This is a genomic window from Flavobacterium esculini (assembly GCF_048284325.1).
Taxonomy (GTDB): domain Bacteria; phylum Bacteroidota; class Bacteroidia; order Flavobacteriales; family Flavobacteriaceae; genus Flavobacterium.
In genome coordinates, this window is sequence record NZ_JBLVPI010000010.1 from 115,343 (window position 1) to 161,599 (window position 46,257).

Annotated in this window: 28 protein-coding genes (1 of these 28 running past the window's edge); 7 read left to right on the plus strand and 21 right to left on the minus strand. The window is 34.8% G+C overall.

From position 1 onward, the window contains the following. From ACNQGG_RS10410 to ACNQGG_RS10490, 17 genes are all read right to left on the minus strand, one after another. Positions 1-1,882, minus strand: the 5' portion of a protein-coding gene (locus ACNQGG_RS10410) for an alpha-L-rhamnosidase-related protein (protein WP_417963717.1). It extends 320 nt beyond the left edge of the window; the window shows 1,882 of its 2,202 coding nt (coding positions 1-1,882); it begins with the start codon at positions 1,880-1,882; its stop codon lies beyond the left edge, outside the window. Between the two features lie 34 nt (positions 1,883-1,916). Then, entirely contained in the window at positions 1,917-2,777 is an 861-nt protein-coding gene (locus ACNQGG_RS10415; RefSeq protein WP_417963719.1) for a hypothetical protein, read from the minus strand. A gap of 43 nt (positions 2,778-2,820) precedes the next feature. Then, entirely contained in the window at positions 2,821-4,401 is a 1,581-nt protein-coding gene (locus ACNQGG_RS10420; protein ID WP_417963721.1) for a sodium:solute symporter, read from the minus strand. Further along, positions 4,398-5,462: a Gfo/Idh/MocA family protein gene (locus ACNQGG_RS10425; protein WP_417963722.1), complete on the minus strand. Its 1,065-nt coding sequence runs from the start codon at positions 5,460-5,462 to the stop codon at positions 4,398-4,400. Before ACNQGG_RS10425 ends, ACNQGG_RS10420 begins: the two co-directional genes overlap by 4 nt. A gap of 401 nt (positions 5,463-5,863) precedes the next feature. Next, entirely contained in the window at positions 5,864-8,368 is a 2,505-nt protein-coding gene (locus ACNQGG_RS10430) for a right-handed parallel beta-helix repeat-containing protein (protein ID WP_417963724.1), read from the minus strand. Between the two features lie 464 nt (positions 8,369-8,832). Next, positions 8,833-10,749 carry an alpha-amylase family protein gene (locus tag ACNQGG_RS10435; protein ID WP_417963726.1) on the minus strand — a complete coding sequence of 639 codons (1,917 nt, stop codon included), beginning with the start codon at positions 10,747-10,749 and terminating at the stop codon, positions 8,833-8,835. 278 nt (positions 10,750-11,027) lie between these two features. Further along, a complete protein-coding gene (locus ACNQGG_RS10440; protein WP_417963728.1) occupies positions 11,028-11,783 on the minus strand; it encodes an NUDIX hydrolase in 756 nt (251 codons plus the stop codon). Positions 11,784-12,873: 1,090 nt separating this feature from the next. Next, positions 12,874-15,099 (minus strand): glycoside hydrolase family 3 N-terminal domain-containing protein, encoded by a 2,226-nt coding sequence (locus tag ACNQGG_RS10445; protein WP_417963730.1) that lies wholly within the window; start codon positions 15,097-15,099, stop codon positions 12,874-12,876. A 76-nt stretch (positions 15,100-15,175) separates the two neighbouring features. Beyond that, complete coding sequence (locus tag ACNQGG_RS10450) at positions 15,176-16,915, minus strand: cellulase family glycosylhydrolase (RefSeq protein WP_417963732.1); 1,740 nt, start codon at positions 16,913-16,915, stop codon at positions 15,176-15,178. 33 nt (positions 16,916-16,948) lie between these two features. Further along, complete coding sequence (locus ACNQGG_RS10455) at positions 16,949-18,406, minus strand: glycoside hydrolase family 30 protein (protein WP_417963734.1); 1,458 nt, start codon at positions 18,404-18,406, stop codon at positions 16,949-16,951. A gap of 42 nt (positions 18,407-18,448) precedes the next feature. Continuing rightward, complete coding sequence (locus tag ACNQGG_RS10460; RefSeq protein ID WP_417963736.1) at positions 18,449-19,903, minus strand: glycoside hydrolase family 30 protein; 1,455 nt, start codon at positions 19,901-19,903, stop codon at positions 18,449-18,451. Between the two features lie 4 nt (positions 19,904-19,907). Next, positions 19,908-20,753 (minus strand): endonuclease/exonuclease/phosphatase family protein, encoded by an 846-nt coding sequence (locus ACNQGG_RS10465; protein ID WP_417963738.1) that lies wholly within the window; start codon positions 20,751-20,753, stop codon positions 19,908-19,910. Positions 20,754-20,855: 102 nt separating this feature from the next. Next, positions 20,856-21,962 (minus strand): glycoside hydrolase family 16 protein, encoded by a 1,107-nt coding sequence (locus tag ACNQGG_RS10470; protein WP_417963740.1) that lies wholly within the window; start codon positions 21,960-21,962, stop codon positions 20,856-20,858. A gap of 81 nt (positions 21,963-22,043) precedes the next feature. Next, complete coding sequence (locus ACNQGG_RS10475; protein ID WP_417963742.1) at positions 22,044-23,003, minus strand: hypothetical protein; 960 nt, start codon at positions 23,001-23,003, stop codon at positions 22,044-22,046. 9 nt (positions 23,004-23,012) lie between these two features. Then, on the minus strand, positions 23,013-24,098 hold the full coding sequence (locus tag ACNQGG_RS10480; RefSeq protein WP_417963744.1) for a hypothetical protein: 1,086 nt from the start codon (positions 24,096-24,098) through the stop codon (positions 23,013-23,015). 14 nt (positions 24,099-24,112) lie between these two features. After that, a complete protein-coding gene (locus ACNQGG_RS10485; RefSeq protein WP_417963746.1) occupies positions 24,113-25,621 on the minus strand; it encodes a RagB/SusD family nutrient uptake outer membrane protein in 1,509 nt (502 codons plus the stop codon). A gap of 14 nt (positions 25,622-25,635) precedes the next feature. Further along, a complete protein-coding gene (locus tag ACNQGG_RS10490) occupies positions 25,636-28,746 on the minus strand; it encodes a SusC/RagA family TonB-linked outer membrane protein (protein ID WP_417963748.1) in 3,111 nt (1,036 codons plus the stop codon). A 347-nt stretch (positions 28,747-29,093) separates the two neighbouring features. On the opposite strand from ACNQGG_RS10490, the gene ACNQGG_RS10495 reads away from it, so the two are divergent. After that, the gene (locus ACNQGG_RS10495; RefSeq protein WP_417963750.1) at positions 29,094-31,958 is read left to right on the plus strand and encodes a triple tyrosine motif-containing protein; all 2,865 of its coding nucleotides are present in this window, start codon (positions 29,094-29,096) and stop codon (positions 31,956-31,958) included. Positions 31,959-32,018: 60 nt separating this feature from the next. On the opposite strand, the gene ACNQGG_RS10500 is transcribed toward ACNQGG_RS10495, so the two are convergent. Both ACNQGG_RS10500 and gldJ read right to left on the minus strand, forming a co-directional pair. Next, entirely contained in the window at positions 32,019-33,296 is a 1,278-nt protein-coding gene (locus ACNQGG_RS10500) for a UDP-N-acetylmuramoyl-tripeptide--D-alanyl-D-alanine ligase (protein WP_416858713.1), read from the minus strand. A gap of 65 nt (positions 33,297-33,361) precedes the next feature. Beyond that, positions 33,362-35,047: a gliding motility lipoprotein GldJ gene (gene gldJ, locus ACNQGG_RS10505; protein WP_417963752.1), complete on the minus strand. Its 1,686-nt coding sequence runs from the start codon at positions 35,045-35,047 to the stop codon at positions 33,362-33,364. 196 nt (positions 35,048-35,243) lie between these two features. Between gldJ and porU the strand changes: the two genes are divergently transcribed. The 5 genes from porU to ACNQGG_RS10530 all read left to right on the plus strand — a co-directional run bounded on the left by porU (position 35,244) and on the right by ACNQGG_RS10530 (position 43,674). Then, on the plus strand, positions 35,244-39,074 hold the full coding sequence (gene porU, locus ACNQGG_RS10510) for a type IX secretion system sortase PorU (RefSeq protein ID WP_417963754.1): 3,831 nt from the start codon (positions 35,244-35,246) through the stop codon (positions 39,072-39,074). 38 nt (positions 39,075-39,112) lie between these two features. Next, on the plus strand, positions 39,113-40,282 hold the full coding sequence (gene porV / locus ACNQGG_RS10515; RefSeq protein WP_417963756.1) for a type IX secretion system outer membrane channel protein PorV: 1,170 nt from the start codon (positions 39,113-39,115) through the stop codon (positions 40,280-40,282). 101 nt (positions 40,283-40,383) lie between these two features. Then, on the plus strand, positions 40,384-40,866 hold the full coding sequence (gene cdd, locus ACNQGG_RS10520; RefSeq protein WP_417963758.1) for a cytidine deaminase: 483 nt from the start codon (positions 40,384-40,386) through the stop codon (positions 40,864-40,866). Between the two features lie 146 nt (positions 40,867-41,012). Continuing rightward, positions 41,013-42,011 carry a pyruvate dehydrogenase (acetyl-transferring) E1 component subunit alpha gene (gene pdhA, locus ACNQGG_RS10525; RefSeq protein WP_416851202.1) on the plus strand — a complete coding sequence of 333 codons (999 nt, stop codon included), beginning with the start codon at positions 41,013-41,015 and terminating at the stop codon, positions 42,009-42,011. 7 nt (positions 42,012-42,018) lie between these two features. Then, the gene (locus ACNQGG_RS10530; protein ID WP_417963760.1) at positions 42,019-43,674 is read left to right on the plus strand and encodes a pyruvate dehydrogenase complex dihydrolipoamide acetyltransferase; all 1,656 of its coding nucleotides are present in this window, start codon (positions 42,019-42,021) and stop codon (positions 43,672-43,674) included. 55 nt (positions 43,675-43,729) lie between these two features. On the opposite strand, the gene ACNQGG_RS10535 is transcribed toward ACNQGG_RS10530, so the two are convergent. Beyond that, positions 43,730-44,971 carry a glycosyltransferase gene (locus ACNQGG_RS10535; RefSeq protein WP_417963762.1) on the minus strand — a complete coding sequence of 414 codons (1,242 nt, stop codon included), beginning with the start codon at positions 44,969-44,971 and terminating at the stop codon, positions 43,730-43,732. Positions 44,972-45,082: 111 nt separating this feature from the next. Here ACNQGG_RS10535 and ACNQGG_RS10540 point away from each other — a divergent pair, with 111 nt between their 5' ends. Next, entirely contained in the window at positions 45,083-45,664 is a 582-nt protein-coding gene (locus ACNQGG_RS10540; RefSeq protein WP_417963764.1) for a MiaE family protein, read from the plus strand. Positions 45,665-45,728: 64 nt separating this feature from the next. Here the strand turns inward: ACNQGG_RS10540 and ACNQGG_RS10545 are convergent. Then, the coding region (locus ACNQGG_RS10545; RefSeq protein ID WP_417963766.1) for an IS256 family transposase at positions 45,729-46,257 on the minus strand (529 nt) is incomplete at its 5' end.

A 46,257-nucleotide genomic window follows, 5' to 3' on the forward strand; every position in this document is an offset into this window, starting at 1 on the left:
TGGAACCCCAAGCATGGCAAAGACTTTTTCCATAAGGACGTCCATACATCGCTAAATGTTCTGTTCCTTTTTTCGTTGGATTGTATTCTTCCCAGAAAGAAGTTGCACCTTCTTTTAACATTCCTCCCCAATAGTCTTTCATTTCTTTCAGCACATAATCTTGTTCGCCCATGGCACACAATGCTTCCAACTCGTAAAAGCGCATATAAGGCGTTGTGATTTGAAGAATTTTATCATTGAGCAACACCTTCTTTTTTATACTTTGTTTTTGTTCTTCATTAAAATAATTGAAAAAAATACCGAACATATTAGCGTATCTGGTTACAATATCTTGCATTTTGCCGTCTATACGCTGGTGCTTCATAACGTTTTCTTTTTTATCCCAAAACACGTCAAATAATTTTGCTTTTAAATCAACAGCTAATTTTTGATATTGTTTTTGGTCATCCTTTTCACCCGCGATTTCAGCACTGACTGCCATGGCTTCTAAACTTCTCGCTAAAAGCATTTGCTCAAAACTTACCTCGCCGGTTTTTGGTAATCCGTTCGCCCAATCAATAAAAACCCAATCGCCTTCTAATGGTTCCAAGAATCCGTTTTTGTTTCTTCTTTCTAAACAGAATTCCATAAGTGATTTCATTCGTGGATAAAAAGTTTTGATAAATTTCGTATCGCCCGTGTGCAAATAGTAATCGTAAACACCCACAAACCAATACAGCGAATAATCCATTATGATATTAATATGAGCCGTCACAGGTTCTTTACCACGAAGCGCCAACAGAGTACGTTCTACGGAAGCCGAATCAAAGAATAAATAATAATTCATTAAATAACTTTGATAAGCATCACCAGACCAAACCCAACGGTCGCGTTTAATTCCGTCTATAAAAAATTCGCGGGATGTTAAATGCATCGTGTAAGCCGACACATCCCAAATTTGATTTAGTAATTGGTCTGAAGATTTGAATGCACCACGATAGTCTAATGGCAAATATTCATAAAGCATCGAAATAGAATCATATTTCACCCCTGCATCTGATTGTACCTGAACATAGCGGAAGGCTTTGGATCCATCATGTGTGTAGGTTTCGGGCTGGTTTCCATCAAAAGATAAATGGTCCAGTGTTTCACATCTGGCAGAATCCAGCGCTTCCTCCCGAGATTCACCATAATAAAGTGCTACTTTACCTTTTCCTTTTAAACCGTGAATTTTAATATAACCAAAAGTTTCTTTACCAAAATCTACCAACTGACCAGTTCCTATTTTTTCTGTTTTTTTTGCGTTCCAAGGTGTGGTTGTTAGTTTAAACCCGGAAGGCTTATTCTCTGGTGAATCAAAATTCCAGGAACCAACAGGCATCCATGGCGTACCTGATTGTTGTGCTTTTCCAGCTTCATCAATCCAAAGTTTATCTTCATTGGTCACCTTCCAGGATGCATCAGATTTAACATACTTACCAGCAATATAAATAGCTGGCAACACTTCCTGATTATATACTTTAAATGAAATTTTGTGTTTCCCAGCAGGAATTTTTATTGATTTTGGTTGCCCGTAAACTTGAACTCCATCTAAAAGTAATTGAAAAGATCCTTCCGAGTTGATTTTTACCTCGTCTAATTCTGGAATATCTACTTCTGTTTGAAAAGTTACCAAGGCATAAGGACTGTAATATTGCCAAAGCGGCGGAAATACCGCTTCCCGTTCTGTACGTCGTACTTGCATTTTATTACTTAACCAAACTTCGAAATCTCCCGGATACCAAATCCAGGTGGCTTTGTTTTCTTTTGGCTTTACCTGAGCATTTACATTAACAAAAGTAAATGCCATTACCAAAAGGAACAAAACCGTTAGAGACCTAAAAATTGAAAAATGGTTTTTCATATAAGGTTATATTTATTATTAATTAATTTATTGTTTATTTAAGTAAAATGCTTTCATCATAAGTCACTATGTATTCTTTTTTACTTTCTAATTTTTCAATACCATTTTGAGTTAGAAAATTTGGACTTACTAATATTAAATTACCTCTATAATTCATTTGATCAGGTTCGTGATAATAAATATCGAATGTAAAGCTATAGCGACCTCCATTTAATTTATCCATCACACCTATACAAGACTGAGGATTAATAATTTGCCCTATTTTCACAGCAATAGAGTTTTCCTCAATCCCTGAATAAGATGCGAAAGTTCCATCAGCATGTTCAACAACAATTTCTTTTCGTAGTACTTTTTTAGTTTCTTGAGTTGCCTCATCTTTATCAAACATTGTTAAAGTTCTTACATCAACAACAACTCCTTTTCTCATTCCAAAAACACTATCCTGATTGTTCGAATTAACAACATATTTTTTCCATTTTTCTGGACTAATACCTGGCCTAGTACCCCAATAAATCTTCACTTTTTTTCCTTTCTTAAAAGGAAGTATATAAGTTACAGTAGTATCTATATTAGGATTTAAATAACCTCGAGTTACAGAATAGCTGTATGAAAAATCAATTTTTTTATTCTTGTCAATTGGCTTCAACTTAAAAAGCAAACCTGAATCAGACGTAACATTCATTTTAGGAATATTACTAGTTTCGGAATTTTCTAATTTTGTGAAATGAATATCAACAATAAAACTCCCTATTCCTTCTTTTGTATATTTAAAATCGACACTATTATCCACATTCCTAACAGGTGTAATAAAAATTCCAGGAGCTTGTGCATGCAAACCATTCTTAATTACCAGAGAAAAAAAGATTACTAAAATAACTAATTTACTTCTTGACATATTTTTCATGTTTTATTGTTATCTAACAAAATATAAGAAATTTCTAATTAAAATTAAAAATGAGGTATAAGCTCAAAATAGTTAGTCCCAATAAGGCAAATAATATTTTCACTCGTTTGCTGGTTTTAGGAACATCAGTTTCGCTTACAAAAGTGGTTTCTGGATTTTTATCAACCAATGAAATAATAATTGCCGCTACCAACAAGACTACAAAAATGTAGAATGATATCAGTAAAAAGTGAGGCCAAGCGGTATAAACATCGGCAGGGAAAATCCATAAATACAGTACTCCAATTGACAGACTAAAAGCAGATCCCCAAGATAAAATACCATTTACGGCTTTCTTAGTAGTGCGTTTCCAAAAAATGCTCAACAAAAATACAACTGACAAAGATGGAGCAAGAAACCCTAAAACCGCCTGAAAAATGTTGAATAAATTTTGACCTTTTATATTGTCAATTGCAATCGCGATAAGAATAGAAAACACACATCCTGCTGCAATTGTGATACGACCAATTTTTATTTGTTCTTTAATAGTTGCCGCAGGATTGATTTTCTTTACGTAAATATCATTGGTGAAAACCGTACTTAACGCATTAAGTGAGGAACCAATAGTTCCCACCAAAACGGCAATCATCACACAAATTACCAGACCGTTCATTCCGCTAGGAAATAAATTGGTAACCATAGTCATATAAGCCAAATCGGAATTTTTACCTAATTCCGGATACAAAACAGAACACAGAATTCCTGGTAAAATAAATAAAGGCAGCGCCATTACTTTTAACCAACCGATAAAGTTAACTCCCAACTGTCCCTGCTCTAAATTTTTGGCACCCAATACACTTTGCACCATCGATTGATCGGTACAAAAGAATGCCACTGCGGCCACAGGATACCCTAATAATATAGCAGGCCAAGGATAATGTGCATCGTTTGCCGGTTGCACTAAATTCCAGAAATTTGCAGGTGTTTTGGCAATCAAAGCTTCAATACCTCCTACTTTTTGCAATCCTAGATAAGATAATGTAAGCGACACCACAATTAGTAAAATCATTTGGAACACATTCACTTTTGCAATGGCTTTCAAACCTCCGGCAAAAGTAAAAATCCCTGAAAAAATCACTAAAACAGTCACACTTTGCCACATGGGTATTCCTAAAATCTGGCGTACCAAAATACCCCCACTAAATAATCCCAAAGACAACCAACTTACTAAAATTTTCACCATGGCATACCAAGCCAAAATGGTTTGGGTACTGTCTCCATAGCGTTTTCCCATATATTCAGGCATCGTGCTCACTTTGCTGGCAATATAACGCGGCGCGAAAACCATTGCTAACAGCAATAAAAAAACAAAAGCATACCATTCGAAATTTCCCGCTACAATTCCTGTGGCATAACCGATACTCGCAAAAGCCAATAAGGAAGAAGGGCCAACATTAGTCCCCCACATATTAAATCCTATATTGTACCAATTAAGGGAATTCCCAGCCAGAAAAAGTGTTTCGTTTTTCTTACTTTGTTTCACACTTACCATATAACCAATGACCAATAAGGTCACTAAATAAATAGCAACAATTATAAAATCTAAGGTAGTTAACTTATCGTAGATACTGTTCATAGTCCGTATTCGTTTAGAACAGCAGCAATTTTAACTGGCATTCCGGTTTGTAAAGATTTATCCATAGCTTGCAATAAAGCAACTGTTCCAATACCTTCTTCCATGTTTGGATAAGCCTCGAAATCTTGTTCAATACTATCTGCAAAATATTCCAGATAATTTTGGTATTCACCGGCATGGTGACTTTGACCCTCAAAACGGAAATAATGTTTTAAAGTATCATCGCCCCAAGTAACTATTTTTTGCTCCCCATCTTTTGTTGTAGCCGAATAACGAAGTTCGTGATAATCCGCCTGACTTGCACCTTCTGTTGCTCTCAAAATGGTACTCATTCCACTATCTCTTTGTGCAGGTTGTGTTGGAGAAGTATAAACGCCGCTCACTCGGGCAATTCTTCCGTCGGTTGCCTTGAAAATAAAGTGCATCGTATCTTCATTTTTTAGACCTGCTACACTTCCATTACTGCTAATCATTCCGTATCCCATTACTTCTTCAATATTCGGCAAATACCATCTGATGAAATCCACTGGATGGCTTAATCCGCCATAAAGCCATTTGAAAGATTGTAGTAACGACCAGTCTTTTTCCAAAAACCAACGGTGATCAGCATGATAATGCGCTTCAATGGTAATTAAATCGCCAATTAAGCCCGCTTCAAAATCGGCTCTTTGTCTTTTCGCCGGTTCAAAAAATCGAGAACTTTGACCTATAAAAACCTTTTTCCCTGTTTTCTTGCTCAGTTCCAATAATGCTGTGGCATCCGAAAGGTCGTCAATGAAAGGTTTCGTGCAAACCACGTGTTTTCCGTGCAACAAAGCTTGTTTTACGTGCTGAGCATGCAAATGATCCGGCGTATAAATAGCGATGATATCGATTGCGCTATCATTCAATAAATCATCATAATTTGTTGTATAAGAATGAAAATCGAATTCCTGCGCTCTTTTCTTGCACAATTCCTCATTCCTGTCACATATTTTTACCAACTCTAATTTGGAACTTTTCAAAGCTGCCGACATCGTGCTGCGTCCCTCTCCGAGACCGAGAATAGCTATTTTTAACATTTATTCAGATTTTCCTCTCTCCAGCCCTCTCCGAAGGAGAGGGAGCCGAAACTGGATTGAAATATATTAAGTATTGGCATTATACTTTCTTTTTGGTGCAAACAATTCAATTACAAATAACACTGTTTTTTATTTTGGCGTGACCCTCCGTAAAAAAACTACGGGTCGGGCTTTACGTTCCCGCTTTTTTTCTTTGGCGATAAAAAAATCGCCAAAGAAAAAAGAGCTCCACTGCAATCCCTCACGCGGTGCAATTACCAACTCAATCATTTTAATGGACGGATTAAAATCCATCCCTACAATAGTGCCGAGCTTACGGCTCTTTCAAGTAAAGCTCTTTAGGTACGATTATCATTGCATTCCTCTTCCCGCTTTTCTCTTTTTTCTTTGTTCTTTTTCTTCTACAACTTCTTCAAAAACATCCAGGTTTCTCCCGGTTTTGTTCCTTCAATTCCGGTTTGATATTTTTTCATTAATGCGTTCCAATCGTCTACACGCGGATTATTTTCGGTTGTTTTTGGATTCAATTTATTTAGGCTTTCTCCTTTTGGAATACTGATAACCAACATTAATTGTCTTCCATTTTTGAAAACCTGCAGTTGCTGAAAATCGGCATTGCAGAAACCTTTGGCAATTTCTGGCCACTTTTCGAATTGGGTTGTGTGGTAATCCACGTATTCTTTTTGCATTTTTTCGTCTTCGACCAAATTTGCCGTCAAAACGATGTTTTCCCATTCGGATGCCGGTTTTACCTCTTTGCATCTTTCGAAATTCTGGAAATCATAAACAGGGTTTTCATAAATTTTAATTTCCAATGCCGGAAAAGCCAAAGCCAGTTTTCTTTTCGTTCTTTCGGGCTGATTCATTTTTCCATAAATCACCACATGATTTTCCCATTGGTACAATTCTTCGCTTACAATTCGGAAACCTTTTATGGTCGATTTGATTTTTTCTATATCAAAATCCTTCCCGATTAATTCGATTGCTACGGATTTTGGCATTTCCTGCAATCCCCAGGCTTCGTCAACAACAACTTCTTTAGCCAGTAAACTGCTGTATGGCGCTCGAATTCCTGCATTTTCCTTAATTTTTGGATCAACAAAAGGATAATTGTCTTGCCAAACATTCCCCGCAGGGCCATTGTTGTTTTTCAGAATTTTTTGAATCGGAATCCAGTTGTTTTTGATCGTAAAATGCTGGCTTCCTTCATCGGTGTACAAATACAACCACAAAAATGGATCGTGTGCATACGGACTGTTATATACTTTGTCAATATAATTCTCTTCAATCCTGCTATCTGGTTGTGAGGAAAGCGTATAAATTCCTGCCACATCGTGTAAATGTTTGGCATAATGATGAATTTTGTTGGCTAGAATTTTGTTGTTTCGCATCACATTTTCGGTGTGTGTCCAACCCCAGCCTACGGCCATTCCGGTATAAGAAACATCCGAAATTTCATTGTGCTCAATCGTAACATTCTTGACAAAACCGGCGCTTATTCCCAAAGTTCCCCAATCCTCATTGGTCACATTGGTAATCAAATTATCAGAAACCACTTCGTCCGAACAAACTACTCTATCATCTTTTACAGTATACGGCAAATGTGCTTCGAAAGATTCTTCGGAGAAAACGCCTAAATTGATGCCGCTTCCGCCAATGTCTTTGAATAAATTTCCTTTGATAGTATTGTGATTGGTTCCTTTATGCAAATCCATTCCCGTGGATGATAAATGCTCAAAACTGCACGATTCGAATTGGGTATTGTTGGCATAATTTACTTCCACGGCTGCTCTTGGTCGGCCTACCCAAGCTTGGTTTTCTAAACTCGCCTGATTGGGTGTTCCGGGTATTTTCAATTTATAAGCATCCAGCAAATACATTCCGGATTGTAAAGGAACATGACCTTGTTGCGAAGGACGAAGCCAATTGCTGTATTGAAACGAAATTCCCTTAAAATTAAAATGATGCACGGGTGAATCCAAAGTACCTTTAACTTCCACTAAGTTTTCCAAAACAGGAACCGTCACTTTAGCTGAATTCATATCCTCTCCTGCTCTTGGAATATAATAGATTTTAGCTTTTTTTCTGTCCAAATACCATTCTCCGGATTCGTTCAACATCGAAATTCCATTGTTTAAATAGAATGCTGAATTCCCGTTATTTTTCGAAATCCATGGTGCTGGCCAAGGGTGTTCACTTTGGATACGGCTTTCAGGGTGTTCAAAAGAAAGTTTCGCACTGTCTTTTTTTACTTCGATATTTTTGATACGCAAATTGGCAATCGCCCACCATTGCACAATAAACAGTTCCATTCCGGGTTCGAACTTTATGGATTTATCTTTATAAGGAATCCAGCAGGTTTGCGAAGCTGCATCCCAAGATAAAATACGGTCCATTTGAGTTCCTGCAGTACTTTTGGCTCTTACCGCTTTTTTACCGTTCACCCATAACTGTCGATAGTTGATGATTTCACCTGCTTTTTCAGGTGCATCAGCCACCCAAACCATTCCTGTTTTTAATCCATTTATGGAAGTTGTAGATTTTTTCCAGTTTTTTATTTCCAATCCGCCGCTTAGTATAGGTTTTGCATTTATATCAGCTTCAATAGTAGTGGGACTTTCAGCCGTTCCTGAATCTTCAGGTCTTACAAATAAAGGCTCTTCTAAATAATAAGTGCCATTCATTACTATGATATGAATACCTCCTTTTATTGAGGAATCCTTTAAGCGACGCATCTCTCTCGCTTTTCTAAGTGCCCTTTGCACGGTAGCCAAAGGACTGGACTTACTTCCTATGTTTGTGTCATTTCCCTGTACAGAAACCCAAATTTCGGCAGCGTTTACTGAAAACAGCATTCCTATTATGAAAAAAACTAAAAATATGCTGCGCACTTGTTTCTGATTCATTTTGTATTTTAAAACATTAATTGTTTAATTGACAAATATAATTTTTTCTATACACTAAGCATCAATATATTTAATTTTTTTTTGAGTCCTCAAAAAATAGTAACTAATTTCTGAGAATATTGCACTTAAATAACAAAATAGTTGCTTTAAGTTAAAATCAGCTCCTTTTAATTATTCCTTTTTTATTTTTGAATGGCAGAGGAATTAGTTCTCCAACAAAGCCTTATGTCGGATCATAAAAAAACTCCCTTATTTCTAACGGAGTTCTTAAACTTTCTTTTTCGATATTTTTAGGATTTACTTCTAGCTCTACCCTTGTAAAATGCTTCATACTCTTACCCAAATTTTTTTCGTTGAAATTGCATTCGAGCCAAAGGTTATATTGTAATTTATAAATAGTTAATTTATGAATTCTAATCTTTAATCAATTTTCATAAAAGCTGATGATCTTTATAACCTACTTATTATTCTCTAAGCCATAATACATCATAAGCACCTATAAAGTTTTTTTCATGAATCTCCATTTCGCTTTCCGTCAGTAAATTAAATAATTTATTTTCGTTCAAATTGGCAAATAAACTGCTTTCGAAAAAAGTATCAAATCCAGAGAAATTTGCAATAACATAAACGACATCTTTATTATCCGTTTTTTTATACACTAACAAATGTGTGTTTTCATAATCAATATATTCTAAATCATTAGAATCGGCAAAAGCAGGTGTTTGTTTCCTGATTTCAATTAACTGTTTTAATTTTTTGTAGACCTGAGCTTGTGCCGATGGAGCATCTTTTATGTTTTCGACAAAACTCCAATTCATTTTAGAACGGTGCAACCAGCGGTTATCATATCTTTTGCTTTCATCATTTAAGTAATCATAATTATTTGGCAACGCAACCTCATCTCCGCTATAAATCATTGGCAAACCACCTAAAGACAAAATAATGGCATGTTGTAAGTTAATTCGTTTTATGGCTAATTGAATTTCATTTTCATTATTTTCTTTGAGTGCTTTTTCAAAACCACATAATGCCGCCATGGAACCTGAAATACGCGCATTACCCGTTTCATGCTCTATCATAAAGCGTTGTCCAAGTGCAAAACTGCCATTAAACCCATCACAATAATGCTTTAAAACATACAACCGATGCTGCAAACTATCCAATCCAAGTTCAGTAACCAATTTGTCATCAAATCCCAATCCGATGTCATCATGACAACGGGCATAATTTATCCATGTTGTGTTTCTTGGTTTCTTAGGGACTGCATTCATTGACTTTTTCAGCAAATTAGTGTTTCCTGTAGCCATAGCTTCCCAACTCAATGCCATAAAATTAGCATTATAAGCAATGTCGCATTCATCTCCTTGAGCTAATCCTTCGCCAAAATATTTTATAATTTCTTCAGGAGCGACAATCGCTTCAGCAATATAACCCACACCCGGAGCTACAATTTGACCACACAATTTAAAGAGTTGTAACAAAAGATGAACTTCTGGCAGGTTTTGATTAAACTTTCCTATTTCCTTCCACATGAAAGCTACGGCATCTAACCGAAAAACATCTATTCCTTTATTGGACCAGAATAACATAGTGTCTATCATTTCAACTAAAACCATTGGATTCTTATAATTCAAATCCCATTGATACCCATAAAACAAAGTCATCACCCATTGATCACTCTCCGGCAAGTAAGTGAAATTTCCAGGTGAAGTATCCGGAAAGATTTCAATCATTGTCCGTTCATACGCATTCGGTAAATTCCGGTCTGGGAAAAAATAGAAAAAATCTTTGTATTTAGGATTTCCTTTACGAGCCTCAACTGCCCATTGATGCTGGTCTGCACAATGATTGAGTACAAAATCCATAATCAAATTCATGTCGTTTTTTTGAAACTCTTTTACCAAAGCTTCAAAATCCTTCATGGTTCCAAATTTAGGATTGACTTCGCGATAACTGCGGACTGCATAACCGCCATCATTTTCAAATTCCGGCACATCCAAAAAAGGCATCAGATGCACTGTATTAATTCCCAAATCCCGGAGGTAAGGAATTTTCTCTTTCAATCCATTGAAATCAGTATCAAAGAGATCTACATACAACATCATTCCAACAATTTTCTCACTGGAATACCAGTTTGGATTAGCAACACGTGTCAAATCACGTTTCTTTTGTAAAGCAGAACGCTCTTCAAAATTCTTGACCAAAGACAGCATCAACAATTCAAACGCCTCCTCTTTATGAGGACTATACGCATATAATTTTTGATATATGTCACTAATAATTGGAAAATTTGCTCCCAATCTTAAATGAAAATTCTTGTCATTGACTTTTACATCATCTAAGAAAAAATTCAATTTTGATAACTTTTCGGCCTGTTGCATGTTTTTATAATTTTTTCACCAATTCATTATTATTAATTCTAAAATAACAGGTAGTCCTACCTAAAGATAAAACGATTTTAAATATAATAAAAAAATGAATGCTGAAAAACAATTACCTTAAGAACATAATTATTACAAAAAAATAACCCATCGTGCATTATTATTTTGAAGTATAAAGGCCGCCCTACTGGACAGCCTTCCTTTTTTATTATTTTTAAAATTAGTTCGTGAACACTTTTTCTACAAATAATTCTGCTGAATTATGGAATAAAAAAAAATTACCAGCCCTGAGTCAAGCCATTCTTTACCACTGCTTCGTATTTATCTTTATCAAAACTATATAAGTTGGGCGCTTTATGAGCCACATTACTTTTCTTTTCATCAAGTTTTATCAGTATTCCAATGGCCGTTATTTTGCGAAGAAAATTTCTGCGGTCGAGCTTTCTGCCTAATATGGTTTCATATAATTTTTGTAATTGAGGAATTGTGAATTTTTCAGGAAGTAAATTATATCCTACCGGCATTAAATTCAATTCCATACGAAGTGTTTCTAATGCTTTATCCAAAATTTCCTTATGATCTAAAATCAAATCCGGTACCGCATTATGGTCAATCCACTCTACAATTTCATTTTTACCTTCCGGTTGAGGAACTGCTTGTAAAAAATCAACTAAAGCATAATAGCCCACTGTTACAAAACGATTCGTATACCACTTCCCTTCTTCCAAAGGTATTCCGTAAAAATCTAAAACTCGGTTACTAAAATGATTTTCATTTCTTTTGACAGTACCAAAAGTCGAAAACTGTCTCAGAAAAATCCCTTCTAATCCTGTTCGGCCATGTAAAATGGTAACTGCTGCCTGATCTATATCTTCATGAACAGGTATAAACCCACCAGGCAAAGCCCATTTATCACTGTAATTTGTTTTTATCAATAATACTTTGAGCTGATTATCATGAAATCCGAAAATCACACAATCTATTGATAAACCTGGCTGATAATCTTCCCTGTTATCTAAAATATTTTTTAACATGTGATTCTTTTTATAGTAATTTAATTTTAATTATTTTATGGCGCAATTTAGCTCATTTTTTTAAGAAAATAAATGAATACCCAATCTTCAAAATTCATCTTCGATTGCCTCAGCCTTAAAATTAAAAAAAATGATTGAAACAAAGAAAACAAACCTATTCAATAATAAACCATATTTCCAAAAAATTTAACTAAAAAAATAATTCATAAAAAATATAAAAATTTCACGCGAAATACTTTGCGAGTCAAAAAAATATGTACTTTGCGTCAAAATAACACAAAACATTTTAAACTCAGTAAATAATTACCAAAAAAAGCCAAATTAAAGATTATAAAAAATAGTTTTACTACTAATAGGGATTACGCTTTCAGCCCAATAGTGTGCCTAAAGTATAAATTATAGGGAAAAGTAAAATCTTAGTTGCAAAACTAAGATTTGCAAGAAAAAGCTTCTATCTGTTTAGTTTAGGGAGGAAACATCACAAACTAAAGACGAGAAAAAAGCAGCTAAATTTTTTAGAAGCGATATAAGTAGACATGCCAATAAATAAATGTCTTTTATTATCAGGAGGAAAATTTACAGAAGAAAATCTTGATGTAATATTAAAAGCAGTAAACCAAAATTAAAAAAGCATTTACAAAAATTGTTAATTAATTGTTGTTAAAAAAGTATTGAAACAGAATTTAAAAGAGGTTCTATCGCAAGACAAACCTCTTTTTTAAACTCCCTCTTAATCAAATTTATTGTCCTAATTTAATACCATAACTACAAGTTCTTTTAGGATAATTGATTTAGAGTCAATACTTTTTTATTTATATCAATTTCAACATCCTGGCACATATAAATAAATTAAAAAATACCGCATCAAATATATTAATTTTCAGTTATAAAGCCTTTAGCTTTATTAAAATATAAAAGGAATTTCCATATATTAACATAAGTAGCACAGGCTTTAAAATAAATAAATAAATTCAAGTCTTCGGATTTCTCAGCAAGGGCAATGGTTTTACAAACAACATTCTCCTTTTTTCATTCTTATTTCTTTTCAAAAAGAACTTTCTAAATTAGATATTCCTTTTCCTAATAATTATTATTTCACCACTTCAAAAGTGTTTTTCAAACGAATGTCCGCAGATGAAGATCCAATCATTAAATCAAAATCTCCTGGCTCAACACTCCATTTTAATGCTGCATTATAAAAAGATAATTTTTCTTTGTCAATACTAAATTTTACTGTTTTAGTTTCCCCGGCATTCAGTTTTATCTTTTGAAAATCTTTCAGTTCAATAATTGGCCGCACTACTGACCCTACTTTGTCTCTTAAATACAATTGAACTACTTCTTCTCCTGACACTTTACCTGAATTGGTTACATTTAAAGAAACTTCAATACTCTCAGTACTTTTAATTTTGTTTTTAGACAATTTCAAATTCGAATATTCAAAAGAAGTGTAACTCAACCCGTATCCAAAAGGAAATTTAGGACTGTTTTTTAAGTCTGTATATGCCGAAACATAATTGCTTGCCGTTTCGTTTGGAGCTGGTCTTCCTGTATTAAAATGATTGTAATAGATAGGAATTTGTCCTTCTTCTCTTGGGAAAGACATGGGTAATTTCCCTGAAGGATTGTAATCTCCAAACAAAACATCGGCAATAGCATTTCCTGCCTCGCTTCCTAACCACCAGGTATACAAAATTGCAGGGATATTATCAGCCGTCCAATTAAAAATAAGCGGTCTTCCTGCGTTGATTAAAACTACAACCGGTTTTCCAGTCGCTTGAATCGCTTTTATCAAATCTTCCTGAACGCCCGGCAAACGAAGATTGCTGCGACTTTTAGCTTCACCGCTCATATCTCTTCTTTCCCCAATACTTAAAATCACAACATCAGCTTGATTCGCAACAGCGATTGCTTCGGCAAAACCATCTTTGTTATCGCCTTCAATTTCACAACCTTTGGCGTAAAGCAATTTAGCGGTATTCCCAACCTTAGTTTGCAAACCTTCCCATTGTGAAATAACCTGTTTTTCATAATCCACTTCTGGCAATTCTACCGACCAAAAACCCATATTTTGCTTGTGCTCTTTAACCAAAGGACCAATAAAAGCAATTGTTTTTGTTTGTTTTGAAATTGGCAAAATGTTTTTCTCATTCTTCAACAATACGATACTTTTTGCTGCAACTTCTCTCGCTGCTTTTCTATGTTCCGGATTGTTCAACGCCGCTTGCTCTCTTTCCGGATTGGAGTATTTATAAGGATCTTCGAATAATCCCAATTCAAATTTCTTGCGTAAAATTCTTTTCACGGCATCATCAATTAACGCAATTGGAACTTTTTTCTCCTGTACTAATTGTGCCAAATTATAGCGGTACGCATTGCTTTCCATGTCCATATCGCTTCCTGCAGTTATCGCGGCTAACGCAGCTTCTTTACTGTCTTTTACATATCCGTGATTGATCATTTCGCCTATTGAACCCCAATCAGAAACTACAAAACCCTGAAAATTCCATTTCCCTTTCAAGATGTCTCTTTGCAAATATTTATTTCCTGTTGCCGGAATTCCGTTAAGGTCATTGAACGAATTCATAAAGGTTGCGGCACCTGCATCCAAAGCGGCTTTGAAAGGTGGCAAATAGGTTTCCCAAAGCATTCTTTCACTCATATCAACCGAGTTATAATCTCTCCCACCAATTGCAGCGCCATAAGCAGCAAAATGTTTCACGCAAGCCATCACGGAATTGACATCCCCTAATTTCCCTTGAAACCCTTTCACTCTCGCATAAGCAATTCTTGAACCCAAGTACGTATCTTCTCCGGCACCTTCCATTACACGACCCCAGCGTGGATCACGCGCAATATCCACCATTGGCGCAAATGTCCAATGAATTCCACTTGCAGCCGCTTCGGTCGCAGCAATTCTTGCCGAAAGTTCCATCGCACCTAAATCCCAACTTGCGGCTTCCGCCAAAGGAATTGGAAAAGTAGTTTTATACCCATGTATAACATCTTGGCCAAATAACAACGGAATTTTCAATCTTGATTGCATCGCTAATTCTTGGTATTGTCTCGTGTGTTGCGTTCCCAAAACATTCAACATAGAACCAATTAAACCTGTTTTAATTTCAGATTGTTTATTCGGATTTATGGTTATTGGTCCAGTCGCAGCATTGTCACCTGTATATTGATTTAATTGACCTATTTTCTCTTCGAGAGTCATTCGCTTTAGCAGAGCATCTACTTTTTGGCCAATCGTTTTTTGTTGAGAAAAAGCAATAAAGCAGGTCAATAAAAGTGTTGTAGTTACTATTTTTTTCATTTCTAAGTACTGTGTTATTTTATATTCAAATTCATTTACTTCATAATCCAAAGAGCAGAAAATGGCATTTTATTTTTTATTCGCTTGGTTTTTTAAATTCTAAAAAGTTCAAATTGAAATTTCCTTTTTCGAAATAGACTCTGATTTTATTCGTTCCTTGTTTTAAAACCACATTTTTCAAAGTCACCGTTTGCCAATTACTTAACCCTCCAGAAGATGGAATGGTAATAGTTTCAGAAAGTTGCCCGTTTTCATCTTGAAGAAAAAGCTTCCCTCCGGCTACATCACTCGAATACCGAATGGCAACATCAAAAGTAGTTTTGGTTTTTACCTCAACCGTGTATTGCAACCATTCGCCATTTTCAATAAATGCAACATGAAATCCATTCGTGCTTTTATCCGTACAAGATTCAATGTCTACACCATCATTTCTCATGACACCACCTTTATTCCATTTGGTAAATTTAGTCCCTTCATAATTAGCGACATCTTTATCAAAATAAGCAAATCCGTTTTGGCCTAAATCATATTCAGTCGCGAATACTTTCCCTGGCAAAGCATGATTTTTGTATTTTTTAGTATCGGTTGTTTGCACTTGTCTGAACATCGCATCGATAACATCGTATCTGATAGTCAGTTTTTTCATTTTGTAGTTTTCGGCAATTTGCATTAGCGCTTTTTTTGCAAAAGCTACTGTTGGCTTTTTTCCTCCGGTTGTCCAATATTGCAATAATTGCTCGTATTCCGGTGTTTTTGTAACCGAAGTAACTCCCGCTAAATTTTCAATTTTTTTCATTGGCCAAAAAGCCCAGCCAATAGTATTTGATTCCATTAAAGCGATTGCTTCCTTAAACCAAACATTAGAGTTTTCACCACTTTCACCCAACCAAATTGGCACATTGTATTCAGTTCTAAAATTCAACATGTTTTGTATCGAAGCCACATCATTATCATTCCAGTATTTGTGAAAACTCAACGCCATATTATCGTCCCAAAGCGGAAACAACCCATTGTAATTATTTCCCCAGCAATTTCCTTCTATAAAAATTAAATGATTGGCATCTACTTCTCTTATGGTTTTTGTGATTCTGAGTTGCAATGCTCTTAAAGGTGCATTAGACTTTTCATCACATCCATTTTGATTCGTCCCCGTGAAATTCCAATTGGGTTCATTGATGATATCATAGGCTCCAATCCAAGGATTATCTTTATACCGCAACGCTAACTTTTTCCAAAGTGCCACCATTTTATCCTGATTTGCTGTACTTTCCCAAAGTGATGGTTTTGAATCATCATAATCTGAGATATTGGAATCTTTTCCCTGACCTCCGGGAGCTGCATGTAAATCTAAAATCAAATATATTTTATTAGCAGCACACCATTTCAATATGTCATCCGTCATTTTAAAACCTTCTTCGAGCCAAGTATTCTGACCTGAAACTGTTTCTTTTTCAATAGGCAATGTATACAAGTTGTAATGCATGGGCAATCGAATGGAGTTGAAACCCCAAGCCGCCAATGAATCTATATCTCTTTTGGTAATTCCGTTTGCTTTATAGGCATCATAAAACTTCTCCGTGTTTTTAGCACCAATTAAATCCGTAATCTTTTGCCTGATTACATGTTGAGGCCCCGCAAACGAAGCTGTTTGGAGCATGTATCCTTCCTGAACCATCCATCCGCCTAATCCCAAACCGCGCAACACAACGTTCTGTCCATTTCCATCGACAATTTTTTGTCCATTTCTATGTAAAAATCCTTGTCCGAAGCAGGAAACTGATAAAGAAAGAAGGAATAATAGAACTATTTTTTTCATAAAGAAGATTTTAAAACAAATCGTTTTTGGCATTTAATAAACTAATGTTTGAATAGCATGAGGTAGTATATAAATTTCGGTAGCTTTTGTTCCAATGCACAAATTATACTTCAGCTTCTTGTCGGTTTTATTCATAACTACCGTTACTGCTTTACCATCCTGATTTAAAAAAGAAGTAGTCATTAAATAGCTTTGACTGGAAACACTACTTATCCTTTTTGCACTTTTAGCAATAAATTTAGAAAAATGACCAATAAAATAATAGGAAGGCGTATAGATTAATTCCCCTGTTTTTGTATTGCCATGTATGGGTGAAAAACAAAAATTACCTACATGATTTGGCCCTCCATTTTCATCCAAAAGGATATTCCAATCTGTCCAACCTACTGTTCCGTTATTGAAGTCATGAATCATAGATTCTCCATATCGTTCCCCATTTGCCCAAAGTTGTAATTTTTTAAAATCAAATCTTTCTACACAACCTTCGGTAAACATTAAGTTTTTGTCAGGGTACATTTCGTGTACTTTTCCAACATTTTCAAACATAGAATCTCCGCCACTCCAGTTTTCATACCAATGAAAACCAATTCCCCAAACATATTTACTTGCTTCCGGGTCATCAAGAATTGTACTCGCCCTTTGTGCCAGTAAATCTCTGTTGTGATCCCAAACCGTAATTTTTTTATCACCAAGTCCTGCTTTTTTCAATGTTGGCCCCAAATAATTTTTCAGGAAATCACGTTCTTCTTCGGCCGTGTAAATACAGGATTCCCATGTTTGTCTAGCCATTGGCTCATTTTGAATTGTTAATCCCCAAACCGGAATTCCTTCTTTTTGGTAACTATTAATAAATTTCACATAATAATTAGCCCAAGACTGATAAAACTCAGGTAATAATCGACCACCTCTCAACATATTTTTAGTATCCTTCATAAAAGCAGGCGGACTCCATGGAGTTACATACAATGTAGCCTTACCTCCCGCTGCTTCAATTGCCTTTTTGATTAATGGAATTTTAAATTCTTTGTCATGCTCAATATTGAAACTCTTTAGTGCTGCGTCACCTTCGTCAACATAAGTATAACTTCCTGAACTAAAATCACAACTGTGAATATTCGTTCTTATTATTGAATACCCAATTCCTTTTTCTTTATCATAATAAGCTTCTAAGAATTCTTTCTGATTTTCTTTAGTTAATTTCGCAAAAACCTCAGCACTTGCATCCGTTATAGCTCCTCCAATACCCAAAAATGTCTGAAAGGTTTTACTTGGATTCACAAAAATACACAGTTGCGTTTCTAAAGGTTGTTTTAAGTCCGTGAATTGCAGATTATCTGTTTTTGTTAATCTTAAATCTGTCCCGTCTGCGGTTGTGTAGACTGTAACTGTTTTGTTATTTGTTGAAAACGGCTTCGATTGTATTTTACTTTTCTGCTGAGCAAGAGCTAAAAAAGACACCATTAAAAGTGCTACTGTTGTTATTTTTTTCATTCTATTAATTTATGTATGTTATTTTACCAAATATAGGCTGTTTTACCAACTATATGTTCCTACCGAACCTGCATCTAACGAAGTCGTTACCCAATTTCCATTGTATTTAATATTGAAAATTTCGGCGGCATTTCCATCATTTTCAACAATTAAAACTTTTTTACCACTTGGAGTTTTAAAAGCCACATTATTTAAATTACCACTAAAACTACTTACAATTCTAACGGAACCGGTAGGCACAAATTTAGAAGCGTGCGCAATGATATAATACCCAACATTTCTGGTAAAATTATCACTACTGTTTATCGTTATTGCGCCTTTACAGGTTGTACACCCCCCTGGAGTATTCGGTCCAAAAGAAGCATTATTGGCTAAGTTCCATTCCAATGCTGTTTTGCTCCAATTTCGCATAGAACCGATAATTACATTTTTTACATGCCATTTCAAATCGCCTTCAAAGCTCCCGGTAGAGGAGGTGTATTGTTCCGTAAAATATAAGTTTTTATTGGGAAAAGCACTGTGAACTGTTGACAAAGCGCTTATATCTCCTTCATACAAATGAAATGCTGAACCATCAATAAAAGGATAAGCCGAAGCGTCGTTTAATACGGCTATTGGATATTCAGGTTTGTTGCAGTTATGGTCGTACACTACAATTTTAGTTGTCAAATTTGCTGCCTGAAAAGCAGGGCCTAAATGATTTTTTATAAAATCAGCCTGATGCAATGCAATCATCAGCATACTAGGATTATTTCCGGGATGCAACGGCTCATTTTGTGGCGTAATGGCATCAATAGTAATTCCTTCGGCTTTCATTTTTTGAATGTATTTCACAAAATACTGCGCATAAACTCCGTAATACTGGGGTTTCAAACTTCCTCCAACAAAATTATTATTGTCTTTCATCCATACCGGTGGAGACCATGGCGTTGCCATTATTTTAATCTTTGGATTGATTGCCACTATTTCTTTTAGCATGGGAATTAAATCCGTTTTATCCGGAGCCAAACTAAAGTTATCCAAATTCACATCTGTTTGTCCGCTTGGCAAATCATCATAAGTAAATGGCGTTGCATTCATATCTGAGGCACCAATACTGATTCTTAAATAACTTATAGCAATTGAATTGTCTTTGGCACCAAATAACTCTTGCAATAACTCTTGTCTTTTTTGGGCATTTAATAGGTTAATGACTTGGGCACTTCCACCAGTTAAGGTATATCCAAATCCATCAATACTTTGAAAAGTTTGGGAATCATCAACTTCAATAGCGGCATAATTATTATAGGCTGTCCCAAATGCTAAAACTGATGTTTGCTTTTGAAGGTTTACAGTTTGATTACCCTTGGTCAACCAAAAGTCAACTTCATTTACAGCTACCGGCGGAACTGGAGTTGGAGTAGGATTAACAGTATCACCCGACGGAGAACATTTTGACAGCATGACTGAAAGGGCTAATAAAATGAAGATTTTCATGGTGTATTTTATAGTGTTCATATTTTTATTTCAAGTTTATTTCAACATAAACCGGCAAATGGTCTGAAGGATATCTTACATTCTTTGAGTCACTTAAAACCGCATATTTTTGTACTTTAAAAATACTGTTTTTAGAAATAAAAATATAGTCTATCAATTTAGTTACTGGCTCGTTATGGATAAAATTATTAAATGTTCCTGAAGGACCAAAAGGCTTCTCTACTGAAACTTCTTTACAATCGTTCATTACTTTTTTTAGTGCAATTATTCTATCTTCATTGGGTTCTGAATTAAAATCTCCCATGAAAATTACAGGATATTTCTTAATATTTAGTTCCTTTATTTTCGAAAGGATAAGTTGTATTCCTTTTGTTTTTGCGTCTTCGCCAATGTGATCCAGATGCGTATTAAAAACCCAAAACAGTTGTTTTGTTTTTAAATCTTTGAACAATGCATACGTACAAACTCTGTTATAAGCAGCATCCCAGCCTTTGGAAATTTCATTTGGTGTTTCAGAAAGCCAAAAAGTGTTGCTTTCCTTCAATCTAAATCTTTCTTTTTTATAAAAAATATTTGAAGATTCTCCTTTCCCAATTCCTTCTCTTCCAATACCAATATTATCATAGTGCAATAGCGCCGTTGTAATATCAATAACCTGATTGGGTCTTGCTTCTTGAACTCCAAAAATATCCGGTTCGTAAAATTGAATTTGCGATGTAAAATAATCTTTTCGATGGTTCCAATCATTTTCTCCATCACTCGCAACATCCAAACGAATATTATACGTCATTACTTTTAATATTTGCCCATAAGAAAACAAACTCATTAGAAGAAAAAATACCGAACAGATTATTTTTTTTGACTGATTCATTTCTTTATTTTTAAAAATTATTATTCTCCACCGAAGCTCCTATCCAACTTACAAGTAGAAGCTCACAATGAAGAACGTACTAACTAAACAAAACATATGGAATTAATTATAAACTCTAACATAATCTATTTCAAAAGTTGAAGAAGTAAAATTAGGATCTACAGGACCTCCCCAAACACCTCCCATTGCAAAATTTATAATTAAGAAAAAGTTTTTGTTGAATGGAAATTTATCTGAATTTGCAAAAGTATAATACAAAATATCATCAACATAAAACTTTATAGAAGTAGCCGTCCAATCAGCTGTATAGATATGAAATTCTGTATTGCTATTTGGCACTTTTATAATACCTGTATCTGGGGTAGCTCCAGAACGTCCTTCTGAGTGTAAAGAAGAATGATTCTGATCCAAATTTTTCCCAACCGACTCTAAAATATCTATCTCGCCACATTTTGGCCATCCCACACTACCAATATTACTACCCAGCATCCAGACTGCTGGCCATGTCCCAACTCCAGTAGGCACTTTTGCTCTGATTACTATTTTTCCATAAGTGAAATCAAATTTCCCATTGGATTCTAATCTTCCAGACGTGAAGTCCCCTTTTCCATATTTTTCTCTTATGGCTTTTATTTTCAAAACACCTCCTTCAACTATTGTATTTTCTGAACGATTGGTATACGATTGAAGTTCATTGTTAACATAACCTGGATCCCATATTTGAAAATTCCATTTGGAGGCATCAGGTGGACCATCAGTATTAAATTCGTCAGACCATACTAAAGAAGATCCCACGAAAATTGTTACTGAAAGTGTCGAAGAAACAAACTGTCCTGAATTGTATGCAGACACATATATAACATAGGTATTTATCCCTGATGTTGTATAGGTGTAAGTAAAATCCCCATTTGTTACCTCTTTAGTTTCTCCATTCCCAAGTAAAATTTTATAGGAAGTTGCATTAGTTGCGCTTAAACTAAAATTCACTGTTCCGCTACCATTTCCGTTCGGATTTTGTGCACTTACTCCAACTACTGTTGCCGAAATCGCAAGATTTGAAGGCGCTGTTATCGCTACATCTCCTTCATTATTATTTCCACTACAAGAAAACAATACAAAAAAATTAGCTAAAGCGATGAAAAACAAACACCTTGAAAATCGATAATTATTGTTTTTTGAAAATTGAATTAACATATTATTTTTTATCATTTTTTATTTTTTTAAAACTATTGCTAAAATAAAGCTCAGAACTATTCTATGTAGTTCTGAGCTTTCATCCATTTCAATTTATTAGGGTGCCGGTTTTAATTTTAAATACCAGGCATTTCCAGTTTCGGTTCCTTGTACTCGAACATACATATAGGTCGATCTTATCACTAAAATTTCATATTCTTTCTGCACAGCACCATATCCTATAAAGGTATTAACTCCTGATAATAAAATACTTGTCTGCGTTGATGGTGAATTATCGGTCATTGAAGGCAATGCCGGCGCTCCGCTTGAAGAAGGGATAAAAGAAAATGCGGAAGTTCCCCCTCCGTAATTGTAGCATCCTTCATCTCCTGTTGCAGGAATACCAGGAAGAGTTGTCAATGAACCTGTTTTTGTAAATGCTCCATCCGGAGTAGCAACTTGTAAAGAGTACGTTCCTGTACCGACAACTTTAGCAAAAGTAAAAGTCGCTGTGTAAAAACAATTTGCAGAAGCTACCTTTTCATTCACTCCGGCAGCCCACCATTCCGGTCTAATCGAAGATACATTCCATGGACCTACACCAAGCTGACCAGCTACACTTTTATCAACAACCCAAGTTTTTGATGCATTATTCGTTAAGGCGGTAACTATTGCAGGATCAACAGTAAAATCACTTCTTACGGTAACCTCTTTAGTAACATTCGTAGAAGATCCTCCTTTGCCATAAGCAACAACAGTAATTCGATAGGTATTTATCCCTAAAGTAGTGTATTTTTTAGTAGCCGTACCACTTGGTAAATAAACTAAATCCACTGCTGTACTGGCATCATAATCTATTTTATACGACAATGCATTGTCCCCTGATATAGCAATTTTTACAGTTCCTGAACCGTCACCATTTGGATGTGTTGCGTCTTGTCCCACAACTTGGGTATTGACAACAATGTTAGACGGAGCTGTTAAGTCTCCTAACGTATAGGTTTCTTGAGTACAACTACTTAATGTTAGAAGCAACACCAAGAAAACTCCTAAAATGAATTTTATATTTGTTTTCATAGTTTTATTTTAATTTGTTAATCTAATGTTATCCACATAAATAACTTCCCCAGCTCCAGGATCTGAATCATTTAATCGCAAAACAAGTTGCGTAAATTTAGCCCCTGCTGGTATTCCTGAAATAGCACTGTAATCAAATACAATTTCTTCCCAAGCACCAGATGTAGTAAATGGCGCTTTTACTACCGCAACACCATTTGCTGGCGTTCCACCAACAGACCATTCTAATTCAACATTTAATTTTTTACCAATATTGGCAAGATTAGGATTGTAAGCCAAAACTTTGATTTTTTTTCCATAAGAAAAATTAACAGGAATATTTAATGGGCTATATGTTCCACTCCATGAAGCCACTCCAGTTGGCTTGGTATATTTACCTACCGTTGCACTGGTATTTAAACCTGTAGCGTTTGGATTTGTCACTTTAGAAAAAGTTACATCACCAAAAGTCCCAAAAAAGTAATTTACTGCTGCATTTTCAAAATCAATTGGGAATGCAAACAATGTTTTAGTTTCTTGGATAGTTGCAGCACCTCCGCTTTGAGCTGTTACCTTTAAAACAAAAGGTCCTCCAGTTGCTGGATAAACATGAGCTGGCAATTCTTGGTCTATAGCCATTGGTGTACCCACTTCATTTGCCACATCACCATAATATACTAAAAATGATTTTGCATATAAGGCAGTCGCTTTTACTCTCATTTCTCCAGAGGTAGAAATGACTAAGCTTTCAGGAGCTCTATAAACAACATCTAATGGAAATGTTTGTTCTGTTTTAGCACCAGAAACAGAAGTGGCGATAATTTTTACCGTATATTTCCCTTCTGGATAAACATGAGTTGTACTTGCCCCAGGAGCAACTGTCGCTGGCGATCCTGTACCGTGTCCATAAACTACTTGAAACGAACTAGCACCATCAGCTGTTGGGGTTATCTTTACTTTTCCAGAATTATCCGTACTGATATCAAATATTTTATTGACATTCGCTGACGAATCAGTACCCAAAAGAGCGGTGTCATTATTAATTCCCTCAACAGTACAACTTATAGTAACAGCCAGTAGCATTACAAAGCTGAAAATAAATTTTATTTTTTTCATAATTGTATCTTTTATTAATTATACCCAGAATTTTGTTTCAATTTAGTTCCCTGAAGCTCTCTGGTTGGTAATGGAAAAATCTCATCTTTACCTGCTACGAAACCTCTACTTGATAATTTAGACGCAGCATCGCCCCATCTCACTAAATCAAAGAATCTATGTCCTTCGCCTGCAAGTTCCATTCTTCTTTCATTTTTGATGGCTGCAAGAGTAACCGGAACGGATGGCAAACCAACTCTTGCTCTTACGGCATCAAGCAATGCTTGCGCTCTTGTTCCTGAACCTAATGCTTCAGCTTCCATCAAATACGTATCTGCAAGTCTAATTACATACGTATTCTGTCTGTAATTTAGCTCTGCTGCTCCACCACCAGTACGAACATCTGTTTTTCTTGGAAGGAATTTATTCAAGAAATATCCTGTATCTTGATAGCCACCAATATAATCTGCCTGACCTGCCACTTTTAGAGCTTTTAGATCAAATACAGTAGCTCCAAATCTTGGGTCCAGTTTAATGGCATCATATAAATCTTGTGTAATAACATTGAAACTCCACCCTGATGGCAAATCTGCAGCTGTAGAATTTGATGGTCTTGAGTAACTTCTAGGACCTACCATAACATTTAATGAATTCCCTTCGTCCCTGCCACTTCCCCAGAATCCCCAATCAGAATTACCGGCACTTGTGTGGGATACTTCTATAATTGATTCTGTGTTAAATTTATTGGCAACAACCCATAAATCACTAAAGTTAGACAACAATTTATTACCGTATTGATTCGTTGCGCCCGGTGTACCATTTACTTGAGCCAAAACAGCAGCAGCCTCCGTTTTTTTACCTTCATACAAATATACTTTTCCAAGCATTGCTTGAGCAGCACCTTTTGTAAGACGTCCAGATTCTGTTGCAGCTGGAACCGTTGTTGGTAAACCATTTATTGCTTCTGATAAATCTTTTTCAATTTGGGCATAAACGGCTTCAGGAGCTGCTTGCTCTGCCTCATACATATTAGTCGCGGTCAATGGATCCAATAATAATGGTACATTTTTAAATATTCGAACCAAATTAAAATAATAGATTGCTCGCAACGCTTTCGACTCTGCGGTAAATCTAGTTTTTAGATTATCAGCCATAGCAACATCCGGCAATTTTAAAAGCAAGGTATTAGCTCTAAAAATCCCTTGATAATGATCATTCCAAAAGCTGCCAGGCACATTTGTCGAAGTAAGTGTATGTGTAGAGAAACCTTGAATTCCTGCTCCATCTGTAGAACCACCACCACCTGCATAGAAGTCATCTGAACCTGCATTCATCATTGAAATTATATTTTCAAAACCACCTGAATTTTTTCTAATTGGATCATAAACTCCTACAAGAGCTGCAGTAGCCTGCCCTTCATTGGCATAATAATTATCCGAAAGAAAGGAACCCTTTGGTGTAACATTAACAAACTCCTCAGAACAAGAACCTAAGGAAGCCATTGCTACTGCTATAAATAAATATTTAAATTTTATCGTTTTCATAATTCTTGATTTTATTAAAATTGTAAATTGGCTCCAAACATAAATGTTCTCGCTTGTGGATAGATTCCTTTGTCTATTCCAAATACACCTCCACCAATTTCAGGATCATATCCCGTATATTTGGTTAATGTGAATAGATTTTCAGCGGTTACATACAAGCGCACTTTACTGGCTCCAATTTTACGAATCACATCACTTGGTAATGAATACCCTAACTGAACTAATTTTAATCTCATATAATCTCCTTTTTCTAAATAGAAATCCGACATTTTACCAAAATTACCATTCGTGTCATCATTTGTAAGTCTAGGATACTCATTTGATGTTCCCTCACCAGTCCATCTGCTTAATGCAATAGTTTGATAGTTAGCGTTACCAACATCCAATCTGCGTAATCCTTGGAAAATTTTATTTCCTGCAGCTCCTTGGGCAAAAGCCATAAAGTCGAAGTTTTTATACTCTAAATTCAACGTTAAACCAAAGGTGTATTTTGGAATATTACTTCCTAAAAACTGTTTATCAGCGTCCCCTATAGAACCATTCCCATCAGTATCCACCCAACGGAAATCTCCTGGACGTGCATTTGGTTGAATTAAACCACCTGAAGCATTTGTATAAGAAGCTATTTCAATCTGATTTTGAAAAATTCCAGCAGTTTTAAATCCGTAGAATGAATTATAGGATTGTCCAACTTGTGTTCTTGTTACTGGTCCCATCGACTGAAAAGAAGCGTCTCCTGAAATATAATTTGAATCTGAAGCTACATATGTAACTTTGTTTTCTAAATAAGCAACGTTTCCATTAACAGAGAAGTTAACTTCTCCAAATTTCTTTCTGTAACCCAATTCAACCTCAATACCTTTATTATCCATATCAGCCACGTTTCCTGTAGGATTTGCAGCTACCCCAACGTAACCTGGAATATTAATTGGACGTAAAATCCCATTAGTTGTTTTCTTGTATAAATCTACTGTAAGGTTGAGTGCATCGAAAAATTTCGATTCAAAACCAATATTCGTCTGAGAAGTTTCCTCCCATCTCAAATCAGGATTGTCTAATGTTAGGTTAGCATAACCAGTAGTTATTGCTCCTGCGTTTCCAAAAGAATAATTGTAACCTCCTTCAACTAAGGAAAGATATCTGAAATTTGGAATTGCATCATTTCCTACAACGCCATATCCACCTCTTATTTTCAAAGTATTAAGCACATTGTTTTCTTTCCAAAAATCTTCTTTAGTTAGTACCCACCCTAAATTAAACGATGGAAATACACCAAATTTATTATTGGCTCCAAAACGACTTGAACCATCACGACGAATGATCCCTGTAAACAAATACTTTTCTTTATAATCATAATTCACACGTGCAAACAAAGAAGTCAATTTATGTTCTGTCAAATCGAATGTATAACTGCTTCTGTCTGATTGTGGTATATCAAAGTTGAAAGAGGCATCACGATAATCTGTAATAGGCAATCCAAACAATGTAGATCCAGCCCCCCCACCAATGTTGTCAACATAAGAACCTTGTCCCAACAATACAGTTAAATTATGATTACCGAATTGATTTGCATACGTAACAATGTTTTCAATATTCCATGCAAAACTTTTATTATCATTTTTACTATAATTATTTTTAAGCACATTTGAAGTCGCACTTAAGTAAAAAACAGGGGTAAAACCTTGACCTCCCCAGGTAGACAATTTTCCACCAAGAGTTGATCTCACTTTGATATGTTTCGTTATTGCAGCTTCTAAATAAGCATTACCAACTAAATCATCAGACATGCCATACCCTCCTAATCTTGTTTTGGCATACGCCAAAGGATTAGTCATCTCCTGACCCACCAAACTTGAAATTCCATAAGGATTCCCATTTGAATCTCTAATGACAGGATTTGTACTATATGGAGCGCCATTCGCTTTAACAGGATCTGTTTCAATAATTGGAGTGGTTGGATCCAAGTTTATTGCAGAACTCAATGGTCCACCAAATTCACTGTTCGTATTCCCAATTCCAACGGTCTTTTGTCTCGAAAATCCAAAAGTCTGTCCGAAAGTAAATACTTTAGATATTTTATGAGTCGAGTTCAAACGGAAATTCTTTTTGGTATAATTCGAAATTTCAGTAGAAACAATCCCTTCTTGATCTTGAATTCCAAAAGAAGCATAAAAATTAGAAACATCACTTCCTCCACTAATACTCAATTCATGGGAATAACGAAAAGCGTTGGTATTAAAAATTGCTTTTTGCCAATCTGTTCCAACACCTAAAGCGGACAAATTAGAAAATATAACGGGACCTCCGGCAGCAGTCGATTTTTCATTCAATAAAGCACCATATTGGGTTGCGTTTAACAAATGCAACGTTTTTTCTGGGGATGAAACACCTAAAAAACCATTATAGTTCACAGTGATTTTTCCAGATTTTCCTTTTTTGGTTGTAACCAAAATAACTCCCGTTGCAGCACGTGTTCCGTAAATTGCAGCAGAAGCAGCATCTTTCAGTACCTCTATAGATTCAATATCAGATTGATTAAGAAATCCTATTCCACCTGCATCAACAACAACACCATCAACCACCCAAAGAGGATCATTTCCACCTTCACCAAAAGTAGTCACCCCTCTAATTCGAATAGTAGACGATGAGCCCGGCTGACCGGAACTGGCAGCAATAGTAACTCCTGAAACTCTACCCTGTAAGGCTTGCTCAATACGACCATTAGGAACTTTCTCAAGATCTTTAGCTCTTACACTGGATATTGCTCCGGTAACAACGCTCTTCTTTTGAGTACCATATCCTACAACAACAACTTCCTGTAAGGATTCTGATGAAGGATTAAGTTTAACATCAATTCGATTTCTTCCGTTAATAGGTTCCTGAACGGAAGTATACCCTAAATAACTAAACACTAAAGTACCTTTTGAAGTGGCCTTTATTTGATAATTTCCATCAAAATCCGAAGCCGTAGCTTTGGAAGTTCCTTTAATTAAAATGGATACTCCTGGGATGGGAAGTCCGTTTTCGTCATAAACTTTTCCGTTTACAGTAACATCTTGTGCTTGTGCGTAAACTGAGAATAGAATAGATAAAAAACAAAAAATAAACAATTTTGTAAATTTCATATTTCTAAAAATTTTGGTTAATTAATTAGTAATTTCCAGCAATATTATATTTATTTTTTCTATATTCTCATTTATCTTTCCTTACAAAAACACATCAAAGTCATTTTTATTACTTGACAAAAACACATCAAAATTTACATAACTACCTTATTATAAATTATTTAAATTTTATTTTACAGTGTTATACAAATGTTAATTTAAAAAAAAACCACTACATTTATAAAATATACAAACACTTACATTTTTTTATCAAAATCTGACTAAAACAATTACTTCTTCTTATTGTTCATGAGTAGAAACCGAAGTCTTTTTAAATAATAATCAATTCATTACATTTAGAGTTTATCATGAGATTTACAAAATTCCATCTTCTAATTTTATTAGTAACCTCAACACTCTATGGTCAGGTTAAAAACATTGGTCTTCCAGATATTCAAAATTACAAACGGTCCGATTATAGAGGAGGTACTCAAAATTGGGATATTGACCAAGACAAAAACGGGAATTTATATTTTGCTAATAATAGCGGTCTTTTTCAATTTGACGGCTCTTCCTGGAGGAAGTATAATATCCCAAACTCTGCAGCTGTACGATGTGTAAAAATTGACAATTCTGGGAAAATTTTTGTGGGAGGTTACAGTGAATTTGGCTATTTTAAATCCAATTCAAAAGGAAAACTGGTTTATTTTTCCTTATCAAAAATGATAAACAAGTCCACTTCCAAACTAATGGACTTTATCTGGAAAATACACATTCATAATGATGAAGTCATATTTCAATCATTTGAAAGAACGTACATCTTTAAGAACAAAAAAATCAAAATCCTCGAGCCTCCTAAAAGATTCCAGTTCTCATTTCAAGTAAAAAACCACATTTACATACAAGATATTGCAATGGGATTATTGGAGTACAAAAACGGCAAACTATTGCAGTTAAAAAACTCTACCGTTTTAAACAATACAGAAATCTGGGGCATATTCCCTTTGGCTGAAAACAAACTGCTAATCGCTACTTTAAATAAAGGTCTTTTTATTTATGACAATGAAAAAATAATCTCTTGGGATACCGAAGCGAATATTTTCATTAGAAAGAATAGTTCGCTTGGCGGTGTAGCTATAAAAAATAAATTCATTATACTCAATTCAGTTTTAGACGGGATTATTGTATGTGATATCAATGGAAAAATTATTCAGCATATTAACCGCACAAAAGGATTGCAAAACAATACCGTCCTAACTTCTTTTGTTGACAGTAAAAACAATCTTTGGCTAGGGCTTGATAACGGAATCACCTTTGTAAATGAAAATTCTCCGTTTACCTATTTTGGATTTAGTTACAATCTAAGTACTGTTTATGGTACCTCATTGTACAAAGGAAATCTTTACGTAGCCACTAATCAGGGTGTCTTTTATCATTCTTGGAATAATTCAATCAAAGAAGATACTTTTAAACTCGTAGAAGGCACAACCGGACAAGCATGGAACATACAAGTGATTAACGATCAATTATTTTGTTCACATAACACAGGTGCGCTATTGATAACTGGCGAAAAAACTATAAAAGTATTGGACAACATAGGCTATTGGAAATTCATGCAAATTCCCAATCAACCCAATTATTTAATTGGCTCCAATTACAATGGTTTTTCAATCTTTGAAAAAAAGTCAAGCGGCTGGCAATTTAAAAATAGAGTAGAAGGTTTTTCGAAGTCATCCGGATCATTTGAAATGGAAGGGAAAAATATTTGGATAAAAAAAGACAATTTAGCCTATCGAATGATAATAAGTGACGACCTAAAAAGGTTTGAATCTATCAAAACGTATCAAAATTTGGCGAAAACAGCAAAAGGAATTGGAAATATACAACAGTTGGAAAACAAGATTTATTTTCAAACAAATAATCACTTTTACAACTATTCTTATGAGCAAAATCTATTTTTTGAAGATAAAAAAATGAGTAATTTATTTACCAAGATTCCAAAAATAAACACTTTAACTCAAGATAAATATGGAAACATTTGGTACATTTTTGAAGAATCATTAGGTGTTTTAATGAAAACTAAAACGAATCATTATAAAAATGTTGTGGCTCCCTTTTCAAAACTTACCGGTAATATAGTATACAATAATTTATCAATAAACACAACTGGCCCCAATGATACTTTTATTGGTTTAACAGATGGATTAGCGCATTATGACTCCCATTTACTCAACGATTATGAAGCAAAACCTAAAGCCTACATAAGATGCTTTTCGTTTCCTGGAGATACCATTATTTTAGGAAATGGTCAAAAAGCATTGAACAATTACAAAATCCCCTATGCTTCAAATCATGTGAAATTTACTTTTTCATCCCCTTCATATGAAAATCTTGAAAATCTTGAATTTTCATATCAATTGGAAGGTTTTGATAACCAATGGAGTAATTGGTCTACAAATATCATTAAAGAATATACCAATCTAAGAGAAGGCGATTATACCATGAAGTTAAAAGCCAGAACTAATTATGGCAAACAATCCGAGCAAACAAAATTGAATTTCAGTATTTCTCCTCCTTGGTACAGACATTTTTTGGCCTATTTATTTTATATTTTGCTTATTGTTACATCAGTATTTTTTATTCGAAAACGAATAAAAACGAAAATACGAAAAAACAAATACTACGAAACTATAGAACAAAGAAGGCTTTATCTAGAGAAAGAATCAAAAATCAGACAGGAACAATATGAATTGGAGAAAGAAATAGAAAAATTAAAAAACGATAAGCTTCAAATTAAAATTTTAGCAAAAGACAAGGAACTAGTAAACAATTCTTTACAAGTAGTAAAGAAAAATAAAATTCTAAACGGAATTATTTATAAACTAAAAGATATTAATGTAGAATCCTTTGATGAATCAACCAAATTCCAATTTACGAAACTAAACAAAAGCATTACAAAAGAGGTAAATGCTGATAAAAGCTGGAAAGATTTAGAGAAACATATCAAGAATGTTCATTTCGATTTTCTAAAAAGATTGAAAGAAAAATATCCAACGATTTCTCCAAGAGAATTGGATTTATCTACCTATTTATTAATGAATATGTCAACAAAAGAAATTGCCGAAATCATGAATATTTCAAATGGAGGTGTTGAATTAGCACGCTATCGGTTAAGAAAAAAATTAGAACTTAATAAAAAAGAAAACCTCATCGGATTTTTAATGAGTATTTAATTGGCTCAAAAAAGCCATCATGAATTAGATGATGGCTTTTAAATTATAAAATTTAGTTTCCTACAAAAAATCCAAAGTTCGCTCTAAAGCCATTCCCCTGGAACCTTTTATTAGAATCGTACTATTCTCAATTTTTGTTTCTTTTAAATGACTTGCAAAAGCCTCAAAAGTATCATAGAAATTATCTTCATCTATTCTGTTATCATAAAATGCTTTACCAATAAAGTAACAGGTTACATTTTTTTCGTTAGAAAGCATTGTTATAATTGCTTTATGCTCTTGTTGACTCTCATGACCCAACTCAAACATATCCCCCAATATCATAATCTTATTTAAATTATCCAATTGTATGAAATTATCAATAGCAACACTCATACTACTCGGATTTGCATTATAGGCATCCAGAATAATTTGGTTCGTTCCTTTGGTTAATAGCTGCGATCTATTATTCTCAGGAATATAACCTTCTAAAGCCTCTTTAATAGCATTATCCTCAACTTCAAAATATTTTCCTACAGCAAGTGCCGCATTAATATTATTGGCGTTGTACAATCCAATTAAATGAGATGCGATTGTACCATTAGAATAACTTATTTCTACAAATGGATTAGCCTTTACTGTCGTTATATTCACATTAGCATTTTCTTTATTTATGCCAAAAGAAAATGATCTCAATATTTTTGCTTTTTCCACCTGAATAGGGTCTTCCAGATTTATAAAAGCTAGTTTATCATTTTCTAAAAGATAGTGATACATCTCACTTTTTCCTTCAATAACCCCTTCAACTCCGCCAAAGCCTTCCAAATGTGCTTTACCAAAATTAGTTATATAACCATAATCCGGTTTAGCTAATTCACAAAGAAATTCAATTTCCTTTTTGTGATTAGCACCCATTTCCACAATCCCAATTTCAGTTTCCGAATTAAAAGAAAGCAAGGTCAATGGTACCCCAATATGGTTATTTAAATTTCCAATTGTTGCTTTAGTCTTATACTTTTTTGAAAGAACAACATTAATGAGCTCTTTTGTTGTTGTCTTCCCATTGCTTCCGGTAAGAGCAATTATAGGTAATTTTAAATAGGCTCTATGGAATTTTGCTAATTCTTGTAAAGCCATTAAACTGTCTTCAACCAAAATAGTTCTTTGGTCAATAAAATATTCTCTGTTATCGATAATAATATAGGAAGCCCCTTTTTCTAATGCTTCTATCGCAAATGTATTGGCATCAAAACGGTCTCCTTTTATGGCAACAAATAATGAATTTGGTTCAATTTTACGAGTATCTATTGAAACCGATTTACATTTTAAAAACAAACTATGAATGTAATTGATATCCATCTAAAAACGATTTAAAAAATAAAAGCCCTAATCAAAGGGCTTTTATTTACAATTTTATATTAAAATTAATTTCTTGCTGATTTTCTCTTATCTGCTTTAGCACCAACTCTCGACATAGCACATCTAAATCCAATATAATCAGTTGCCATATCTTGAGGAAAATACCTTCTTTGTGCTGGATCTAACCAGTACGCCCTGTCTCTCCAAGATCCTCCTTTGTAAACTCTTACGTCATCATTGATCAAAGTAGTTCTCTTGCTTGATTTATCGTACTTCCTTACCATTTTTCCTAAACTGTCTGTGGTGACATTATGTTTAGGAGAATTGTACATGATTTTCTCTTGTTTTTGTTTTTCATTTTCCGACTCAGAAGAACCAAAATTATAATATCTTGTAGATTGTTTGTCCCCATCTCTATAATTGATATTATCACTTTTATCAAAATTTTGTCTCAAATACGTTTCTTGTTCATCAACAGGAACTTGAGCAATTTGACCTGGAAAATTTCTGGCAACTATTCTTCCGTTACTCAACGTATCATATTTCATGTTGGCTGCAGTAACGATTTCAACTTTACCGTCTGCTCCAATTTTATTTTTAGTGTATTGATTCCCTCTAAAATAATTGAAATCATTTGATTCATTATCAATAATTGGCCTGTAAACATCTTGTACCCACTCGGCTACATTTCCAGCCATATCATACAATCCAAAATCATTTGCTGGATAACTTTTCACAGCGTTAGTAATATCAGCTCCATCATCAGACCAACCTGCTATCCCACCATAATCTCCATTTCCTTGTTTGAAATTGGCTAGCTGATCCCCTTTACTTTGTCTTTTTCCAGAACGTGTATACGCTCCTGACCAAGGATACTTTTTCTGACCTTTATAGATATTGTATTCTCTTTGTCCAACATCTGCTGCCGCTGCATATTCCCATTCTGCTTCGGTAGGAAGCCTGTATTCTGGAAGTATAATCCCTGAAGAGCGTTGCGCATATACATTTTTTGCTTCTGTAACCTTACCGTCTTTTCCAGCTTTTGGTGCTTTTTTACCTCCTCTACCACCTTTTAAAACAATTTCCTCATTTCCACCATAAGTTGATGTAGGACTATTCAAATACGTTTCAGTACTAAACGAACTTTCAGCAGTTACATCTTGCGTTTTAGCATTTTTCTTAAGGTAACCGTTTTTTTCTAAAACTGCCTCATTCACACGATCAGTTCTCCATTTACTGAATTCAACTGCTTGGATCCAATTCACCCCTACAACAGGATAATTTGCATATGATGGATGTCTCAAATAATTGTTAGTCATTGTTTCATTGTAACCCAATCTATTTCTCCAGACCAAAGTATCAGGCGATGCACCTTCGTATATATTTTTGTAATTTTCTTCAGTTGGTGGAAAGACACTTTTTAACCAATCTAAATATTCTAAGTACATAAAGTTTGTAACTTCAGTTTCATCCATATAAAAGGACTGAACATGCTGCTGTGTCGGGGTATTGTTCCAATCGTGCATAACATCATCTTCAACTTTACCCATTGTAAATGTCCCGCCTTCAACAAAAACAAGACCTGGTCCAGCTATTTGCTTTTTCGCTCCTGAAGCTTTTTTCCCGTCTACATTCCAGCCAGTGGCTCTTGATGCATTTTTTGAGCTAGACTTTTTGCTACAACTCGCTAAACCCACAATCAATATCATAGATAGCATCAATCGTAAGGTCATAATTTTGTTTAGTTTCATACTCTTTAGTAGGTAATAATTTAGGTGCCGCAATATAAATAATTAACCATTAACCTGCAACATCCTCTTTTAATAATTTTATCAGAAAATAATACAATAAAAACGCAAATTTATAATATTTATTATTTACTATCATACTAAATGATTTATTTTTACTCATTAATACTATTTAACTATCTATACCGTTAAAAAAACAATGAGAAAAACACTCCTGGTCTATTTATGCTTAGTTTCCTTTGTCTCTTTTGCTCAAATTAAAGGGGACGTGAGCATTAAATGGTTAGAAAAAAAGGAAATGCCTTTTGGTGATTTCAAAATAAATATTCCTCAATTTTCTGGGAATAATTATTATTATGACATTTCAAAAAAAGCACTTTTCTATACGTTAAACCTATCAGAATCAACTACATTTAATGAAAATGATCTTCAAATCACAAATATAGTTTACGAATCAATCCCAGCTTCTGAACTTGGCGAATTAGCCTTGGAAAACATCCCAAGAAACCCAAATCCCTCATTAAGAATTACGAATTCAAGAGATTTAAGACAGGCCTTTCTTTCCTTATCACCAATCGTAAAAGATGACTTTGGACACAAACGAATCCAATCATTTTCTTACAACATAAAAAGTAGTTCTTCAAGAATTTCAGAATCCAATAAAAGCACAAATACAGTTTCTAATTCTATTTTGGCTTCTGGAGATTGGTACCGTTTTTATATCGAAAAATCCGGTGTTTATAAAATATCCAAAAGTTTCTTACAACAATTAGGACTCAACATAAGCAACACCGACCCAAAAAAAATAAAAATTTATGGAAATGGCGGCAAAATGTTGCCATTGTCAAACAGCATTTATTATCCTCAAGATTTAATCGAAAATCCTGTTCAAATTATAGGCGAAAGTGACGGTGTTTTTGACAATGACGATTCTATTTTATTTTATGCCGAAGGACTTGATACTTGGAACCAAGAAAGTCAAACCTTCAATAATTTATATGATACAAAATCCTATTATTATATAACCATTCAAGGAGATAACGGAAAAAGAATCCCGCAAATGATTCAACCTGGCGGAAACAGCTCGGTAACATTAAATTCATTTGACGACCATCAATACCATGAATTAGATCTTGTAAACATTGCGCATCTTGGCCGTCAATGGTTTGGAGAATCCTTTGACATCAATCAAGAACAGGAGTTTGACTTTAATTTTCCAAACTACGACGCAACAACGCCAATAAAAATTATAGTAAGAACTGCTTCTGCTGCTTTTACACCTACTTCTTTCAAAGTAGCCGCTAATGGCCAAGAAATTGGCAACATATCATTTCCCTCTTTAAATACCAATTCAGATATGGAATTCAACTTGGGCTCCATACCTAACAACATTTCTTTTAACGGTTCTGAAAATGTAAAAATAAAATTAACCTATAACAATAACGGCGTTCCTGGTTCAAAAGGGTATTTGGATAATATCCAGCTTATCGCCAAAAGAAAACTTCAAGGCTACGGAAAGCAATTTACTTTTCAATACGACTTATCAAATTCAAGCCTTGGCATTGTAAGTTATTCAATCTCAAATGCAACTGGAATTTCTCAAGTTTGGGACGTAACTGACTTATATAATGTAGCCAAAGTCGAAAATTCAAATCAAAGTTCATTTACTTTTAAAGCAAATCTGGGAGAACTCAGAAAATATATCGCCATTGATCCAGCAGACTATTTTACTCCTTTAAAAGACAGTAAACCAAAAATTGCTAATCAAAACTTAAAAGGAACGCTTTTTAAAAACGCTCAAGGACAGTTTCAAGATATAGATTACGTAATTATTACTCCCGGTTTCTTAACAACACAAGCCGAAAAATTAGCCAGTTTTCATCGTGCTAATTCTAATCTGAATGTAAAAGTAATTGCTCTTGAAACCATTTACCAAGAGTTCTCATCAGGAAAACAAGACGTCTCTGCCATCAGAAATTGTATAAAATACATCTATGAAAACGCATCCTCTGCTAATAAAAGAATAAAATATATAAATCTTTTTGGCGACGCATCCTATGATTTTAAAAATAGAATAGTCAACAACACTAACATTGTCCCTATTTATCATTCTCTAAAAAGTAACACATCAGGCGAGGCTTCCTTTGCTTCTGATGATTTTTACGGATTAATGGATACTAATGAAGGGAACATTGTTTCTTATTTTGGGGGAATTGATATTGCAGTCGGGAGAATGCTAGTCAATGACACGAAGCAAGCTGATGAAATGGTCAACAAAGTCATTGAATACAATGATTTAAAATCATATGGAAGCTGGAGAAATAATTTTGTCTTGATTTGCGATGATTCAGATCAATCTTCGGACGCAAGTTTACAAAACAGACAAAATAATTTAGCGGATGTTATTGCTGCCGAAAAACCATTTTTGAATGTCAATAAAATAATATTAGATTCTTATGTTCAAGAAGCTTCGGCGGGAGGATTTAGGTATCCAAAGGCAAGAACTGATTTTTTTAATGCTTTCGAAAAAGGAGCTTTGGTGTTCAATTATTTAGGCCATGGTGGAGAAGATGGTCTATCAAGCGAACGTATTTGGGAAAAATCAGACGGTCAAAAGTTAAGCAATCAATACAAATACCCATTATTCATAACCATAACTTGTGAATTCTCCCGTTTTGACAATCCTTCCAGACCAACTGCAGGGGAATATACGTATTGGAATCCAAAAGGTGGAGCAATTGCAATGATTACTACCATACGAGCCATAGGCCAGTTTAACGCTGAAAATTTCAATGATATTCTTTCTGAAAACTTATTATCTTTTGGATCTAATCAATACACTTCGATTGCTGAAGCACTTCGAATCTCCAAGAACAGCAATCCAAACTCAGCCACTAATGTAGTTTTTTACATTGGCGACCCAGCCTTAATGTTAGCGATATCCAAACCAAAAATAAGTCTTACTAAAGTAAATGACGTTTCAATTTCCCAGCCTATTGATGATTTTAAATCATTAGCCAAGATTAAATTGTCCGGAGAAATTACGGATGAAAACAATAATCTGCTCACAAACTATAATGGTGAAGTTTCCACCACTGTTTTTGACAAAATTATTTCAAGAACAACATTCAATAACGATGGAAACAGCACTCCCATAAATTTTAATGTTTTGGGTGAAACTATTTTTAGAGGCAATGCTTCCGTTACCAATGGCAAATTTGAGTTTAGCTTTGTTGTCCCAAGAGACATTAGAATCCCACTAGCCAATGGAAGAATCAGTTTTTATGCTAAAAAAGATCAACTATTAGAAAACCAAACTGGCTATAATACTAGTATAAAAGTAGGTGGAATTAACGAAAATGCCGTTGCGGACAATATTAGTCCAAGAGTTAAGTTATATATGAATGACGAAACTTTTGTTTCGGGAGGCACAACTAATGAATCGCCTTTCCTACTTGCTTTTCTTGAAGATGAAAATGGTATAAATACAGCCGGTGGAATTGGTCATGACATTGTTGCAATTTTAGACGGCGATGTGAATAATCCTTACATTCTAAACGATTATTACCAAACAAAATTAGACGATTACACAAATGGAACACTTCGATTTCCGCTGCGTAATTTATCAGTAGGATTACATACTATTTCATTTAAAGCTTGGGACGTTTATAACAATCCCATAATTACCGAAATTCAGTTTGTAGTAGTTGGTAACGAAACTTTAACGTTAACACATGTATTAAACTACCCCAACCCATTTGTCAATTATACTGAATTTTGGTTTACCCATAACAGACCTTACGAAGCATTAGACGTTCAGGTTCAAGTTATGACGATAACCGGTAAAGTAGTTTGGACGAAAAACCAAATTGTTTTAACCGAAGGATTTTTATCAAAAGAAATCACTTGGGATGGAAAAGATGATTTTGGAAGTAAAATTGGGAAAGGAGTCTATATTTATAAACTCACGGTGAAATCAAACTTAACGAATAAAAAAACTGAAAAGTTTGAAAAACTTGTAATACTTTAATATTATACTATATTTGTTTAATCAATATTCTTACAATAATGAAAAAAATTACGTCGGTTTTTATCTGTTTATTTATTATTTTACTTGCCAAGGCGCAAGATAGAGTTATAACTACAGGAGTTCCGTTTTTATTAGTATCTGCTGATGCGAGGGCTGCGGGTATGGCAGATATAGGTGTTGCCTCATCTGCAGATGCTTTTTCACAACAATGGAACCCAGCAAAATATGCTTTTGCAATAGACAAACAAGGCTTTTCAGTGAGTTACACTCCTTACCTTACTGATCTAGTAAATGATATTTCATTGGGACAATTAACGTATTACAATAAACTTAACGAACGAAGTGCGTTTGCCGGTAGCTTACGCTATTTTGGTTTAGGAGAAATTGAATTACGCGAAACGGGTAATGTTGATGAAGTCCCAAGAATAGTTTCTCCAAATGAATTTGCTTTAGACGGCTCCTATTCCTTAAAATTGAGCGAACGATTATCTATGGCAGTTGCAGGACGTTATATTCACTCCAGTCTAAAAGTAGCGACGGATAATGGTGATGCATCGCCTGCAAGTTCATTTGCGGTGGATATAGCAGGATTCTATCAATCAGAAGAAATTGCTTATACTGATTTTAACGGAAGATGGAGAGCCGGATTTAATATTCAAAATTTAGGACCAAAAATAAGTTATGATAATGATGAATTTAGCAACAATTTTCTACCTGCCAATTTAAAAGTAGGAACTGGATTTGATTTCATATTAGATGATTTCAATAAAGTAGCTTTAAATTTAGAATTCAATAAATTATTAGTACCAACGCCACAAAATCCAGATTTAAATGGAGACGGAACCACAACTCCGGAGGAAAGAGCACAAAACCAACAGGACTATCGCTCTATAGGATGGGTATCTGGCGTATTTAAATCATTTGGAGACGCTCCTGATGGGTTCAGTGAAGAATTAAAAGAATTTACGTATGCCGCAGGTGCAGAATATTTATACCAAGATTCATTTGCCATGCGTTTGGGATATTTCCATGAAAGCCCAGAAAAAGGAGCCAGACAATTTTTCTCGCTTGGAGCAGGATTTAAATATACTATTGTAAAAGTGGATGTATCTTATTTATTCTCCGCATCGAAAGTAAAAAACCCTTTGGAAAATACGCTTAGATTTTCACTTACATTTAATTTTGGCGATAAATATGACGAATATTAATTAATACGGTTTTAAATATAAACTACTAATCCAAATTTCATCCCGAAGATTCAGTCCCGAAGATTCGGGATGAAATTTGGATTTTTTTTCCAGTAAAAAGAATGAAAGAAATTATTATTACGACACAATTCAGTGTTTTTGATTCCCTCGAAGATTTACCAAGTGACATATACGACTTAATGGAGCAAGCTGTAGCTGTTAGAAAAAACGCTTATGCCCCCTATTCGAAATTTAGAGTCGGCGCAGCGATTCTTTTAGACAACGGAAAGATTGTCCTAGGCTCAAATCAAGAAAACGCAGCGTATCCTTCTGGCCTTTGTGCTGAACGCGTTGCAATTTTTCAAGCAGGAACTATATATCCTGAAGCTAAAATTTTAAAAATGGTAATAACTGCTGCTTCAGATACGAATAAAACAACAACACCTATACCACCTTGTGGTTCTTGCAGACAATCAATAGCAGAATATGAAATAAAACAGGAGACCCCCATTGAAATCTACTTTATGGGAGAAACTGGGACTATTTACAAATCAGAATCCCTAAAAAACTTACTCCCTTTCCTGTTTGACAAAAGCTTCTTGTAAAAAAAAACCAAAAACTAGCTTATAAATTTTACTTCTTAGTTGGAATGTCTTATTTTTGCGGTTCGCAAATTTGTTGGAGGAAACCATTTTGCGTTATAGGTACCAATTGATAACACAATAACACTTTAGCAAAAGAATTAATTCAGATGAAAGAAGTTACAAAAGAAGTTTATTTAAAGTGGTATGAAGACATGCTGCTTTGGAGAAAGTTTGAGGACAAACTTGCAGCATTATACATACAACAAAAAGTTAGAGGATTTCTACACTTATATAATGGTCAAGAAGCCGTTCTGGCAGGTGCATTACACGCCATGGACTTGACAAAAGACAAAATGATTACCGCTTATAGAAATCACGTTCAACCAATAGGAATGGGTGTAGATCCAAGACGCGTAATGGCTGAACTAATGGGAAAAGTTACAGGAACATCCAAAGGAATGGGTGGTTCTATGCACATTTTCTCAAAAGAACACCGTTTTTATGGTGGTCACGGAATTGTAGGAGGACAAATTCCTGTAGGAGCAGGATTGGCTTTTGCAGATAAATATTTTGAAACAGGTGGTGTTACTATGACCTATTTTGGTGATGGTGCTGCTCGTCAAGGTTCTTTACACGAAGCTTTCAACATGGCTATGTTATGGAAACTTCCAGTAGTATTTATCGTTGAAAATAACGGTTATGCGATGGGAACTTCTGTAGAAAGAACTGCAAATCATACTGATATTTGGAAACTAGGTTTAGGATACGAAATGCCTTGCGGACCAGTTGATGGAATGAATCCTGTAAAAGTTGCTGAGGCAATGACAGAAGCGATTGACAGAGCACGTCGTGGTGACGGACCAACTTTCCTTGAAATGAAAACGTATCGTTACAGAGGACACTCCATGTCTGATGCACAATTATACCGTTCGAAAGAAGAAGTAGAAGAATACAAAAAAATAGATCCAATTACACAAGTTTTAGATGTAATTAAAGATCAAAAATATGCTACTGAAGAAGAAATCGAAGTAATTGACCAAAGAGTTAAAAGTTTAGTGGAAGAATGCGTAAAATTTGCGGAAGAATCTCCTTATCCTGAAATTCAACAATTATACGATGTAGTATACGATCAAGAAAACTATCCATTTTTACCTCATAAACTATAAATCAATTATGGCAACAATAATAACAATGCCTCGTTTGAGCGATACGATGACGGAAGGAACGGTAGCGGCTTGGCTAAAAAAAGTAGGCGACAAAATCGTTGAAGGTGATATCCTTGCAGAAATTGAAACCGATAAAGCAACAATGGAATTTGAGTCTTTCAACGAAGGAACTCTATTATATATTGGTATCCCAGAAGGAGAAACTGCACCGGTAGATTCTCTATTAGCAATAATAGGAAATGAAGGTGAAGATGTTTCAGCTTTAATAGCTGGAAAAGCAGCTCCTGCAACTGAAGAAGCTAAACCTGCTGTTACCGAAACAGCAGCTGCACCCGAAGTTAAAAAAGAAGAAACAACTGCAGCACCTGCAACTACAGCTTCTTTACCAGAAGGAGTAATCGTCGTTACTATGCCTCGATTGAGCGATACCATGACCGAAGGCACCGTTGCTACTTGGTTGAAAAAAGTAGGTGATAAAATTACCGAAGGTGATATTCTTGCTGAAATCGAAACCGATAAAGCAACAATGGAATTTGAATCTTTCAACGAAGGAACTCTATTATACATAGGAATTGAAGAAGGAAATACTGCACCTGTTGACAGTCTTTTAGCCATCATTGGACCTGAAGGAACTGACATTAGCGGTATTGCTGAAAATTATAAAACTGGAGGAGCTCCACAAACTCCTGTTGCAACTGAAGAAGCAAAATCAGCACCAGCTGAAAAAGCAGCAGAACCAATTGTACAAGAAGCATCAACTGACGGACAACGAATTTTAGCATCACCATTAGCAAAGAAAATTGCAAGTGACAAAGGGATTCAATTGACTCAAGTGAAAGGTTCAGGGGAAAACGGACGTATCGTAAAAAGCGATATTGAAAACTTCACCCCTAAAACTGCTGCTGCACCGGCTACTGCAACTTCTGCACCAGCCAAAACAGAAACTGTTGCTGCATCAAAACCATTTGTTCCAGCAGGAGAAGTTTTTACAGAAGAAATCAAAAATTCGCAAATGCGAAAAATCATTGCTAAACGTTTAGCAGAGTCTTTATTTACAGCTCCACATTACAACTTAGTAATAGAGGTAACTATGGATGAAGCAATGAAATCAAGAGTTATCATTAACAGCGTTCCTGATACAAAAGTATCATTTAACGATATGGTGATAAAAGCTTGTGCATTAGCATTGAAAAAACATCCAAAAATAAATTCACAATGGAAAGAAGATGTTATCATCATCAACCATCACGTGAATATTGGAGTTGCCGTAGCTGTTGAAGACGGATTAGTGGTTCCTGTATTACGATTTACAGATGCTATGAGTTTATCTCAAATTGGTGGAAACGTAAGAGATCTTGCAGGAAGAGCTAAAAACAAAAAATTATTACCTACAGAAATGGAAGGAAGTACTTTTACAGTTTCTAATCTTGGAATGTTTGGTATTACCGAATTCAACTCAATCATCAACCAACCGAACTCTGCAATCCTTTCAGTAGGAGCTATTGTAGAAAAACCAGTTGTAAAAAACGGACAGATTGTAGTAGGAAATACAATGATGTTATCTTTAGCTTGCGATCACAGAACAATTGATGGCGCAACTGGAGCACAATTTTTACAGACATTGAAACAATTTATAGAAAATCCAGTTACGATGCTCGCATAATAACCTGGTTCTTAAATACAAATCCCGTCTTGTTTTAGAACTTGACGGGATTTTTTCATTTATTCTTTGCTTCTATCCAAAGCGACATGTATTTTGTGCTTTTTAAAGTATGATGTTGCAACATCGCTCCCATAAAGTTAGTCAAACGATGTTTTTGTAAATCAGTTTGTAGCATCCCAACTTTTTTTGCAAAATCATCCTCGAATAATTCCTTCAAATACCGTTGATTGATAATTGCGATTCCGTTTTGTTGGGCTTTAAGCCAAATATATTTGTCTTGATACAATAGTACTGCCTTATCTGTAAAATCAGTTATATCATCGGTAACAAAACCATTCCAAGGTAAATCACCGTGCATTGATTCACCACCAATATTTGTCGTAACACTTGCTGTTCCGCACTGCATCGCTTCCAATAATTTCCCCTTTATACCTGCGCCAAAACGCAAAGGCGCTAAGACAACTCGTGCATTACATACTACTTCTTGTGCATCATTCGCACGACCCATTATTAAAAACCTATCTTTAACATTATGCAATTGCAATATTTTTTGCGAAGGATATGCTCCATAGATATGTAAAACTGCCTCTGGTAATTGTTTTCTAATTAAAGGCCAAATTGTTTCTTTAAGATACTGAACTGCATTCCAATTAGGTTCATGAAGAAAATTTCCGATAAAAATAAAGTTTTCTCGTTCTTCAAATGAAGGTAATTTTTGAACCCCAGCACTATTGATTGATTCCAATAAAAAAGGCAAATAATAGAACAACGCTTTATCGATTTTAAATACAGATTCCAATAATTCCATTTCGAATTCTGAAATCATTAGAGAAAGATCACATCTCAAAATACTGGCGATCTCACGTTTTGCAACGTCTTCAAGAAACAAATCAGTTGCATTAAACAGACGTTTTTCCTTAAATGCTTTTTGTCGTGCTAAACGTAAACAGTGTAAATCCTCTGTATCTAAAAGTCGTAATGCATCAGGACAATTTTCGGCAACACGCCATCCAAATTGTTCTTCCATCATAAATCGATCAAACAAAACAATCGTAGGATTCAGTTCTTTTATAAAAAGATCAAAACTATAATTATTTAGCTCAATTGTTTTTTTATCAACTCCGAAGCTTTCTAAATCGACCATGAAATCACTGTCTTGAGCTGGACTAGCAAACGTAATGCTAAAACCTTGCTCTTTAAAAAGCGAAATCAATTGCATCATCCTTCCTCCTGCTGCTGACGAATTGGGCTCTGGCCAAACAAAACCAATAATTAAAAGTTTTTGCACGTGATTCATATTTACATAAAGTTATACCTGCAAAATAATGCTATTTTGATGGTAATCCCATCATTCCGAAGAAAAATCAGTAAGAAAACACTAATTTTGCTCTAAATAAATTCCAAGAAAATGTTAGGATTAAAATTAGTCACAGACCCACGTTGGGTAAATATAGTCGAATCAAATATTGAAGAAATTTTGACTGACCACGCTTGGTGCGAACAAAAAGCAGCATCAAACGCAATCAGTATAATTACTTACAATTCTGAATTAGAGGAATTAGTCACCGAAATGTTGATCATCGCTAAAGAGGAATTAGATCATTTACAATTGGTTCATAATTTAATAAAAAGAAAAGGCCTAACTTTAGGTAGAGAAAGAAAAGACCATTATGTAAATGAACTTTTCAAATTTATGAAAAAAGATGGCAGCCGAAAAGATGCGCTCTGTGATCGATTGTTATTTTCTGCCATGATTGAAGCCCGGAGTTGCGAACGCTTTAAGGTTTTATCCGAAAACATAAAAGATCCTGAATTGGCTACTTTTTACAGAGACCTCATGATTTCAGAAGCTGGACATTACACTACCTTCCTGGGCTTTGCACGAAAATATGCTGATAATATTGATGTGGACAAACGTTGGGCTGCGTGGATTGAATTTGAAACATCCATCATTACCAATTATGGTAAAAACGAAACTATTCATGGTTAATGAACTATGAAAATTTAGACACTATCCCATAAAGTGTGTAAGTTGAAAAGTTAAGGCTTCGATTTTATAATCGGAGCCTTTTTTCAAATATAAGGGTAAATTGGTTTAAAACAATTCCCCAATTTTTGATAGGCATTGACCATTTTTTGGTTGATTCTCTCAGGGCCAAAAATACTGATTTTAGCACAGCATCATCAGTTGGAAATGACATTTTATTTTTAGTGTATTTTCGGATTTTACCATTAAGATTTTCAATTAAATTTGTGGTGTAAATAATTTTTCTGATTTCAATCGGGAAGTCAAAAAACACAGTCAACTCATCCCAGTTATCTCTCCAGGATTTGATAGCATATGAGTATTTAACATCCCATTTATCTGCAAAATCATTTAAAGCTAGTTCTGCAGCTTGTTTGTTTGGCGCATTATAGATATGTTTCATATCGGCAGTAAATTGTTTTCTGTCCTTCCAAACAACGTATTTACATGCGTTTCTAATTTGATGCACTACACAGATTTGTGTCTGAGATTCAGGAAAGACACTTCTGATTGTTTGAGTAAAACCGTTCAAATTATCAGTAGCCGTAATAAGTATA

What these genes read in the sequence shown, in the direction of transcription:
- ACNQGG_RS10415 (WP_417963719.1), bottom strand. Translation starts at nt 2,777, where the DNA reads ATGTCAAGAAGTAAATTAGTTATTTTAGTAATCTTTTTTTCTCTGGTA.
- ACNQGG_RS10420 (WP_417963721.1), bottom strand. Translation starts at nt 4,401, where the DNA reads ATGAACAGTATCTACGATAAGTTAACTACCTTAGATTTTATAATTGTT.
- ACNQGG_RS10425 (WP_417963722.1), bottom strand. Translation starts at nt 5,462, where the DNA reads ATGTTAAAAATAGCTATTCTCGGTCTCGGAGAGGGACGCAGCACGATG.
- ACNQGG_RS10430 (WP_417963724.1), bottom strand. Translation starts at nt 8,368, where the DNA reads ATGAATCAGAAACAAGTGCGCAGCATATTTTTAGTTTTTTTCATAATA.
- ACNQGG_RS10435 (WP_417963726.1), bottom strand. Translation starts at nt 10,749, where the DNA reads ATGCAACAGGCCGAAAAGTTATCAAAATTGAATTTTTTCTTAGATGAT.
- ACNQGG_RS10440 (WP_417963728.1), bottom strand. Translation starts at nt 11,783, where the DNA reads ATGTTAAAAAATATTTTAGATAACAGGGAAGATTATCAGCCAGGTTTA.
- ACNQGG_RS10445 (WP_417963730.1), bottom strand. Translation starts at nt 15,099, where the DNA reads ATGAAAAAAATAGTAACTACAACACTTTTATTGACCTGCTTTATTGCT.
- ACNQGG_RS10450 (WP_417963732.1), bottom strand. Translation starts at nt 16,915, where the DNA reads ATGAAAAAAATAGTTCTATTATTCCTTCTTTCTTTATCAGTTTCCTGC.
- ACNQGG_RS10455 (WP_417963734.1), bottom strand. Translation starts at nt 18,406, where the DNA reads ATGAAAAAAATAACAACAGTAGCACTTTTAATGGTGTCTTTTTTAGCT.
- ACNQGG_RS10460 (WP_417963736.1), bottom strand. Translation starts at nt 19,903, where the DNA reads ATGAACACTATAAAATACACCATGAAAATCTTCATTTTATTAGCCCTT.
- ACNQGG_RS10465 (WP_417963738.1), bottom strand. Translation starts at nt 20,753, where the DNA reads ATGAATCAGTCAAAAAAAATAATCTGTTCGGTATTTTTTCTTCTAATG.
- ACNQGG_RS10470 (WP_417963740.1), bottom strand. Translation starts at nt 21,962, where the DNA reads ATGATAAAAAATAATATGTTAATTCAATTTTCAAAAAACAATAATTAT.
- ACNQGG_RS10475 (WP_417963742.1), bottom strand. Translation starts at nt 23,003, where the DNA reads ATGAAAACAAATATAAAATTCATTTTAGGAGTTTTCTTGGTGTTGCTT.
- ACNQGG_RS10480 (WP_417963744.1), bottom strand. Translation starts at nt 24,098, where the DNA reads ATGAAAAAAATAAAATTTATTTTCAGCTTTGTAATGCTACTGGCTGTT.
- ACNQGG_RS10485 (WP_417963746.1), bottom strand. Translation starts at nt 25,621, where the DNA reads ATGAAAACGATAAAATTTAAATATTTATTTATAGCAGTAGCAATGGCT.
- ACNQGG_RS10490 (WP_417963748.1), bottom strand. Translation starts at nt 28,746, where the DNA reads ATGAAATTTACAAAATTGTTTATTTTTTGTTTTTTATCTATTCTATTC.
- ACNQGG_RS10495 (WP_417963750.1), top strand. Translation starts at nt 29,094, where the DNA reads ATGAGATTTACAAAATTCCATCTTCTAATTTTATTAGTAACCTCAACA.
- ACNQGG_RS10500 (WP_416858713.1), bottom strand. Translation starts at nt 33,296, where the DNA reads ATGGATATCAATTACATTCATAGTTTGTTTTTAAAATGTAAATCGGTT.
- gldJ (WP_417963752.1), bottom strand. Translation starts at nt 35,047, where the DNA reads ATGAAACTAAACAAAATTATGACCTTACGATTGATGCTATCTATGATA.
- porU (WP_417963754.1), top strand. Translation starts at nt 35,244, where the DNA reads ATGAGAAAAACACTCCTGGTCTATTTATGCTTAGTTTCCTTTGTCTCT.
- porV (WP_417963756.1), top strand. Translation starts at nt 39,113, where the DNA reads ATGAAAAAAATTACGTCGGTTTTTATCTGTTTATTTATTATTTTACTT.
- cdd (WP_417963758.1), top strand. Translation starts at nt 40,384, where the DNA reads ATGAAAGAAATTATTATTACGACACAATTCAGTGTTTTTGATTCCCTC.
- pdhA (WP_416851202.1), top strand. Translation starts at nt 41,013, where the DNA reads ATGAAAGAAGTTACAAAAGAAGTTTATTTAAAGTGGTATGAAGACATG.
- ACNQGG_RS10530 (WP_417963760.1), top strand. Translation starts at nt 42,019, where the DNA reads ATGGCAACAATAATAACAATGCCTCGTTTGAGCGATACGATGACGGAA.
- ACNQGG_RS10535 (WP_417963762.1), bottom strand. Translation starts at nt 44,971, where the DNA reads ATGAATCACGTGCAAAAACTTTTAATTATTGGTTTTGTTTGGCCAGAG.
- ACNQGG_RS10540 (WP_417963764.1), top strand. Translation starts at nt 45,083, where the DNA reads ATGTTAGGATTAAAATTAGTCACAGACCCACGTTGGGTAAATATAGTC.